We start from the raw sequence: 57,094 nt of genomic DNA, 5'->3' as shown, positions 1-57,094 counted from the left end.
GTGTATTTCCTTTTCGCTCCCTTGCGAGCGCTCAGAGGCGGGACGAACCTGGTTTTGGATTCCGGCGCCGGACTGGGAGACGCCACGTGGGATTTGATCCATACCTGGGCGGGCGTGGTCATGATCGTCACGGCAGTGATTCACTTCGCAATTCACTGGCGCTGGATCACGAAGGTCACTCGCCGATTCTTCCTATCCCTGAGCCCTCAAGTAGTGCGGGGTAACCTGACGGAAGCAGAGCCGGTGTAGCGTTTCGTTGCGGTATTTCGAAAATCTGATGAATCCGATTAGGAGGTTGATGCGATGTTGAAGAAGATTGTGTTGGGATCGTTGTTGTTGGGACTGTGCGGCATTCTGGTGGTTGGTGCGATCCAGCGCACGACGAGCAGGATCGAGCGCGGTGCGCGCAGCAATAGTGATGAAGCACAGGGCCGTCAAACAGAAACCGCAGGTATTTCCGGCCAGCGGAATGTCGTAAATCAGGCGGGCCGGAATCAAGCGGCGGAAACGGCCGCCCAGCCTGGACAGGGAAATCGAGGCAGCCGCGCGGGCAGTGGAAACGCTGCCGAGGACACTGAACCGCAGCAGGTGCTTCGGGTATTCGCAGAAGTCGTCGCTGTGGATGGAGACGCTCTCGCCGTTGAAACGACTGACGGAGATGCGCTCGTAATCGATGGCCGTTCGTGGAGGTTTGCAAGCGATATGGGTTTCCAGGCTCAGGCGGGGGACCGCATCGCGATGTCGGGCTTCTACGAGGACGGCGAATGGAAGACGACGGAGATCGAGAATCTCTCCAATGGAACGAGCCTGATTCTGCGCGCCGACAGCGGCCGTCCGATGTGGGCAGGGCAGGGACAGCAAGGTTTGTGATGTAAAATATCGTCCGCGTACGATCGATTGGATGGTTCTCCGAGGGTGAGTTCTTACCATCACTTCCCATCGGAGAACCTTTTCAACAGCATTCCCGTCACAGTGATGACGTATCGCTCGAGCCGGGAATGCGTCGTAATAGGTGAAGGATGGCGAAGCCCGAATCGGACTGGTTGATCGCAGCACGTAGCCTGAATGAGAATGCACTGGAAGCGATTTACGATGCATTCAGTGATGAACTCTATCGCTACGCCTATCGACTGATCGGCGACCCGCATGCGGCGGAGGATCTCGTTGCTGAAACCTTCTATCGTTTTCTGCGTGCCCTTCATGCCGGCGGCGGCCCACGCGAGCATCTACGTGCTTATCTTTATCGTGTGGCGCACAATCTGGCCGTCGATGTCCATCGTCGAGGACGTGGTGAAGCGCTGGAATCATCCGAGAACCTTGAAGCCCTGCCGGCGGACGACGATCCCTCCTCGGCAGCGGAAATGAGCATTCAGGCTGAAGAGGCGCGGGCGGCATTGTGGCGTCTTACGCACGAACAACGCCAGGTGATCGTATTGAAATTCTTACAAGGCTTGAGCAACCAGGAAATAAGTGCCGCGATCGAAAAACCCGTCGGTGCCGTCAAGGCGCTGCAGCATCGCGGACTCAACGCGCTGCGCCGGGTGCGGTGCATCTGCCGGTCCCGATAAAACGAATGCCGTCCTGAAAAGGTTGAGTCGGCTGCAGGACGTTCCCGAGCGGGATCTGTTGGACGTTCAAAGCGGCCGAGCGGCTTTTATGGACAGCGTGCGTTCCATGCCGAAACCCGTATCTCCTGCGTTTCCAGACCGTCGTAAATGGTGGAAGAACATCAGACGAAAGGAGCGTTCGATTATGGTGACTCTCGTACGAGTTGCTCTGGCTTTGTCCATGGCGTTAGGAGCCACAGGCGGTACCGTTGCTATAGCGCAGGCCAGCGAACCGGGCGAAATACTCTATCCCATCAAAGTCGCCTCCGAAGACGTTCGCCTGGCGCTCACCTCGGATTCCGAGAAAGCTTTTGATCTCCTGCTGGAATTTGCACAAGAGCGTTTGGAGGAGATCGACGCGCTCAGCGAAGAAGGTGCGCCCATTCCACCTCAGGTGACGACCCGGCTTCAGGCGCATTTCGAGCAGGCGCTGCGGTATGCATCGAGTTTTGACGATGCGAACCTGGTACAGGCGATGGAACGATTGAGCGTCATGACGCAGCAGCAGACCCAGGTAATCCGGCAAATGCAATCTCAGGATGCAGGCAATGCCGACGGAGCGCTGCAGCAGACCGAACAGATCGTGTCTCGAGTGCGCCAGGCCGCGGAGGAAGGCCTGGAAGATCCGACTACGTTTCGTTTGCGGCACGGAGAAAATCGCCCCGAGGATGCTCCCGAGCAGCCGGATTCCCTGCAGACGGGGGATGGAACGCCGCAAAATCAGCAAGGAGCCGGCGGCCAGCAGGGACCGGGAAATGGATCGGGCCGGAAATAACCAGCTTCGATACAGCTTATTTCACAGTGTTTCATAGCGCTGCAAATTCGGCGGATCGTGAAGGTTGATCCGCCGAATTTCTTTTCACCTGGATTCACCATCGCCTGGTTTTGTCTCAGGCTGGAACTGGCCGGGTGGTGATGATGCCCAACCTCGTGGCAGCCGCGGAGATGATCGCTTCCAGCATGTCGGCGTAGGACAAGCCTGCGATATGGGCCATCTTGGCCAGATGCCCGTCCCAGCACCAGCCGGGGTTCGGGTTGACTTCGAGCAGGTGGGGATTCCCCTCGGAGTCGAGGCGCCAATCGAAACGCGCATAATCTCGACATTCCAGGCGAACGAAGAGCCGGACGCTTGCATCTTCAAGCACGTTGCGCGCGGGTTCGGACAACTCGGCCGGAATCGAGCGCAGGTTCCAATAGGGCGAATCGGGCATCCACTTGGCTTCATACCCGCACAAATGCGGCAGCCCCTCGGGAAGAACAGAATAATCCTCCTCGACGATGGGAAGAATGGTGTACTCTTGGGGCGGATTTCCGATGATCCCGACGCTGAGGTCCTTTCCCTGCAGGAATTCTTCCACCAAGACCGGCTGGTCGTAGCCGAACCTGCGGCGTATTTGCACCACGGCATCGATCAACTCTTCCGGTGTTTGCGCCACGGAATCCTGGATGATACCGAAGCTGGAATCGCCGAAGTTGGGCTTGATGATCACGGGGAAGTGCATCGGCAGGTCGATGGTGCTGTCGTTCGCGTTCAGCAGCAAACCATCTGGAACCGGGATGTTCATCTCCTTGGCGATACCCCGAACCAACGATTTATCGTAACAATACGCCAGACATTGCGGTCCGCCGCCCGTGTAAGGGATCTGCAGCATTTCCAGCAGCGCAGGAACGTGAAGTTCTTTGTGCGGGTCGTTCTCGAAACCCTCATCACAAAGATTGAGTACGAGATCGGTTCGCTGGCGTAGATCGCGCAGGTCATCGATCAAGTTATCGTGATCATCGAGGAAGGTGTACTGTCTGTGATTATTCACTTCAAGCGCAGATTTGAGCTCATCGATGGTGTGAAAGTCATCCTCGTCGAAGATTAAATCCGGTTTGATCGTGTCGATTTTGCGAGGGTCTCCCATGATAACGACCAGATCGTGTACATCGCTGGGAACGCCGGCCGTAAACAGTGAAAATTTTTTCGGAACGTTGCAGGTGAGCAAAATCCGCTGCGCCATCATGCCCAGATCCTGGTTTCGCGTCGAGGATGGAGTGAAACCTTCGAGATGTTCGATGTTCGAGAAACCCGCATCCTGGAGCAGGCGTGTGATCGATTCCCGGGAATAAAGTCTTTCGGCATAGAACTGGTCCGCGATAACCCCCTTCTCGGTGTGATTGATGATCTCGCGCGTGATCAGGCGCTGTCCATCTGATGAAAGTTCTCGTTCCCGGCAGACGAATAATTTTTTATCCGCCCATTCCCACGAGCGCGGCTCGTAATTGCTTCTGAGGAATTCTCCGTCGGCGAGATCGAGCAGCAAGGTCCCCTCCGGCTTGAGAATGCGGAAAACGTCTTGCAGCACGAGCAGGTCATCCTGCACGGATTCGAAGTATCCGAAGCTGTTGCCCAGAATCATGACCACTTCGAAGACGTCGTCGCCGTAAGGCGTCTTGCGCGCATCGCCCTCGCGAAAGTGAGCCGTCAAGCTTTCGCTGCGGGCTTGCTTTTTGGCTTTTTGAACGAGATAGCGGGAGCGATCCAATCCTTCGACCTGGGTGTACCCGCGGCGGTGAAACTCCAAAGTATGGCGGCCCTGGCCGCAGCACAGATCGAGGATGTGTGTTTCGGGTGTGGGCTGGAGAATTTCCAGCAGCGTGTCGACCTCGCCGGCCGTGATGCGATCATCGGCGATCACATCGGCGTCGGTTTTGATGTAGAGCGAGGTGAAGATGCGACGCCACCAGTCGGTGGGCACGTGAGATTCCAGGTCGCTGACCGGACCGAGCGCCTTTAGTGTAATTTGTCTACCGTTCGTAGAACTGTGCTGGGGAGGTTTGTCATTTTTCTTGGAATTGCTCATCTTTTTCACCTTTGCCTCTTCCTCGCACCCTGTAAATTCTGTGTCGAATCTTAATTCGCGGATGTTGAAAAGGTGTGTTGTTGCTATGGAAAACACGTGTAAATTTGTTCCTTGCGCCAGTACAGCAACTCATTGGATCTTGAGTATTTTGCATCGAAAAGTTCCATCCGGCGCCTTGTATTCGATTTCTTCTCCTTCCCGATGATTCAGCAATGCCTGCCCGAGAGGAGACTCCCAGGATATTTTTCCGTGACGCGGATCGGCCTCCGTCGAACCGACGATCGAATAGGTCTGCGGAGCCTGGTCCAATTGCTGGATCACGACGAGGCTGCCAATTTTAGCGACGCCAGTTGGTTCTCCAGGGGCAACGATGCTCGCGCGGGCAAGTTTCTTTTCGATTTCCTGAATGCGGCCTTCGAGGAAAGCCTGCTCGGTTTTCGCAACCTCATAGGCGGCGTTTTCTTCCAGCTCTCCACCTTCTTCTATCGCCTCGTGGATTCTGCGCGCCACTTCGGAGCGGCGAACGGTGCGCAAGCGCTCTAGTTCCTGCTCCAATTTGGCGTGGCCTTCTGGCGTCATGTATAGGACTTTAAGAGGGGACGATTTCATCGTTTCTCCTACCTCCGCAGCTTTCGAGTTTTCGCGCTGCAGTATTAGGCTGCCGTGTAACATGATCCTTGCTTGAACCGGCTTGCAAGCGAGGACCTCGATTGCCACAAACTTGATAAATCAGGATTGTTTCTTGAATTGCTCTGGGTGATTGGGCACCGATGGATTCGGGTGTATTCTTGCAGGCTCTAGCGGTGCCAAGAAAGCCCAATCCAGCACGATCGGATTCAATTGCTTGATCGTCATGGCGGACTGACAGTTCGCACAGATCACACACTGCCCGAGCGTCGGCTGTGTAGAAAATGCGATTTCGACGTCGCATTCAGGACAAATAGCTTTGATCGACATCATTCTATTTTTTCTTTCCAACCATTCTGCCCGTGAAGCAAAATGCAGATTTACTTCACGTGGCATATCTCGCCCTGCTGCTTTCCGATACGCTGATGCTCCGTCGATGAGCCGGTTGTTAAGTTCAAGTCAACTGGTAAGATCATCTGCCCGGACGGTTTCTTGGAGATGTGGGACGAAAGGAAAAAGACGGATTTTCCAGAATGTCACCGCATGTGCTCATCAAGCGAACCGGGGTTAGATCGGTTATCTCGAGTTCGTCGCGGCACCTCGGGCATGTGATTCGTTGTCCGATGATCGGCGTTCCGCTCAAACGTACGGCTTCGGAACACGTTGGGCAATCAGCTTGCATCGTCTTCATCATCGATCTCGAGGTCAAAGCGTAATCAACGGCAGTGTAAAGGTCATTCAAATGCTGCATTAAACATATGTGAAATCAGGTTTCTTTTACGGCATTTCACTTAGGGGAAGGGCAGGTGAAGCCGTACGAGTGGATTGAGATTTGCGGAATGAGGGTTCGTCGTTATGGCCTTGACGAAGCAACAGAACCGATAGTCATTACCAGAATGATCCGATGAGATTGTCTAGAGGGTTTCCGCAATGAAGCGATAGCCAACACCGGCGATCGTTTCAATGAATTCATGCTCGCCGGTGCCGGATTCGATTTTCCGCCGCAGGCGACTGATCAACCCGCGTACCAGATCGTGATTCCCTTCTCCGGCGTAACCCCATACGCGTTCGATGATAATATCCGTGGGGACGACTTGCCCGCGGTTGGTCATCAGAGTGAACAACAGGCGGAATTCCAATTGTGTGAGGCGCCGGGGTTCCTGGCCGTGGACGCTGACGGTCCGTGTGGATGTATCCAGGAGGATGTTCTCCAACTCGAGACTGGGCAGAACGAAACTGGGTACGGAGGCGGAGCGGCGAGAGAGCGAGTGGACCTGAGCGGTCAGGATCCGAGGCGAGAGAGGGCGCTGGAGGAGAACGTCTACGCTGTTCTCCAGCAGCGTACAAAAGGTGTCCTCCGAGAGTGGCTCCGTGATCAGCAGGAGTGGAACTTGGGTCACGTCGCGAACTTGCTCCACGATTGCGATGGGATCCATATCTTCCTGAAGAGCCAGGATGATGATGTCCGCCGGGTGGTCGGTCCAGTTTTTCAGCACGCGTTGGTAATCGGAACTGGATGCAACAGCCAATCCTGCTCTTCGGATCAGGAATGTGAATATCTCTTTCTCATCCAGATTCGTGGCGATCACGATCGCTTGCATAGCTGCTCCCTCTCAACGATCACGACGTCGTCCACTTGCGTTGTTTCGTAAGAATACTCGATCTCTGAAAATCTGGAAATACCGGAAAGCCGCGGCGAAGGGAATGAAGAAATGATTCTTCACTTCGCCCTTTTCGGTGGCGGGTTCGAGTGGCCGGATATCCGCGGCTGTCGTCCATTATCCGGCGAAGGCGAGCCATCCCAACAATCCGACGAGGATGGGGGCGAACAGCCCGAGGCTCAAACGCAGCACGCTGAAACGCCATCCCAGGAAGGGCAGTTCGAAAGACACGGTCAACAAGGCCAGGGCGGCCCAGGAGGTGATCATCGCCAGCGTGGGGCCGAGTCCGGCGCCGTTTTGGTAGAGCGCGCCGATGAGCGGGAAAACGACGTAGGGACCTCCGGGGAGCAGCATGCCGGCGATGGTTCCGATCAAAACGCCGCGCAACCCGGAATTCGGTCCGATCCAGGTGCGGACCAGATCCTGCGGGGCCAGCACCTCGACGTACCCGACGATGGCGAAGGCGATCAGCAGAAGCAGCAGTGTTCGTTTCAACGTCTGCCAGCCTACACTTACCCCGCGTCGGGCGCTGTCATCGTCGCGGCTGTGAGCGTAGATCCACATCGCCAGGGCGATCCCGACCATGATCAGCGTGGATTGAATCATCGCATCGCCTCGCGAATGCTTTCGATTCTCGGCCCGAAGAGGGCCTCTGCGGCGAAACCGAATATGGGCGGCAGTATGAATGTGGCGGCATAACGGATCAACGTGAGGCGGGGTCCCAACAAAGCGAATTCGTAAGGCAGGCGCGTGACCGACCACAAGTTTTTGGCGCTGATGAAAGCGATCAACACGCCCAGCCCGGCGCCGGAATGCAGCAGGGAACCGGCGATGGGGTAGTACACGTACGGCCCGCCGGGGATCAGCGCACCGCCCAGGCATGCCAGGAGGATCCCGCGCCATCCGGATTGCGAACCCAACCAGCGTTCGATGACCTGGCGCGAGACCAGCACCTGGGTCAATCCGGCGATGAGAAAGGCGGCCAAGAGCAGCGGTGTAACCCGCTGCAGTTCGCTTGCGCCGTTGGACAATCCTTCCACGAGAAGGGGAAAGCCACCGCGAAGCCATGCGAGGCCCGCAAGCGCGATGACCACCGCAATGAGGAACAATGTCGTTCGATCCGGCCCACGACGTTTCATGGTACTCTCCATTTTCTGCTGAGCCTGCCGTGAGCGCAAGTCCTGCGAGCGACCTCGCCCATCCTCGTACAACCGCTTGCGCGCGAGCCAAATGGCCAGTATAATTTGGCTAAATGGCACGAACGTGTTCTGGTGAAAGGAAAGATCGCCATGGCAACCCAGGCAGCTTCGATGAAGAAGCGCGGCGCGAGGAAGCGCAAAACCACGGCAGCGATTCCCTATGCGAGCAAGTTGGGTGTTAATGCGAACAACACCTTGGAGCTGATCGGCGAAATCGAAGAGGGTTTTTCGTATCAGGCTTTCGAGGAACTGCAGGGTCAGCTCGAGTTGTCGATTTCGGAACTCGCAGATTTACTGCAGATTCCTCGGCGTACGCTTTCAAGGCGCAAGCATGAGGGAAAACTGCCTCCCGACGAATCCGAACGCCTCTTGCGATTCTCGCGCGTGCTGCACACCTCGCTCGAGCTTTTCGAGGGGAACCACGAAGGTGCGCTCAAATGGTTGCGGGCGAAGAATAGTGCTCTTGGCGGAGAGACGCCGCTGGATATGGCCCGCACTGAAATCGGGGCGCGGGAGGTCGAGAAGCTCATCGGACGCCTCGAGCACGGCGTGTTCTCGTGAAGCTGCATTCCTGGCGAATCGTCAAACTGCATTTCCGTGAGGGGGCGTTCAGCGGGGAAGGCGCACGCCTGTACGGTGGGCGCTGGAACAGCCCAGGTCGGCCCGTGGTGTACACTGCCGAACATGCCTCACTGGCGATGCTGGAGATTCTGGCACACCTCGAATTCGTGGTGATCATGTCGGATTATGTCCTCATCCAGGTAGAATTTGATGATGCGCTGCAGGAAGTGGTCGAAGGTAAAAATCTACCGCAGGATTGGCGCAGCTATCCCGCCCCGCAGGCTCTGCGCGAGATCGGCGATCGCTGGTTGGACGAAAGGCGCTCGGCGGTACTTTCCGTTCCCAGCGTGATCGTGCCGATCGAGCAACTGTACCTCTTCAACCCCCTTCATACAGACTTCAACAAAATCACTGTAGGCGAACCGCAGTCGTTTCCCTTCGATACCCGCTTGCGAAAGGCCTGATCACCCCTCAGCTTCTCAATCCGCCTGGAGGCCCTGCAGAAATATGTCGAGGCGAGATCCGGGATCGCATTCATACTCATCGCGGTCGGCATAAAGCAGCCAGGCGGTGAAGGGCGCCATGACGAGGTCGTACAAAGTGGCCGCGGCAAGGCGCGGGTCTACGCGGCGAAATTCTCCACGCTTAATCCCCTGGCGAATGATTCTTTCAAGAATCTGAACGTATTTTCTCTGGCGGGAGGCGATGCGTTCCTGGCATGAATCGCTCAAGGCGGGAAGTATACGCGCCGTGAGGAAAGTCAAATCTCGATTTTCGTTGAGGTACGCCCAGAGGTAGTCCAGAATGTGAGCGAGCCTTTCTGCGGCAGGCCGTTTAGAGGAGGACATCCGTTCGGCCTCTTGAACGGTACATGCCATCTCCTGCTCCACGAAGTAGAGCAGGAAAGATTCTTTGTCCGGGAAATAGCTGCGTAAAGTGGAACGATCGATATCCAGAATGCGGGCGAGTTCCTTGAAGGAAGTCTTTTTGTATCCCTGGCTGACGAACTGTTGTGTTGCCAGATGGAAAAACCGCTCGCGGAGGCGCTGGTTCATCCTTTCCGAAATGGGAACCCCTTGCTGCATTTCACACCTCCACTCGCTGGAGCCGTTTTCGACCGCGCCTTACTATACACCCCTCCGAGGCGCAAGCCTGGGTCTGCCCTGACGCTGGTCTGACGTTTTTTATGGACAAAAACAGGCCGAAATTCTGTTTCCCGCTTGCCCGTTTGGTGTTATAAAACGTACACTATACGGATCGGGTATCCTTATGGCTTCTACAATCTGGTTACCGGTTTCTACGGATCGATATAGGGTAAATGATTGAAGTGACCGAAGGAGAGATGCGATGGCTGAAGATATTTACAAACAACTGGCGGCTTTCCTGGACAAATTGCCGGGCGGTTTTCCCGAAACCGAATCCGGCGTGGAACTGCGCATCTTACGCAGGATGTTTGACGAGGAAGAAGCGCGGTTGGCGCTCAATCTCACCCTCCGCCCGCAGCCGCCCGAGGTCATCTCGGAGAAGATCGGAATGGACGCGGAGCTGTGCGCCGAACGCCTGGAATCGATGGCGAAGAAGGGTCTGCTCTACCGTCACCGCCGCGAGGGGAATCCCCTCTACGCAGCTTCGCAGTTCGTGGTCGGTATGTGGGAGTATCACGTCAACGATCTGGATGTGGACTTCATTCGCGATTTCAACGAGTACGTGCCCTATCTGTTCGAGGCAAACGTTTGGGAGAAGGTGCCTCAACTGAGAACGATTCCCGTGGTCGAAAGTGTTTCGGTGACGCGTGAAGTGCTGCCTCACGAACATGCCGCGGAGCTGGTCCGCGGGCAGGAAAAGTTAGCCGTGGCGCCCTGCATCTGTCGACGCGAGCATACCATGATGGGCGAGGGATGCGGCCGGCCGCTGGAAACCTGCCTCGTATTCGGCGGCGGCGCTGATTACTACGTCGAAAACGGGATGGGGCGCTACATCACGGTGGACGAAGCGCTGGACATCCTCGACCGGGCCGATGAGGCGGGCTTGGTGCTGCAGCCGAGCAATTCCAAACACATTGTAAATATCTGCTGCTGTTGCGGATGCTGCTGCCAGGTGTTGAAAACGTTGAACAAACAACCCCAGCCGGCGCGCCTGGTCTCCAGCCCGTTTTACGCCGTATCGGATCCCGATTTGTGCATCGGCTGCGGCGACTGCGTCGAACGCTGCCAGATGGGCGCCGTCGAAGTGGTCGATGAAGTCGCGGTGATCGACCTGGACCGCTGTATCGGCTGCGGGTTGTGCGTGACCACCTGTTCATCCGAGAGCATGCGGTTGGAACGCAAACCGGAGGAGGAACAGCCCCCGGTTCCCACTACATTTGCAAGGACGTTGCTCCAGTTGGCTCGTGAGCGCGGCGTGCTGTAAAGGAACTCACGCCGTGCGGCGTTTCGCGCCCCTCCTGCTGCTTTTTTTCCTGTCTCCGACCATCGGCGAGTTGGTATCCGGCTCTGCGCCGCCGCGGGAATTCTTTGCTCCCGGCGCATTGCTGCTGCTGGCTTCGTTGTACGGCAGTGGCGCCATTCTGATTCGCGAATTTGCCGTTCGCTGGGGAAAAGGCTGGCCGACGATCTTTACCCTGGGATGTGCATACGGCATCCTGGAGGAAGGCTTGATGGTCAAGTCTTTTTTCGATCCGAACTGGATGGATCTGGGCCTGCTGGGGACGTATGGACGCTGGGCGGGCGTCAACTGGGTGTGGAGTCTGGATCTAATGATCTATCACAGTGTTGTCAGCATCGCGATTCCCATCTTTCTCGTCGAGCATATCTTCCCGGAGCGCAAGCACGATTCCTGGCTGGGATCGAGGGGACGATTTTTCTTCTTTGCTTTGGTTCTGGCAGTGACGCTTCTGGGATACTTTCAGCTTACGCCGTACCGGCCGCCGGTGCTGCAGTACCTGCTTGCCATCTCGTGCATGCTCGGCTTGATTTCGTTGGCGAAACGCATGCCTGCGACGTGGCTGACGAACCACAGCGGCGCCGTAAAAGATCCGTTCTGGTTCGGTATGGTCGGTTTCGGAGCCTTCGTATGCTATTACTTCCTGTTGTACATCTTCCCGGTAACGCGAATTCCGGTTTGGCTCACGATCGGGGCGACGCTGCTCGCACTGGGTTCCGTTTTCGGGATCGTGCATGCTCTTTCCGGAAATGGCGCGTGGATTGAAAAGCATCAACTGGGCCTCGTCAGCGGTGCGCTGGCTTTTTTTGCAATTCTGGCGCCGCTGCAGGAGTTGGACGAAACCCGCGTCGACGACGCCACAGGCATGATGTGGGTCGGCGTCGCCCTGGCCGTCTTCCTGTTCTGGCTTTGGCGTCGAGGCGTACGAGAGGAAAAGAGCGGAGATATTGAAGTTGCAGGATCGGGCTGACGGATTTTGCAAGGGAGAGCAATTGTGGATTTCTTGGAACTCGCACGCAAGCGCTACAGCGTCCGCGCCTACAAACCGCAAGCGGTCGAAGATCAGAAGCTGGCGCAAGTCCTGGAAGCCGTGCGCCTGGCGCCGACGGCGGCCAACAATCAACCGATTCGTTTTGTCGTGATCCATACCGCGGGACGGGAACAGGAGCTGCGTCGCATATATGATCGCGATTGGTTCGTTTCGGCGCCAATCGTCATCTGCGGCTGTGGAGTCCTGGCCGAAGCCTACGTCGGGAAAGGCGGCCGCAACACCGCCGAGGTGGACGTGACCATCGCCACGGACCATCTAATTCTGGCGGCGACGTCGCTCGGATTGGGCACCTGTTGGATCGGCGCCTTCGATCCGCAAGCGGCGCGGGAGGTCCTCGGTTTGCCGCAGGGTGTCGAGCCGATGATATTCACCACGCTGGGATACCCCGCGGATACGCCGGAACCGAAAGAGCGCAAGGCGTTGGAAGATATCGTGCGGTACGAGACCTGGTGAGCCATGGAACTTCTGCCCCAAGACGTCGGTATCATTCTCAGCTATCACTGTAACAGCGCCTGCAAGCACTGCCTGTATAACTGTGGACCGCGCTGGGAACGTGAGCCGATGTCTGAAGAAACGCTATCGGCTGCGTTGGACGCCGTCGTCAACTGGCCTCAGCCTCCCCAGGTCCATCTCACCGGCGGCGAACCGTTCCTCCATTTCGACTTGCTGCTGCATGGCGTTCGAGAGGCCGCCTCGCGATGGATCGCCTGTTACGTGGAAACCAGCGCCAGTTGGTGCGTAGATGAAGAGGAGACATTCGCTCGTTTTCGGATGCTGCGCGAGGCCGGGCTTCAAGCGGTGCTGATCAGTTGTTCGCCTTTTCACGCCGAAAAGATCCCTCCGGTCCGAACGCTGCGCGCCATTCGGGCGGTCATGGAGGTGTTCGGCGGGCGAGGTTTGATCGTTTACCAGGCGGAATACTTGAACATGATCCGGCGTCACGATGTCGATCGTCCCTTGCCGCTTTCGCACTACGAGCAGGAATTCGGCCGGGAAGAGGCGGGACGGATCTTGTGGCAGGGCTACGGCATCATTTCTGGCGGACGATCGGGATATGCCCTGGGGCACCTGGTGCCCAGTTTCCCGGCGCATTCGTTCGAGAATGCACGCTGTGCGAACGAGATCCTCCATGCCCACCACTCGCACTTCGATCTTTACGGCAACTACATCTCAGGATTTTGCGGTGGCCTCTCCATCGGCAGTTGGCGCGATCTCCAGCAAGTGTGGGAGGACTTTCGATCGGGACGCTATCCCGCATTGATCGAAACGCTCATCACGAAGGGCCCATATGGGCTTTGCCAGTACGCCAGTGAAGAATTCGGATACGAGCCACTTGCGGACGGATATGCCGGCAAGTGCCACCTTTGTGTGGACGTGCGTCGATATCTGGTCGATCAGGGGGACTTCCCCGAACTACAGCCGCGCGGATTCTACGATCATATTTAGGATTTGCCATTGCCCATCGTAATAAAAACACCCAGATTCAGATCGATCCGGGCCAACTATTAACACATACTATACGGACGTCCCATCACCCGAAAAATAACGGCGTCGAAATGCGAAGGCAACATTTACCAATCCGATCATCACCGGCACTTCGATCAGCGGGCCGATGACCGCGGCAAAAGCCACGCCCGACCCGATGCCGAAGACCGCCACGGCCACCGCGATCGCCAGCTCGAAGTTGTTGCTCGCCGCGGTGAAGGCAAGCGTGGTCGTTTTGCTGTAGTCCGCACCAATTGCATGACCAAGGAAGAAGCTCACCAGGAACATCAGCACAAAGTAGACGAGCAGCGGGATGGCAATGCGCACGACGTCACCAGGGATCGTCACAATCAACTCGCCCTTCAGGCTGAACATGACGACGATCGTGAAAAGCAGTGCCGCCAGTGTCAGCGGACTGATGCGGGGGACGAAATCGGCGTAGTACCATTCCTTGCCTTTCGATCGAACGAGGAACAAGCGTGTGAAGAAACCCGCCATGAAGGGAATCCCCAGATAGATGATCACGCTCTTGGCAATCTGGCCGATCGTGATGTCGACAATCGAGCCGCTCATTCCGAACCAGGTCGGCAAGAGGGTAATAAATATGTACGCGTAGATGCTGTAAAACAAGACCTGGAAAATGCTGTTGAATGCCACCAGTCCGGCGGCGTATTCCGTATCTCCTTTCGCCAGCTCGTTCCACACGATCACCATGGCAATGCATCGAGCAAGTCCGATCAAGATCAAACCCGTCATGTATTCGGGATAACCGCGCAGGAAGATGATCGCCAGCACGAACATCAAAATGGGTCCGATTACCCAGTTCTGCACCAGCGACAAAACAAGAATTTTCCAATTGCGGAACACATCGCCCAGTTCGTCGTAATGCACCTTGGCCAACGGTGGATACATCATCAAGATTAAACCAATTGCGATCGGGATGTTGGTCGTTCCGATGGAAACCGCGACGTTGAACGATTGCACTGTATCGGGGAAAAAGAAACCGATTCCAACGCCGACGACCATTGCCAGGAAGATCCACAGGGTTAAATAGCGGTTTAGAAAAGAAAGACCTTTACGGGTTGCTTGTGCCATCCGACCTCCAAATTGGCTCCATTGAAAATATCCATACAATGGAGTTCGTCAAAGGGTGAATTCCTTCAGTAGGGAAATGATCTCGCGAGCGATGTCGTCTCGTACCTTGCGAAAGTCGTCGATGTCATTCGTTTTTCCAGGATCGGGGAAACTGAAATGGGTTTTTTCCCCTCCTCCCAACCAAACGGGACATGCCTCTGCAGCTGCGTCGCAAAGACTTCGGGTGAACGTTTCCAGATGGATTAAAGCCCGCGCTTCGCGCCTCCCAGCTTTCGCTCATTCGCGCATTGACGATGGCTTCCGCCATTTGAGACCGGCACGAGTTTCCCGTACAGAGAAAGAGCACTTTTCGCTTGGACATCAAGCAGTATTGAGCGCATCCACCAACCAGGTGGTCACCTCTGCTTTCGTCGGGATGCGCCCGGAACAGACGACCTTCTCGTTGACCACCAGCCCGGGCGTGGAGAGAATGTCGTAGCGCGTGATCTCGGCGTAGTCGGTGACTTTGCTGACTACCGCCTCGAGCGCCATCTCGTCGACGATGTTACGGGCGATCTTCTCCACTTGCTTGCAGTTGGCACAGCCCGAGCCAAGGATTTTTATCGTAAGCATTCGCTTCTCCTTAATAAAATTATGGTGTGTGTTCGCTGGCGAGGCGAGGTGCATTTCTACGGCTCACCTGCCATAGAAGCCCGACCAATCCGGCCAGGAACAAAATCAGGTACAGCGCGACGATGCCCGTGCTGGTGCCGTCCACCCAGGCGCCATACATCAGTCCGGACAGCGTGCTGAACAGTGCCACCCAGCCCACGTACGTCCACGCCCTGGTGCGTCCGATAATGGCGGCGGTGATCAGAATGCTTTGCAGACTGAGTTCAGGATCGGAGATGAGATAGGCCAGCAAGGGCCCTCGATGCATACCGAGATTCAAGAACATCTGCGCGATGGGCACCTCAACGAGCGTGGGGAAGTACATGAAGACGCCGAAAACAACGCCAACGAAGTTCCCCAGGATCGTGTTGCTCCCGGCGACGAACTCGATCCATTCGGGTTGGATCAACTCACGGACGACTCCGACGATAAACACGCCAACAATCAGCAGCGGAAATATCTGCTTGACGAACTTCCAGGATTCCCAAAGAAAACCGCGGGTTTCTTCTTCGTCCAATTGCGATCTGAGCATCCAGCCCAAAACGATGACAGAGACGAGTACGCCGAAAAATTTTCCGGTCAGGGACAGCGTGACCCCGCCGGCGTGAGGCGCCATACCGAGCGCGGCGATGATCAGCGTCGATCCGACCAATCCTGCCGATAGCCAGGTCCAGCGGTTGAAACCGTCGTGGATGTTCTCGATTCCTTTCCAGGACGCCAATCCAATCAGGACGAGCATGCCGATCAAGATCGCGCCCTGCGCAGTGACGCCCTCCTCCCCGCGGGCCGGGTCGAAGGGTACCAGTCGGCCAAGGAGCGACTGGAATGTATCGACGCCGCTGATCGGCAAATCGATCTGGACATAGCTCTGTTTGAGTGCGTCGATCTGAAAGGTTCCTACGACCAACAGCACGACCAGCAGCAGCATGAATATGACCGCCGTGGGTCGCATAGCGGCCTGTCCTGCGAACAAGGCGTCCGTGTTCTTGTCGTGTGCGGCGTCCTCTTTGCGAAAGATGAGCGCCATGATGATACCCACGCCGATTCCGAAAGCCAGCGAAAGGAGCAATCTCGCAACAGCGAGATCCATGCCGATCACGCCGCCGGTGTAGACCAGGGCCAGGATGTTGATCGCCGGCGCCACGAACAAGAAGGTGATCGCCGGGCCAAGCCCCGCGCCTTTCTTATAAATTCCGGCAAAGAGAGGAATAACGGTGCACGAGCAGACGGCGAGCAAGAAACCCGCTGCAGCGGCGGCCGGATAGGAGATGAATTTCGGGGTTTTCCGTCCAAGAAAACGCGTCACGGTTTCCTTGGGTATCATCGCAGTCATCGCCCCGGCGATATAGAATGCGGGCAGCAAGCACAACAATACGTGAGCGGCCAGGTACGCCGCCAGATTGCCCAGACCACTGTTGAAGAGTCTCAAGATGGATCCGATGATGTCCATTTTCACCTACGAAGTCCGTTCGATGCCTCGCTTGCTGCTGCGATCTCAAGCTCGTCTATCTCGCAGTGGGGGCATTCGCATTGATTTGAATTCGGAATCATGAGGGAGTTCGTCGAGACGCCAACGGCTGCGCCTGCTGCCTGTATGATTTCGAGCACTTCCGGCTTTGCGAGCCGGTAGAAGACGTACTTTCCCTCACGGCGGGATTTTATGATCTTCTTCCGGCGCAGTATCATTAACTGTTGGGATATGGCCGCTTGCCGTAAACCGAGAAGCGCTTCGAGATGGCATACACACGCTTCCCCGCCGCCGATGGCGAGCAGGATCTGAGCGCGCACCGGGTTGGCGATGGATTTCAATAGATCGCAGGTCTTCTTCAGCGGTTTCATCGACTCCCTCATATTCATAAACACGAATGTATTATACAACATATTCGGGAAGTCGAATGTGATATTTGTCATATTTTCGAAGTAAATCGTAACCTGTACGGGTTGGATTGGATTTAATGGCGCGAGAGCAGCGGCCGCTACGCTCTGGACGCGAACGCCCGCAATGCGACGTTACGATGACGGCCATGAACGGGGGAACTTGTTGTTATCGAAATCTCGAGAGCACGGTCGCCGGTGTGGGTTCGGTTTTCTTGCCGACAGCAGACAGATCGACGGGCAGCGTCTGCGCCTCTTTGGCAGCGCCCTGGTAGACGGCGATGGGTGTTCCTTCGGAGAGGAATTCTTTTTGCAAGATGGCCTGTCCAAGCAGATACCCCTCGCTGTCCATTGCACAGGAAGTCACCGAGCCGATCATCTGCCCCCGGTGATCGACCACCGGGTCCCCGTAATGAGGCACACGGACGCGCTTGGAATCGAATCGGAAACGCGCAACTTCGCTATCGCGTTCAGATTCCTGTGCGAGGAATGCGCTGCGACCGATGAACCAGGGCTTGTACGTCTTCACGTAGGATGCGAATCCGGATGCGCCGACTCCCAGACCTAAATCGCCGGCCAACTCGTGCCCATAGAGCGGCAGACCGGCCTCGATGCGCAGTGAATCACGCGCGCCAAGTCCGACAGGCTTGATCCCGAGCGGCTTGCCAACATCGAGCAAGGCCATCCAAAGGTCAACGCTTTTCTGGGGATGGACGAACAATTCGAAGGCAATCCGTTCACCGGTATAGCCCGTGCGGCTGACGACCAGGTCGAACCCGCCAAAATTGCCCTCCATCAGAGCAGTCCAAGGCAAGTTGTACAGCCGATCAGCCGTTTGAGGATCACATCCCAAAGCCAAAAGGATCTTGCGGCTTTGTGGGCCCTGCAGGGCAATATCCACGAGCATGCCTGCGCCCTCTTCGGGATGGCGCAGATTGCGCAGCGTGCAATTCTCTCCGAAAACCTTCGTCCAGGGACGAGCACGATCGATTGCATCGCTGCCCTGTTTAACGGCATTCAACCAGGCCCAATCCTTGTCGTCGTTGCCGGCATTGACCACGAGGAGATAAACCGCTTCGCGCCGGCGGTAGATCATCAAGTCGTCTAAAACCTGCGCGTCCGGATCGAGGAAATGGGTGTAAAGCGAGTGGCCCACGGCCAGAGAAGCGACGTCGTTCGCGACGGCGCAGTCCAAGAATGCAGCAGCTTGTGGGCCTTCGATCTGGTACACGCCCATGTGACTCACGTCGAACAGACCGGCAGCCTGACGCGTGGCGCGATGTTCTTCGAGGACCGAAGTGTACCAAACCGGCATATCCCAGCCGGCGAAGGGCACCATCTTGGCGCCCAGGGATTTGTGCGTGGCGTGCAACGCCGTAGTTCTAAGCTCGTCGTTCTGCTCGGATTGAAATTCGAAATCCGGAAGGGTTTCGTCTGGCTGCCCCTCGAGAACCAGGTCCCAGGGTTTATCCACGCCGTTTGCCTGCCTGGATGTCTTCGGCAGCGACTCGGGTCCTTCGAGCAGACGCACGACGAACGGGCCGGGCGATTTCTTCTGCAGGTCGTTCGCATCGAGTGGGACGAAACCGTCGGACAAGTCGCGCAGCCAGGTCGCGATGCGATTGGCGCCTTTGCCGGGAACAGTCAAACGCCACAGCTGCTCAGCCTCGCCGCGTTCGAGAGTCGCCTCAACGTCTTCGTCCAGGGTGTGGAGAAGTACTGCGGCGATTTCTCCGGTTTTCAGGTCGAGCGGCCGGGCATCGGTAACCCAGCGCAGCACCGCTGCTGCAGCCGTTCCCTCAAGTTCCAACTGGGCGTAAGGGGTCTTCGGATCGGGATCGTCGAGGTAGTAGAAATGGGGGTAGCCATGCTGGGTGGGTTCGAAATCGATGCCGGCAGACGTCGCCAACTTACGCACTTTGATTCTGGTTGAATTGAGCGCCTCAAAGTCCACCTTCGCCCGGAGCAGCGGCCTGCGGCGGCCTTGGATTTGGTAGGGTGTACAAGACTTGAGCAATTCGGCCATCACGACGCCGAGCTGACGGCTTTCCTTTTCGGTGAATCCGCGCTGCGTGATCCACGGCGTTCCCAGACGAACACCGGAGGCGCGGCCGGCGGAGACGTCACCCGGAATGGTGTTGCGATTTGCCACGATGCCCGCCAGGTCGAGAATGCGAGCCGCCATGTCGCCCGAAAGCGTCGTACCATCGTCGGCGACGATGGATTTACAATCGATGTTGGTCAGATGGGTGTTCGTGCCGCCGTAAGGGATGCGCAGTCCACCCTTTTCGAGCCCTTCTGTTAGCGCCACGCAGTTGGCGACGATCTGTTCTTGCAGTTTCTTGAAGCGCTCGGTCCTGGCGAGTTTGAAAGTCAGGGCTTGGGCAAGGATGGTGGCCATGTGTGGTCCGCCCTGCTCGCCCGGGAAGACGGCGCGATCGATGGCGCGGGAAAGCTTGGGGGAGGTCGTCAGGATGGCGGCCCCGCGAGGTCCGCAAAGGGATTTGTGCGTGGTGAAGCTGACGACGTCGGCGATACCGACGGGGGAAGGATAGATCCCGGCAACGACCAGACCGGCCACGTGGGCGATATCTGCGAGGAGATAGGCGCCGACCGAATCGGCGATCTCCCGAAAACGCAGCCAATCGGCGGCCCAGGGATAGGAGGTATATCCGGCGATGATGAGTTTCGGCTTGTGTTTCTTGACCTGGGCGGCTACGGCGTCGTAGTCGAGCATCTCGCTTTCGGGGTCTACGGTATAGTGTGTGGCGTTGTAGTACTGGCCCGAGCGGTTGACCGGTGAACCGTGGGTGAGATGCCCTCCGTGAATGAGGCTCATGCCCATTACGGTGTCTCCCGGTTCGACTAGGGCATGGTAGACGGCGTTGTTCGCAGGCGCTCCGGAGAGCGCCTGTACGTTGACGAAAATTTTATCTGCATCGACTTCGCTGGTGGCGAAGGCTTCGGCGCAGCGCCGTCGAGCCAGGGCTTCGATCACGTCGGCGTACTCGGTGCCTTTGTAGTAGCGCGGGTCCGAGTAGCGGCGGTAGTATGCCAGACGAGCGGCGAGGTTTAGGATCTCTGCTTCGTCGAGGTCGCGCGTGTATTCGTTGGGATAACCTTCCGCGTACAGGTTTTGGAAGGCAGAAGCCAATGCCTGGCGGACGGCGTGTGGTGCGGAACTCTCGGAAGGGATGAGGATCAAATGGCGGTATTGCCGTTCGGCCTCGAGATCCGCCAGTCGACGGAGTTCGGGATCCAGTTCTGATAGGTCACCGCGAAATAGAAAGTCGGACATGCCATTCTCCAACAAGGTCGATGCGAAAGCGACGGATGCGCCAAACAGCCCAGGTCCATTCGCAAAACCGTATGTACAAGATGGTTCAGATTTGTATAACGCCGCTGCGGCGAAACGAGTCGAATGGCTCGCGCGCAGTCCCATCAATCGGGTAATCGCCCGATCAGGCAGCCGTGCGGTCAACCGGATCGGGTGTTTTGCCTTTGCGTTCCATCTCCCGGCCGAGCGATCGGGCGCAGTCCACCCTTTCGATACTTGTAAAAAGCCGGGCCACTCCCTCGGCCGCGAATGCGGCCGGGGATAGATTCTAAGGTTGGGAAAGATGCGTGTCAAGCAAGAACATGTTTCGCCGAACGATGAAGTTGTGCGGCGCGGGCAGCACGAAATACCAATACCCCTTGCTTGTCCTCGAAGCTGGTGTAAAATGAGGTTACGAACAAAATTACACGAACGGAGTGGGAGCCCTTCCCCCGGATGAGAGGGCGTAAAGGCGAAGCCGGTGCCACGCTAAACGAGCGTTGAAGTCCGGCGCTGTCCCGCAACTGTAATCCGCTGTAGCGGAGAGCCAGGACGACCGCCCACCCCGTTTCCGTCACATCCTTCGCGGAAGGGAGGTGAGGCCGTCGAGGCAATCGCACGACCCCTGTCCGCCAGGCAGGGGTTTTTGTTTGGCAGGATCGAATGCCGGACCTGGTGTCCTGTGTAGAAGAGCGCGCACATCTCGAGTGTGGCGCTTAATATAACCTGGGAGAGAAATCATGAAATCCGTTCGAAACATACGTTTTACTGCGATCGTTTTCTCGCTGCTGTTGATGATTATCGCCAGCGGGTGCGGTGTGGTCTCCGGTGGAACATCCGGTTCCGTGTCTCTCGTCGATGGGATGGGCCGGGAAGTGGTGTTCGATACTGATGTGAAGCGCATCGTAAGCATCGCGCCGTCTACCACGGAGATATTGTTCGCCATCGGTGCCGGTGATTTGATCGTCGGAAGGGATGACTGGTCGGATTCCCCGTCCGAAGCGGTCGACATCGCCAGCATCGGCAACACGTACGGCGATTTGAACACAGAAGCCATCGTGGCCCTGGAGCCCGATCTCGTCGTGGGGGCGATGATCAACAGTCCGGAACACGTCGAAGCGATCGAGCAGTTAGGGATTCCCGTATTCATTCTGCCCAATCCGATGGATTTCCCGGAGCTGTATGACGTCATCGAATTGGCTGGCGAACTGACGGGGCACGAATCCCGGGCCCGAGTGCTGGCTCGGGACCTGCGGGAGCGTGTGGACGACGTACTCGACAGGCTCGAAGGCGTCGATCCGGTGAGCGTGTACTACGAAGTCGACGGCATGGATCCCACGGCGCCCTGGACGGTAGGAGCGGGCACGTTCCAGGACGTATTGATCACGCTGGCCGGCGGGGAAAATGTAGTCTCTGATCTGGAAGGATACGTCACGCTCAGCCTGGAGGAGTTGGTGGCGCGCGATCCCCAGGTGATGGTCTTCAGCACGGGCCCCTACGTGACGACCACTGCGGAATCCGTTACGGAGCGAGCCGGATGGGGAGACATCTCCGCCGTTGCGAACGGTCGGATTTATGGCATCGACGCCAATTGGATCGATCGGCCCGGGCCAAGACTGGTGGACGCACTGGAAGCCATGGCGAAAATCCTGCATCCGGATCGTTTTGAATAGATGACGGACACGACGAAGCCGGCGGAGGAAACCACGGTGACGCAGCGGCCGGAAGGCAAGCGCAAGGCGGTTGCTCCCTGGATGTGGGCGAGTGTGGCGCTGCTGTGCGGTTTGTTGCTCAGCGTCGCCATCGGGCCAGTGCGCATTCCTCCGTTAACGGTCGTACGCATGCTCGCCAGCCAATTGGGGCTGGCAAAGATAGAACCCGATTGGCCGGCAACATTCGCCACGATCCTCTACGAGATCCGGCTGCCGCAAACGGTCCTGATCGCACTGACCGGTATGGCTTTGGGCGGCAGCGGAGCGGCCTACCAGGGTCTTTTCCGCAATCCTTTAGCCGATCCCTATATCATCGGCGTCGCTTCCGGCGCAGGACTTGGCGCCGTTATGGCCATGACGCTTCATTGGCCGGTCACATTGTTGGGGATGTCCATCATCCCGGCGGCGGCGTTTGTCGGCGCGGTGTTGACCGTGACGCTGGTGTATCAACTGGCGCGTGTGGGCCGCACCACACCGATCACCACCTTGGTTCTGGCCGGGGTGGCGGTGAGCGCGTTTACTTCGGCACTCACCAGCCTGCTGATGTTGCTCAGCACGGAGCAGCTGCACCGGGCCATCGCCTGGCTCTTGGGTGGATTTGCCCTGGGAGGTTGGGGACCGGTGTTGGCCGCGCTGCCGTATTTACTCGTTGGCCTTGCCGCATTGGTGATCCTTTCCCGACCGCTCAACGTGCTTCAGTTTGGGGACGAACAAGCGGTGCAGTTGGGGCTGGATGTGGAACGTTATAAGATCGTCATCGTCGCCGCGGCCTCGCTCGTCGCCGCGGCGGCGGTTTCCTTTTCGGGGATCATCGGTTTTGTGGGCCTGATCGTGCCCCACATGGCGCGGTTACTCTGGGGGCCTGACTACCGGCGTTTGATTCCCTTGTCGACTCTGACCGGCGGCGTGGTCCTTTTAGCGGCGGACGCCGTGGCGCGCACTATTCTCGCCCCGCGCGTACTGCCCGTGGGAATCATCACGGCCATCGTCGGCGCGCCGTTCTTCCTCTACTTGTTGAGGCGCGCCAAGCGGCAGAGGTATTGGTAATGGAGATACGTTTTGACGAGGCAAGTTTTGGTTACGGCCGCCGCATCATTCTGCGTGATCTCGCATTCAGTGTGCGGGGCGGGGAAATCCTGGGTGGGGTGGGGCCAAACGGGGTAGGTAAATCGACCCTGATTCGAGGCGCAAGCGGCGTCCTGGCTCCATACAGCGGCCGCGTATTCGTCGACGGGCAAGATCTGGAAACGCTGCCGCCCAGGAAAAGGGCACAAATCGTGGCGGTCGTGCCGCAAGCTGTCCAGCTTCCAGAAACGTTTCTGGCGCAGGACGTAGTCTTGATGGGACGAACGGCACATCTGGGGTGGCTTGGCCAAGAAAGCGAGTCGGATCGGCGCATCGCCCAGGCCGCCATGCGGCAAACGGGAACACTTGCGTTTGCCGAACGACAGGTTGGCGAGTTGTCGGGCGGGGAACAGCAGCGGGTGTTGATCGCCCGCGCCCTGGCGCAGGAATCTGGCGTTTTGCTGCTGGACGAACCAACAGCGCATCTCGATCTCAAGCATCAGGATGATGTGCTGCATTTGATTCGCAGCTTGAGCGATGAGAACGGTCTGGCGGTGATCCTGACGCTCCACGATCTGAATTTGGTGGCCCGCTTTACGGACCGCGTCGCGCTGCTTTCCGATGGGATGATCCGGAAGATCGGCAGCGCCCGCGATGTGCTCACCCCTGAGGAATTGGCTGCCGCCTACGGAATAGCTATTCACGTCACCGATCACCCCATTCACGGCACACCGTTGATCTTGTCGTAGACTGCTCGGGTTTTCCGGCGCCTGGGAATTGACTTAAAGATGTGGGAAATATATCTTCGCCCTCCGCACGATATCCGGAGGGACGATCTGTCGGCTTGTTTGGCAAGAGAAATCTGCCAACCTCGATGGTGGATGATTTCTGAAGTGCAGCCAAAGCGATTCCGTTTCCTGAAATAGTCAGCGCGGCAGGGGTTCCGATCGACAAGAGGCCCATTCTGCTTGATGAGTTGAAGCCCTATAGTAATTCGGGTTCATTCCTCCCGGCCGGGAAATTCATTACGGCCTGGTATCGATGTGCTGCACATTTATTGCAGGAAATAAATTCCTATTAGGGTCTAATATGGCATAATAGATTTATACTATCTGGAGGAGGATGTCATGAATCGCCCTACACACTTCGAGATCTTGACCGATAACCCCGAGAAGATAGCCGATTTCTACAAGAGCGTGCTTCATTGGGAAATCACACCCTGGAATGAAGGAGACACGCCCTACTTGTTGGTCACAACCGGTGCAGCAGAAGATGCTGGCATTAACGGCGGTATCATGGAACGCCACTTTCAGCAGGCGGTGATCAACACCATCGAGGTCGAATCGCTCGACGCGGCATTGAAGCGAGTCGCCGACGCCGGAGGAAAAACGGTAGATGGGCCGAATGAGGTTGCCGGCGTCGGTATGCATGCCTATTGTGCCGATCCGGAGGGCAACTTGTTTGGCCTGATGCAGTCCTTCGAACAGAGCGGTTGAGCTGGAAGATCCTCGACAACTCTAGGGCGGGTATACCCAGGCATCGAACAGCTCGGATAAGTCACAGCCGCAAGATTCCTCCGCGAGCTGTCGGAAATTGGCGGCCGTCCCGATGCCCCACTTGTTGTTTTGGAAATAGGCGCGCATGAAAGCGTCGAAGGTTTTCTGGCCCATCTCCTGAGCCAAAGCTTCGAGGAAGAGCGGCCCGCGCCCGTAGACGATAGCGCCATACTCAACGGGTTCATACTCGCCGGTCGGCAGCCCGATGGGAATATCTGCCTTGCCGACGCGCTCCCAGCGCCCCACCAGAGAGTCTCGAAAGCCGTCAGCACTTCCCTTCCCGTAGCGATCGAGATAGTAGGTCCAGGTGGCGTACTGCGTGAGGGCTTCGTCTACCCAGGGCTCATCGACCTGGTCGTTGCCGACGGCGCCATAGAACCACTGATGGGCAACTTCGTGCGCCAGCGAAGATTCGAGAAGGATCCCTGCAGGCAGTCCCGCGATCTCCAAATCCGCATCGTATAGATCAATCGAGATGGCAACGGTGTTGGGATATTCCATGCCCAGTGCCTGCATCGGCGTTGCGACGATTTCCAGTTCGGTATACGGGTAGGCGCCGAAGCGGCTGCTGTAACCACTGAGCGCTTCGGCGGCAATCTCCAGACCAGTGTTGGCAAAAGGGATTTTCTCCGCAGGAGCGTAGCTGTAGATCGTCGTTTCTCCGAGCGAGGTGCTCGTGACTTCGTAATCCTCGACGGCGACGAGGTAAAAATCTCGTGCGGGCCCGGCCGCGAACGTCGATACCTGCAGGTCGTTCTGTATGCTGGTCTCCACTTCGATCCCGGAAGCGATGAGGGTCAGGTGCTCCGGCACCGTCACACGCACGAGGTAGAAACTTGCATCGAGGTATGTCAGATCGCCGAAGGAAGGCGGTATCTCGATGTTCCACCCTTCGTCGTCATAGACCGGAATGACGGGGTAGAGTTCCTGCATCGCCACGACGCCATCGAAGGAGCCAAACAATCCGTAATTCCCCGACATTTCCGTGGGAAGCTTGACAGAAAAGCGCATCTTGATGTGAATCTCATCGCCAGGCTGCAGGGGTGTTGGCAAAGGCAGGCGCAGCGCACTGCGCTCCTTTTCGTAGACCGGATCGACGGGGGTTCCGACTACAAGCACGTCTGAGACGGATGCCGCGCCGCCCGAGATGTTGGGATAGAGGCGAAAGTAAATCTCCTCGAGGGGCACGTCTTCACGATTGGTGTAATCCACTTCCTGCCGGCCGTCGACGTGGAGTAAATCCTGGCTGAGCGCTACATCGATGCGGTAAGTGCTGCAGTCTTCCAGCCCTTCCAGCGCAGCTCGTTCGGATTCGATCAGACCGGAAGCGAAAAGACTCAGATCATCGAGGTCACTTTCGAAAAGCGTTGATCGGGGCGTCAACGGGGGAGGTAATTGCTCGACTTGCTGAGGCGTGGGTGGTCTTTCTGTCGCCGCCGCCTCCGGTTTACACGCCGTGAGGGTCAGTGCGCCGAATACCAAGATCATGGGCAAGAGTCTTTTCATTTCTGGCCTCCATGTCGATTACCCGCATATTCACATTCATTTTACAGAATTTCATGGCCGTCAGGCAGTTCACCGGCCAGCCGGTGAACTGCCTGACGCGGATTAGCGGCCGAACAGGGCGGCGAAGTACCGGCGGGCTGAGAAGGGCTGTCCTGAGAGCAGGTTCTGCGCCTGGAACATCCGTGCAGCTCCGCGCACGACGAACACCACGGTCATTACCATAAACAGGGCGCCGAGGGGCAATTGCCAGAACGGAACCCCTCCAACCGTCAGGCGCATGATCATCGCAACGGGAGCAGTCAGGGGGAATAGACTAACCGCTGTAGTGAGTAAGCCGTTTGGATCGCTTTGTCCGATCGGGGTAACGACGATTATATAGCCCAGCATCAGCGGCATGATGATCAGCCAGACCGCCGACGCAGCGGCTTTCTGATCCGGGACCAATGCGCCTGCGCCGGCCATCAAGCTGGCGTAGATGCCGAATCCGAGCAGAAAGTAGACAATGCCCCAGGTGATGATCGAGGTCGGGATGTTGAGTTCCTGGGGCAAACCCAGGGTGCTGCCGCCGAATTTCAACAATGCATAAATGGTGCCGATCCAGGCAGCAGATTGTAGTATCCCGGCGATTCCCAGTCCGACGATCTTGCCTGCAAGGAGTTCCCCGGGGGGTATGGAGGCCATCAGAATTTCTATGACCCGGTTCTTCTTTTCGTTGGCTACGCTGCCGATGAGCAAGCCCGAACTGACGTTGATGAGCACGAAAAAGAGAATCACCATGATCATGGGCAGCATTTCGACCAATGCGTTCGAGCAGGAACCGCCCGGTGTGGAGCAATCCTCTTCCCCATAGGCACGCGATTGCGCTTCAGGATTGAGGTTGGTGGCGTGCAGGTTCATTGGATTCCAGACTTTGGCGGCCAGGGCTTGATCTCCATTCAACATATTCAACGTCAGCGTCAGTTTCATGGTCCATTCCTGGCTGTCCGACATACTGGGTGACGGATCGGGATGCACGTAGATCAATTCGCCGCTTTCGATATAGTCATGGGGGATGATGTAGTAGGCGCTGATCTCTTCGTCGTCGAGGGCAAGTTGCGCAGCGGCTTCTGTTGCGAAGGGCACCAGTACTCCGGCAGGAAGATCCTGGGGAAGCGTTTTGATCAATCCCGCCTGATCCACGTAGCCCTCAACCTCCAACTCGCTCATGTCCGGGGCGGCTTGCTCTTTCACCGCTGAAGTATCCTTCTTGATCAAGTTGACTACGGTGAAGATCAGTATGACCAGGATGGGGACCCCGAACGCCATGAACAGGAAAGATTTTCTTTGCAGGGTTGAGGTCAGCTCGTGGCGGATAACGAGCCCGGTTTTGATTTTCATGACGTCTTCCTTTCTTCCAGAGCGGGTTGTCGTCGGAAGAGTTCGCGGATGCGCAATCGCTGGCCGTAGCGCAGCATTCCCAGCCGGAAGGCGCGGCCGGCCAACCACAAGGAGCCGGCGGCGCACAGCGTTTGCACCGCGACGCTGAGTGTGATTTGCCACAGTGGGATGTCGGTGAAAATGCTGCGCAAGCCTGTAGTGAGCAGTGCCGTGAAGGGAAGCGTACCGAGGCAGTATGTGAAGCATAAAGAACAACGACCCTACCGCCTGACCTTCCGGGGCTTCAGTCAGCGTCGATCCGACAGTGAACATCAATCCGGCTGCGAGAACGTAGGACGGCAGGGCAATCACGACCACTTTCGCGATGGCGGTCCAGTTGATTGACAGGTCCTGCAACCACGTCAATCCCAACACGTTCCCCCCGACGGCGATGGTGAGCACAGCGATGAGAATCCAGGTGGTCAACTGGGTGAGGCTGATGGCGACGATGCCCAGCACCTTGCCGACGACCAGATCGTTCGTGGAGACCGAGGTCACTATCACCTCAATCGTACGATTCTCTTTCTCCGTGATCACCCCGCTCATCAAGTATCCCGAGCTGAAGAGAAGCAGGAACACAAAAGCCACGCTGGTAATCAAGGGCAGCATTGAACTCAGCGTGGGTCCTCCGGCGGGTATTTCGATAATCCCGCCCGGCGACCGTATGGTCATGCGGGTACCCTCGATCAATCGGTGTGCGATATCGGGCGGATAATTCGCGAGCAAATTGGTTTGTAGAAAGTCGTACCACTGGCTCGTGGCGTTGGCTGCGGGTTCCTCCACGTAATACAATTCGACGTTCGAGGTCGTGCGGTAGTCCGCCGAAAGCACATAAAAGGCTTGAATATCCTTTGCCAGCAGCGCCTCACGTGCCGCATCTTCAGATTCGAAAGCGATGATGGGGACGGCATCGGAGGAATTCTCATCGTAGGCTTGAATGGGGTGATCCAGCAGCCCTGAATGGTCGACGTAACCGATCGGTGTGGGATTTTTTTCAATGTTTTCAACGATCAGCCCAATACCGACGTTGAAAGCCAGCATGAGTGGAACGCTGAGTAGCGCCAGGATGAAGCTCTTCTTGTATACGTTGCGCCTGAATTCGTCTTTTGCGATTAACCAGAGCTTCGACATTATTGATCTCCTTCCTTCACCACGCGGATGAAGATCTCATCCAGGGTCGGGACGGCGATCTCGAATTTCTCGATGGTCACATCTTTTGCGATCAGGTCTTGCAAGACTTGCTGTGGAGAGATGCCGGATGCCAGGGTCAACCTCTGGGCGTTGTTGTGCCTCGTCGCGTCTACGACTCCTTCGATGTGCGGCAGCTCGCCGGCAGTGCGCACCAGAACCGCATGTCCGGAAAATCGGCGGCGGATATCGTCCAATGGCCCATACAAGACATCACGCCCTTCGTCGATGAGCACGATGCGGTCGCAGAGTTCTTCCACCTGGTGCATTTGGTGGGTCGACATGAGGATCGAGGTTCCTTTATCGCGCAGTTCACGCATGACATCCTTGACCAACTGTGTGTTCAGTGGGTCGAGCGCGGTGAAAGGTTCATCGATGATCACCAGTTCCGGCTTGTGCAGAATGGTGTTGATGATTTGCGCTTTCTGCTGCATGCCCTTACTGAGCTCTTTCACCTTTTTATGCTTGTGTTTTGCGAGATCGAAACGTTCCAGGTACGGCTCGAGTCGGCTTTGCGCTTCGGCCGTAGAAAGTCCCTTGAGTGTACTTAAATAGATCAAGCAGCGGTCGAGCGGCGTATCCTGATACAGCCCGCGTTCCTCCGGCATGTAACCGATGAGATCGTCTTTGGCGTCGTTCATTGGGCCGTTCAGGATCGAGACGGTGCCCCGATCCGGCTTGAAGATGTCCAGCATTAGACGTATGGTGGTCGTCTTTCCGGCCCCATTGGGTCCAAGCAAGCCGAATATTTCGCCGCGATCGACCTCGAAAGATACGTCGGCAACAGCCTGTACGGGCCCGAATGATTTTGCGACATGGTGAATTTCAACGACGTGCATCGTTAGTACCCCTTTCATTCGAAATATATGTCTCGGGTTGATACGCTGGAAATGCTTTCCGATTCTTGGGCGAGCACTCCCGGCTTACATGAATATGGTGTGAAAGATGTCCCTTGGTTTTCCTTTAGCCAATAAATTTCGGCTGCAATGGCTTTCGTCAATTCGAGCGTATCATCGCCTATATCGCTCCGATTTTGCTACCAGCAGGCTGACGCCTCGTGTCCAGCGACCTGATGAGTCCGGTCATGTTTGCGCTAGAGCACTGAGGCGGGTATTCCGTAATTGGTTAAGAAAGCTCGCAGTTGGATGTGGGGCGGTTTCTCTTTGCCATGGTATTCACCCGCCGGTCGGCAGGCGAGTGCAGAATCACGCTTGGTGTTTCGATCACGTTTCGATGGATTTCTGGTCGTAATGATCTTGATAACGACAAGTCTCGTGCATCGAGCAGTAATCACACGATTTGCCACTCGAACGCAGTCCCAATCCCTCGCCGGTGACGAAGGATATCGATTTCCTGGGCGACATCACGCAGGCGGCGGTCAGAATCACATTGATTGTGTCGGCGTTTACGATGTCGAAGATCTGCGCCTGGCCCTGATCGACCGGCCAGCCAATCATTCCCGGGCTGAGTGGAATCGACACCTGCCTGCCTCGCTTTGCCGCCTCTCGCTCCAAATATCCACAAATCTCATGGGCGAGTGCTTCGACCACCGCTGTGCCGAAACCGTCGAGCGCCAGGCCGAATGGCGGGTTATTTTCCAACGCCGTCGATATCGTTTCCTCCAACCTGCCGCCGATAGTGCAGATCACAGCCGTCACGGCCTCCGCGGCATTCAAATGCTGGCTGATCAAGGCGCCGTGCAGTGCATGCCCGTCCACTAGCCGTACATGATCGTGCCGCAGTTCCAGCATCTCCAGCCGGCGATAAACCGCGACTGGCGCGGTGAGGGATTGGCCGATCTCGATGGCGCGCTGCGCAATCCGCACCAATCGAGGGCTTCGACGCCGGGTCAGATCAGGATCGGCACCCTGGCCGCGCAAGATTTGATCCACCCCGATGACCAATTGTGATGCGGGGCGGAAGATTGTGTCTTGTAGCGTCTCCGTCAATGTATCTGGCCTCCTGTCGTCTACAGCATCGAGTGATCGATGGGTGCACAATAATACACGCCTTCGCGTCGAAAAAACTCACTACCCAATTCGGTAAGTTTAGCCACTAGATATGCTACCATCTAAATAGGGAAAGAGCAGCGCGTCACGGCCAGCATCAACGCATCGTTCATACAAATCCATCCCTATTATGTTTCATAAAACGAGAAGAGAGCCTTCGGGCGTCCCAGAGGCGTCAGAAGGTTATCAGGCAGTGTATCTCGAGAGTGCGATAATGTAACGGCCGAAAAGCTCTCGATACTAATACGGCTTCATAGTTTCGTCCCGTGTCGAAACAGGGGAAGACGATATGTTCAGCAGACCCAATACAACGACCACCGAATCGACCCTGTCCGTGCTTAAGAACGTGCACTTGTTCCGATTGAGCGCAGCGCAGTTCACCTCCATCGCGGCAACCTATGCCATCTTTTTTTCGTCCGTCGTCCTTATCGAGGAAATCACGCACTCGAGCACGCTCATGGGCGTGATGATGTTCTCGATATCGCTGCCGGGTTTCATATTTGGGATGCTCGCGGGCGTTTGGGTCGATCGTTACGATCGGCGGCGGGTGCTTCTGGTAAGTAATGCGCTCGGCCTGTTGACCACCCTCGCTTTTACTGCAGGCACGCGTTGGCTGCGGTCGGACCCTTTGCTTCTGCTCGCGATCTTCGTCTGTAATTTTCTGCTTTCAGCACTTATCCAACTCACTGCGTCCGCAAGGGATGCCGTGCTTCCCCGCACTGTCGGAGATGACCAACTGCTTGCGGCGAATTCGATCGTTCAGGTGGCGCTGATCTGCGCCCAGGGCGCAGGAACCGTCGTTCTGGCGCCGGTGCTGCTTCACGCGGGTGGAGCGCCGACCGTAGGCGTAGTGGGATTGCTGCTCTTTACTCTGGCCGCCTGGGCATACTCGCGTTTGCCCGACCGGATCGGCAGATTGCTGGACAATGTGCAAGGTGCTCGGCGAGGTGTGGCCTGGGAAGAATTACGGGCGGGATGGCGTTTCATTGTTGGCAAACCCGTCGTGCGCAGTTCGATTGCCTACCTGGTCTTGATGTCGGGCGTCATACTCGTCATTATGACGCTGGTGCCCGGATTGGTGTCCCGCGCCTGGGATTTTCCCATCGAGCAGATGCCCCTGCTTGCCGTACCGGGTGGCCTTGGATTTGGTTTGGGCGTCGTGTTGCTGGGGAGATTGGGGAGCAGATTTGAGGAGGAAGACTGGCTCAGGGCAGGGCTTTTCACTTTGGGTGTGGGCCTCGCAGTTATTCCCCTCATAAGAGCGCTTTCGGGTATTTCGTTACTTCTATTCCTGCTGATCGCTGTGTGTTCAGGAGCAGGGGCGGCCATGGTTGTCATCCCGGCACGCACCCTCGTTCAAGAGCGGACCCCCGATCCCATGCGAGGTCGTGTGATATCCACACAACTATTCTTGAGCAACGCGTTGTCCATGGCTCCCCTCCCCATATTGGGTGGATTGGCGGATCTTTTTGGGGTTCAGCGTATGTTCACGTTTCTGGGTCTGTTTCTGGTGATCACGGCGGTCTTGAGTCGAAGAGGGTTCAAACGGGGACTGGCCGCCGTGGGTCAACAATCGCTGCAGACCATTTCGACAGCGGAACCGCTGCTCGAGTTGGCAATTTCCCCGTCGAGCAATGTCGCCGTCGAAAGGAAAAGAACGTCATCTGACGACAAGAACGACCGCACGCGCGTGGGCAAGATCGCCATCGTGACCGATTCCGCCTCCAACCTGCCGTCTGAAATCGTGGATAAATATGACATCACGGTCGTACCCGTGAGCCTGCTCTGGGACGAGCATGTGTTTCGTGACGGTATCGACATCGACCCTGACGAAGTGTATCAACGCTTGCGTAGCAGCAAGAGTACGCCTACAACCGCCGCCCCCTCCGTTGGCGATTTCCTGCAAACCTATCTACAGCTTGGTGAAGGGGTAGACGCGATCGTTTCGATTCACTTGCCCGATCGATTGAGCGGGGTGATCTCTGCGGCGCGCCTGGCGGCAGGCTTGGTTGAAGATCAGGTTCAGGTCTACGTTGTCGACGCGGGCACGGCTGCGATGGGCGCGGGTTTTGTGGCGCTCGCGGCAGCCCGTGCGGCCAGCAAGGGGCTCGGGGTAGATTCAATTCAACGCGTGGCGCAAGACATCCGCAAGCGCGTGTTCGTGTTTGCCATGTTGGATACCCTCAAATACCTTCAGCGTGGTGGCCGAATTGGCAAGGCGGAGGCGCTGCTGGGTGTGGCGCTGAAGATTAAACCCATACTCTTTATTAATGATGGTGTTGTCGACGTGCTGGCGAAACCCCGCACGACAAACCGCGCAATCCGGATCATGCTGAACGAGATGGAGAAGCGCGTCGCCTCTCGTCCGGTGCATGTTGCCGTGCTGCACGCAGACGCGCCGGAAAGCGCCGCCGACTTGCGGAAACGAGTCGAAGAGCGTTTCGACTGCGTCGAGGTTTTCACCTGTGCATTTACGCCCGTCATGGGGGTACATGCAGGACCGGGTGTAATCGGGCTGGCGTTCTACGCAGAAGAAGAATGAGCGGATCGCTGAGTTTTACCCTCGTGCTCTGCGTTGCGGTAATCTGAGGTCGGATTCCACTTTATGTCTCTATCAGAGGCTCTCGGCGTTGGCGTGTATGTGCTGTGTCGTCCATCATTTTGATGTATGATGAGATGAGTTTCCTGGGGCAGTAGAGGCAACCCGAAAGATTCAATCTTTCAACGCAATCGATTGGGGAGCGACGGGCACGCCTCGCATCTATTTTCTATATACTGGCTGCGTTGTGCTGGTGGTCAAGGCCAATTGAATACCGGTAGACGTAATATGAACCGTGACTATCCGGCGCCCGATACATTCGGAGAATCTCCACATCTTTCCGCCACAAGTAAGGTTAATTCTGATAGGATAGAACCCTGTCCGATCGGTTATATTTAAAGCAAGATGATTGATATATCCGGCTGACAGGAAAGGACAACGTGGGCACAGATTTCGAACAATATAAAAAGATGGCCGCAGAACGAGGGGTCGAATTTGTGGAATCCGGAACTGTGGTGGGATTGGGGTCGGGCAGTACGGCGCTGCTGGCCATTAAAGCCATCGCCGCTCGGATGCAAGCCGGTAAATTGACGGACATCGTCGGCGTTCCCTGCTCGCACTCCGTCGAGGCGGCGGCCGAACGGCTGGGAATCCCGCTGACGACGCTGGAGAAACACCCCGCGATCGATATTACGATCGACGGCGCCGACGAGGTGGATCCGCAACTCAACCTGATTAAGGGCGGAGGCGGTGCCTTACTTCGGGAGAAGATCACCGCGCAGGCCAGCCGGCGTGAGATCATCGTCATCGACGAGCGGAAATTGTCTCCGATGCTCGGGACTCTCAGAGTGCTTCCGGTCGAAGTCGTCCCTTTCGGCTGGGAGACTCACGTGAAGTACCTGGAGACGCTGGGCGCAGATGTCGAGCTTCGCTGTACGGATGACGGGGAAACGTATCTGACAGACGAGGGGAATTACATCTTGGACTGCCGATTTGGTCCCATTGACAATCTCGATTTGCTCGACCGGCGTATCAAACAGCGCGCCGGAATCGTAGAAGATGGTCTATTTATCGGACTGGCGAGTGACGTGATCGTTGCCGGAGCGGATGGAGTCCGGCATATCGAGGCGTCCTCCGTTCGACGATGATAGGAGTCCATTGATGGTGCGAATCGTCCCTTCCATTCTATCTGCGGATTTCGCTCGATTGGGGGAACAGGCAGGCGAGGCTGAAGCGGCAGGCGTCGGGGAGATTCAGATCGACGTGATGGACGGGCAGTTCGTTCCCAATATCACCTTCGGACCCGGCGTCGTGGCCGCTTTGCGGCCGCTGCTTTCGCTGACTTTGGAAGTTCATCTCATGATCGTCGAACCCGAACGATTTCTGAAGACTTTCGCCGAGGCCGGCGCAGACCGCTTGATCGTCCATCAGGAAGCCTGCGACGATCTGCGCGGCACGTTGAAATCGATCCTTGCGCTGGGTGTTCACGCAGGCGTAACGCTCAACCCCGAGACCCCGGCTGCGGCGATTCGGGATGCGTTCGACCTCGTCGATCTCGTCCAGGTGATGACCGTTCACCCGGGATTTGGGGGGCAGGAATTTTTATACGATCAATTGGATAAGATACGCGAGATCCGTCAGATGCTCGAGGAGGAAGGTCTGGAGATTCCCATCGGCGTGGACGGCGGGGTCGACTCGACGACGGCCCCGCAGATTGTCGACGCCGGCGCACATGTATTGGTGGCGGGTTCGAGTATCTATAACGATCACGGCTCGGTGGCGGAAAACATCGCTGAACTGCTGGCAAGCGCGCAGGGCGGCTGAGTGACTGATACGGACAATCGAATGGGTTAATGCTTTACTGGGGGAGATAGAAACATCGATCTCGTTTTCTACAGCGTCAAATCAGAAGAGGAGGGCACAATGGACAGCAAGCGACGGAACAACATCATTTTGGGGGCGATCCTGGTAGTCCTAGGGATCGTACTTATGGCAGCAAAGCTGCTCAAGGATGAAAGTGATGCTGCGATATTGTTGTTGATCGGCGGCGCCTTTTTCGCCTGGTACATTCAGAAACGGGCCTACGCGCTGCTGATCCCGAGCTGCATTTTGCTCGGCCTGGGATTGGGCAGGATCGTGGCGACCGCCTTCAATATCTCCGGCGGCATGGAGGAGATCGGGCTGGGTGTGGGTTTTAGTGCGATCTACATCATCGATCTGATCTTACACAGGAAAGCTTCCTGGTGGCCATTGATCCCCGGCGCGATACTGCTGATTATCGGGTTAACAGAAGTGAGCAAGGCTGCAGAGGACCTGTTTGCCGTCGGATGGCCGCTGATCATCATCGTCATCGGCGCTGTGGTGCTGCTGAACGCGCTGGGGGTTTTCGGCAGGAAGCAAATGGAGGAAGCGCCACCGGCGGATGAGATCGAGGAAAGCTGAAAGCTCAACCCGAATTCCCACTTGGCAATCGATGTGAGTCATACTTGGGGTCCGGTGAGTTTTGCCCGGACCCTAAAATGCTGTTACACGCGTCTCTTGCCAGCAGCCGATGATTTACGCTGATCTGGTCGAATTGTGTGGTGCGGGTTGCCGGCAAATGGGGCATGAGGAGCGGTGGGAGTGGCCGAGGAGTGTCCGAGAATATCTCCAAAATGGAGGGCGGCCAGTGGGGGACGCCTGCTTTCGGTCGACGCGCTGCGTGGCTTGATGATCGTTTTGATGGCGCTCGACCACGCCAACTACCTGGTCGCCTTGCGGCACAGGTCCGGCGAGTATTGGGGAGGATATTTTCCGGTCTACGACGATCCGCTGGCTTTCGTCAATCGCTTCGTCACACATCTCTGCGCGCCAGGCTTCTTCTTTCTGATGGGCGCGGGGATGCTGCTGTTCGCCGAAAGTCGGCGTGAGAAAGGCTGGAGCCGCTGGCAGATATTGCGTCATTTCTGGATTCGGGGCGCCGTGTTGATCGGGCTGCAGTTCCTCGTCGTCAACCGTATCTGGGAAGCGACACCGCTTTCATTTCCGGAGATCTACGTCGGTGTCCTCGTGGCGTTGGGCGGAACGATGATCTTGGGTGGCCTGTTTGTGCGCCTGATGCCGGTTTACCTCATGCTGCTCAGTCTGGCGCTTTTCATCGGCATGGAACTCGCCCATCCCGATCCATCGCTGTGGGGGACCAAATTCAATACTCCCCTGGGTTTGATATTCGCCTACAGCGGCGGCCAGAACGGATTCTGGGTGAATTTCTCCATCCTGCCCTGGTTGGAGTTGGTGACTTTCGGCATGCTCTTCGGTCACTGGCTGCGCAAGGACAGAAGCGCCGCGATACGCCGAGGGTTGATTCTGGGCATCGTGTTCCTGCTGTCCTTCGTGATCCTGCGGGAGGCCGACGGTTTCGGCAACATCCGCCCACGCGCGGGAGATGATTGGATCGCGTATCTCAACGTGGTCAAGTACCCGCCCAGCATCACCTTCACGGTCCTGACCATGGGATTGAATCTGGTGCTGTTGTGGTTGATCTCGAAGGTTGAGCGGCGCTTCCGGGTTTGGTTGGAGCCGCTCGTAGTCTACGGTCGGGTGCCGTTGTTCTCGTACGTCGTACATCTGCTTCTATACCTCGCCATCGGGAAATTATTGACTCCAAACGGGAGCAGCGTTCCCAGCGTTTATCCGTATTGGCTGCTCGGTTTGGCGATCCTGCTGCCGCTGGCGTGGTGGTTTGGAAATTGGAAGCGTCACCAGCCGGCCCAATCGCCGCTGCGGTTTATCTGATCATCGCAGGCCGGGTGAGAAGCATGGAAGATCCGAAGATCGCCCGCGCAGTTTTCGGGGAGGTGCGTTGAGCTTGGATATGACTCCCGCTGCGTCTTTCTACCGATTGGCAGTGGTTGTCCGCAGGTTGATATTATATAGGAATTTAGTGTGGATATCGTATTTCCCCCGCACATGAATCACGAATACACATTAACTGTACGCTTTGTCTCTTCGAATCACATCCAGGATGAGCACGATTATAATATCGTCTTCAACTGCATACAGGATTCTCCAATCCCCTTCTCTTAGACGATAGACATTTCCGTGTTTTGAGGCCTTCAGTTTTTTGCATCCTGTTGGGCGGGGATTCTGCGACAGCGATTTAATCCGCTTGTCAATCCTCACAAACATGCCCCTGTCTCTCGCAAGTCGATTGAGACTCCTTTGCGCTCGTGGGGTCACCAGTAGATAATATTTCCCCGCTTTCTCAGGCATGCTCCTCTCCAGCGCCGATCAAATCAGCGCTAAACTCGTTATATGATCTGGCCGCTTCTTTATCTGCCAAGTACTCGTCATAGGAATCATCGGCAATTCGTGACAAGCGCAGATCTTCAAGTTCTTCTCGGATTTCAACGTAATCTTCCGCCGGAATAATCGCTGCGATTTGTTTCCCGTTACGCAGAATCATGATGTCGTTGTCTCCTGTCATCACGCTGTCCAGAAGATCACGAAAGTTCATCCGCGCGTCGGAGCTCTTGATTTCCAGGATCGACATTGAACCTTCTCCTTTCTAAGCCCAGCTCTCTTCTCTGTAAACGTTGTACAATATATACAAATTGTACATATAGAACGGCGTTTGTCAAATTGCTTTTGAAGGTGTCGAGAGAGAGTGTTCGACAGCCTCGTTGAATTCTGAAATTCGGATGGGTTTAAGTAACCCTCAACCCAACCTATGGACTGCGAGGTTCGAATCCCTGCCAATCACAATAGGCATCCTGCCCGGGAAGATAGATGCTTCTCGGATCGACGATTCTGCACAGGCCGGCAGCGTCGCAGATTCGAATTTCCAGATGGAGATGGACGCCCTCCGAGTTTCCCGTCTCTCCTGCGCGCCCAACGATGGTTCCGGCCGGGATTACATCCCCCTCTTTCACCCGGATTGAGGAGCGGCCTCGTTCGCTTCCACCAACGCCGCTGCGCCCGCAGCACATGTGACCCAGTATCAATTGATGACCGTCGTTTTCGACGACGACCGTCCAACCCAGCCAGTAGCTCCAGCCGGCGTGCGTGACCTTCCCGCCCATGACGGCGATGACGTTCTCGGCTTTGCCGTAGGTTCCGTAATCGATTCCCGTGTGTGCTCGGCCGCTGCGGCCGTTGGTTTCGCCGTATCCGCCCGTCGCTTCGACGAAATATCCATGCTCGACGGGCAGCCGGCAGATCATGTTCGTCGGGCCGGTGTAGCCTTCGGGCGCGTAATAATACGAACCGCTTTCGATCGCCCGTCCGGGGGCAATCGGTTGGTAGTCAAGGGCCGGATGGCCGACGGGTTTGGGGTCGCCCTCGATCCATTCCCAGGCGATTTTATCCAGGGGCCAGGGGAGGGAATCCGCCACGACGGCGGCGACGGTGTAGTTAAGCAGGAAAAAGCCGGCGATGCAGACGAGCGACATACCGATGACGGAAAGCAAACAGCAGGAAAAACTCTGTTTCATACCAATACATTCCCACAACAACGAAAACCGATATACGGCGGACGATTAATCGACGATCAGTACAGCTCCAGTTCCTTGGGTGAACGGATCCACACTTTCAGCACGGCGTTGGCCATGCGCAGCATGGCTTCCCCGTAGCCGAGTTTGGTCAGCGTATCGATCAGGTAGTCGGACAAATCGAACGGATCGCGCATGCGGTTCGCTTCGAAGGGACTGACCCCCATGAGTAGTTTGGTTCCCACAACGGAGAGGATCTTCCGGCCGTGTTCTTTATCGAGAAACTCACCGATCTGCTGCGACGCCATCCACAGTGCGGCGCGCCTTTTTCGCGAACGGCGGGCAATGTTCTCGATCGCCGCCGCGCCCCCCGGCGCCCGGAGCAAGGCCCACACTTCATCCAGCATCACGTGATTCGCAGCCCGCGGATTTTCCAGATTCCGGCGCAGCACCTCGCTCCAGATGAAACCCATTACCTGCCACAGATAGACTTGAAGCTCCTGATCGTCCCAGGTGCCGGATTCGTTGACGTGGCGCATGCCGAAAATGACCAGTCGCTCCTTCCGCACGTCGAACGTGGTTTGGATGTTGAAGTATTCTTTGTAGAGACCGTCCGTATACGGGTGGAGCATCTCGGAAATGGAGGCCGCTTCCGGCCGCTTGAGCTGCGCCAGGATACGGGCGACGTCGTTGAGCAGCGGAGCTTCTTCGCAGCGCCACGCAGAAAGAGGTTCCCCGCTGATGGGATCGATCATTCCCCGATCCTCGAGTGTCAGTCTATAGGCTTCCGCCAGCGCATTCCATTCCGGTCCTTTGGGTATCGGGCTGCCGCGGATGGCTTCGCAGAACGCCACGAGATGTTTCGTTCCGTGTTCCAGTGGATTATCGCTGTCGGGCGGGATGTCGAGCACGTTGATGCGTTCGCTGCTGAAACCGCCGATCTCGATGTAGCGTCCGCCGTATCGATCGCAGAACGGCTGCATCTCCCCCTCGATGTCGATGGCCATGACCGAGTCGCCGGCGACGAGCGCCGAGAGCATCATCGTGCGCAGCCAAACCGATTTCCCCGCGCCGGGCCTTCCCAGCGCCAAAAACGTCGGGGTCTTTTCCAGGTAGTCGCCGAACGGATCCACGCGGATCGGCAGCAGCGTCGCCTGATCGATGCCCAGATAAACGCCTTTTTCTTCCATGTAACGGCGCTGTGCGGGCCAGAAAAACGTTGCCAGGCTGTCCGCCGTCATGTTCCTGGACTTCGTCTTCATCGTCAATTCGCTCGTCGGCAGCGAGCTTACCCAGAGGCGCAGCTGGTTGTAGCGTGCGGGAACGTAGGACGCGCCGATGGTCGTCAGCAGGCTTTCGAGGTCGCGGGTACGCTGCTGCAGGACTTCTTCGTTGGGCGCCGTGCGCATGATGAAGAAGCGGATGAAGACCGGCGTCTTGCCGATGGTTTCCAGCGACATGCGCTGCTGCTGGACCGCGGCCACTTCTTGCTGGTTGGAAAAGCTGCGCAGCATGCCCTGGCTTTGTTTGACCAGCTCGGTGGCAGAGAGCTGCACTTCGCGCTCGCGCAGGTTGGACACAACGGACGCCGGTTCGGCGAATTCCATCAGCAGGCTGCCCGTCCAGCCGCCGGGCAGGTTGGCCAGGCGGTGGACCATGGCCACGCGGTTGGGTTGAAAATCATGGACGTAGTAGCCGGCCATACGGACGCCGTCGATTTCGAGGCACGTTTCCCGCTCGAGTATCGTGCCCGGCGCGAGCAGGTCGGCGAGTTCATCGGCGGCCATGCCGGGACGAAAATCGCCGGCGGAGGGCGTTTGCTGCCGGTGCGCTCGCTGCCCTTTGGCCATGGCGACGGCGATTTCGGAGGCCTGGTCGGTGGCGAGCCCGTTGGTCGCCGGATGCAGGCCGCGCCAGACGATCTGGCACATTTCTCCGGGCGTCAAATCCCGCAGGGGAAGTCCGGCTTCCCGGAAAGCAGCGGACACGATCCCGTGCGTCCGCGAGAGCGCCTGGCGTGCCTCCGGGACGAAATCGAGGTGCCCGAGGTTTCGGCCGCCGTCTTTGCGCAGCGAAAAAAGCGGATGTTTCGAGATCTGGAGCGGCGCCTTCCAGAAGAGCGTGTAGATCGTCCGCCAGGTGATGGGCAGCGATCGATCGAACCAGAGTGCCACGAAGGCGGTCATCTGCTGGGCGGCGGCGGAAATCCTGCCCGCCTGACCGCGCGCACGCGCTGGCAAGTTTTCGTCGTTGGCCAGCGCGTGCCAGCGCTGCGCGCGGTCGATGAAATACTCGAGATCGGGCTGTGGATCGCGGGGCTCGAGCTGCACCGTGACCTGCATGTTGATCCCCGGCGGAATCCGATCCAGCGCGGATTGATGCTTGCGGATCCAGTGGCTGAAATCCAGGCCGCCGGCGCCCATGTCGACGGGCGGCATCTCGAGCATGGTGAGAAACGTGCCCTTATGCGTGACGAGCATGTCCTCGGTGACGGCGGCGATCGGCACCACCTCGCTGGTATCCGAGGTCGGCGCGCCGGGTCCGTATGGCGGCTCGCTGCGTGGGCTGCGCTTGAACATCAATCGTCTTTCCAGCGCATCATCGGATTCCGAATCGCAGCAGGAGTTCCTGCAGCCCGCCGAAGAACAGCCAGGCGACGAGCATGGACAGGAAGCAGACGCTCAGCACGCCGAAGAAGGCGTTCAGGCTCAGGGGCAGCGGGCGCATGCGGATCATGTCCCGGGGCGCGTATGCGACGGCGGATTCTGCGACGCGCGCAGGCCGCAGGGCGAAGGGCTCGCCGTTCAGGTTGGCGGCACCGCGCTGCAGGAAACGGTCGCGTTTGTGAAAATGGTAGATGTCGAGGAAATATTCCTCGAAGGTTTTGCCGGTGGCGGGCGCGCGCCCCAGGGCGAGCAGCGCCGCCAGCCCCACGAGCAGCGCAGCCAGGCCAACTTTGATAACCAGCGCCAGGCCGGAAAGCACGACCAGGATCGAGAGCAGCAGCCCCGCGCCCAGGACGAGCAGCTCGCGCATCCCGACCCCGATGATCGTTTTCGGCGGTTCGATCCGTGGAGGAACGAGGCCCATTAAATGCTCCTTTTGATCAATGATCGATTAAGTGGGTCAGGTATAGATGAATACAATCTTAAGTCATCGTTCATGGTATGCACTTACTCATTATTTAAGGCCTCTGAACTCTCTGGTTTCTTCATTTTTCGAAGGATCTGTTCAGGTGAGTTGCCGGTTTTCGATACATCCGCTTGAAGAATTCCATTTGGAGTATGTAGGATCATCTTCCGGGATCTATCTCCCGAATGGTATTTCGATTCAAACTCAAGTCTTGAGCTGAAATTGGTTCCAGTAACTCTCTCCATCTGAGTGTTAGCGTCTACAGGTGCATTTCTTGACATTCCAGTATTTATTTGTTGGACTAACTCATTTTGAGGGTTGTGGAGATTCCCAAATAGTTTGTTTGGTGTAGGGTCGTCGATAGCAATACTGTCCAAAGTTGGGGTTGATTGCGTAGATGCAATGTGAGAAAACCGATTAATTAATGGATCTGACCTTTGATTGAACCCAGCGAGTCCGCCAGATGTGGGGCTTAAGCCTTCTCCCGAAGTGCCCGAAAGCAGAATACCTGTAGAACCAAAGGTTGCTCGGCTCGTCAGAGTAGAGGCTATACGCCTTGTTTTCAATGCGATTTCTATGGCGGAGCCATACACCAATTTCCCAATTATTGAATTTATGGCTATGAAAATCGATATGACACCAACAGCGATAAAGTAAGCAAAGAATGTATTCGGTATAGAGGCATTTTCACTCGAGATAAAAATCGCAATAACCTTTGAGAAGATACCCAGCATGAGTAAGTTCATAGGCCAAAGGATGAAAGCGACAGTAGTAATCTTTACCCACAGTCCTTGAAGCCAGCGGAAGGGCGGTAGTACGCCAATGATTAGGACGATCGGAGCAATAGCTACTACAAATATAGTAATAACTTTCGTCGCAAACCATGATACTGTGAGCACTGTGGTGTATGTAATTAATAAGAGAATGCTGAAGATGATGAGAATAATAAGTAAAAGCACACCGAGTTCGATGGATTCAGCTGGAGATGGTATAAGTGCATTTGCTAATTGGGTTACGCCGATTCCATGAATGATGTCGGTATTCGATTTAATAAACTGCGAACGGATAGCGCTTTCCAAAGCCTTTGATAGATCGATTGTTTTTTCTAGTAGGAAAAAACTCGATGCGGCTGCGGCGACACCGATAATCCACTTAAGTAAGGATTCACGAATTACTGCATACCCTGTGATTGATGTTGCTCCATCTTTCAAAGCGATGGAAACGACAAGGCTGAGAATCAATGTCGCCAAAACACCTGCGATGCTTATCGATACTTTCCAGACACTATGACGCACATCTTTTAGATTTTGTTCATAGTTGGGAATGTTTTCTTCAAATTCGTATAAAGTGCTACCAATTTTGGATCTTGTTCCGTGCTCCATTTCCAGGAATAACTCGTAGAGAGCTTTCTTGATGCCCCCCGAGAGGCCTTCATAGGGGAAATAGATTTCCTTTATCGTCTCTTGAGTAAGGGTTTCGTTATCATTCGTTGGAGCAGGTGTCGATTGAGTATCGGGTATAGGGGATGGGGGAGGTTGGCGTTTTTCCAATTCCCCTCCGCCCATTTCGTTACTTACGATGGGAGAAGAGTGACCAGGATGATCCAGTCCGGTCGCGCCCAGGTCAACGCTTGCAGTTGAATAGGATGGACTATGGCTGGTCTGTGTGCTCGATGATCGAGTGCCTTCGACGAGCACGATGAGTAGAGTCAGTATCGCCGTCATGCCAATAAAGAGCAATTTGATTCGTCGTTTTTGCATCGTTCATCAACCTTTATGATTCAGATGCGATCTACCTAATCACAGGATTACTGATCGTTCCGATATTAGAATCTACGGCGAGTTTGGTGGAAACGCTGTCAATGATCGTATTGACAATGGGCAATGTCATTAGCCCAATCACGAATATGATGATTCCACCGACAAGATTTAGCATTTCCATCGATACACGTCCGGTTGCGCCAAACGCCTGTGCAGCTTGTGCCCCCAGTCCTGCTTTAACCGATCCGACGGCGAAAACGATAAACATCAATGCATAACAAACCTTAATAGCCAGCTGGCCAAGGTCGTTGAAAATATCAATGAAGGTCATGGCGGCATCATCTGTGCTACCTCCAGTGGATCCATCGGCAAAAGCCGTGATTCCGGGCATGAGGAATACTGAGAGTAGGAAAATGCAAACTATGATGGCTGCCAATCTAAAAGCAAGGCCCTCGATCAAGTTCAGCTTGATTAGTATTTCGTTATACCGCTTTGTAATGTATTTGATCACTTGTGTACCTCATTTGGAGATTAAAGTGGATACCGCACTAGGTAGTTACAAGATTGATTACCACGTCCAGAATCCCCTGTGCAATCGCAACGGCTGTAATTGAAAGCGCCAAGCCGATAACGACTGCGAGTAAATTCCCGGCGGATCGCGCAATGCCAATGGGTAGGCCAATCATCTTCGAAATCTGAAGCCCTAAGCCGTTGAAAACGGCACTGACGGTTAACAGCGTAGTTGAGATTCCCGCGACGGCTGAAACAATCATTTTCGCCAGACTGGACCAGAAAGCGATCACGTTTTCCTTGGTTTGGGGAACTTGCATAGCGCCAACCGTGTCAAAGTGCTCAGTTATACCATCCATGATCGACCCTATAGATACGGCGATACATAAGAGAATAACCATGGCAATGCCTTGCTGGAGCGCTCTGGCGCGTCCCAGGGTATCCCCGGTAATAGAACTGATTTGCGTTTGAGCTAGATTAACGACGAATCCGATGAAGAAGTATATTCCCCCGATGGTGGTAATAATCGCTACCAACTCTGCAACGATTTGTCGTAAGTCTTCCATTTTTGTACCACCCAGCCTGAGATCCGATGAAACCATCGTCCACAAACATGCTTACCACTCTTGATCCACGCCAACGGCGATGCGTGCTTTTGCGATGGCGCTCGTTTTGAACTCTGATATTCCAATGTAACCGCCAAACAAGGTTGGCCCCTTTCCGTTCACGATTACGGTAACTTCGTCGCCCTGAATGTCTAAGTATGTAATCCCGATGGTCATCCAAGAATCTTCGCTGACCTTGCCTTGTGTTTCCAAGACGACTTCCATCGCTCTAATGCTGCCCCAGGCGCCGTTGATGACGAATACTTGATTCTCAGTCGCTTGGCGCATATCCAACGCCCCGGCTGCGGCCAGAGCGGCTGAATCGGCAGTAATACGCACCTGATTCTTGAGGTAGAAATAGCGGGCAAGATCGGTCACCACGAATAAGCACACGATGAAGAGGGGAAAGAAGCCCAGGAAGGCGAGCATGATCTGCCCTCGTTTGTTCCCTTCACAAATTTCCGTGCATGTTAGGTTTTTCATCTTGAATCATCTGCCATGTTCAATATTCTGATTCAGATATAAGTGGCGTAAAGAAAAAGAACGCATTCCCTTTTGGTAACTGGCTTGAATAATTCCCACTTCCCACGTGCGATAAAAAATCCAGGAACCATTCATGGAATGAGTTTTTATTTGGCAAGATGGAGACCACATAGCCTGCCCCGCCGATTCTTGATATGCGGTAGGTACCGTGCCTCCAGCCGATGCTCATATGATCGAACCACATCTGTTTCATCCCCTTCGAGCTTTCCAATATCACCCATTCTGCCGATTCCTCGCGCGGAATATATTCTCCACCAGATCGAAATGTTGCATACGAAGGATTAAATACGCCACGACTATAAGCCGCATTTTGGGATGACAATTTGGAATAACTCCACCATCCGGCAAATAAAACGAACATCATCAGCAAAATGACCAAAGGGGCCAGAAGTACGAATTCGATTAGCGCCGAGCCCTTTTGATTCTTTACAATTTGATTTTGCTTCGATAGCGACATTAAGGACTTCCTCCGTGGAATTCCCACACCGGAAAGATCGTCGAACCCTGAACGGGGACGCTCCAGTTGATCAAAAAAGGCATCCAGGAGGCTCTCGACTTGCCCGATACGGTCAGGATATTCGCTTCGGATTGAAAAAGCCCCGAGTCCCAATTGCTGATGGAGGTATCTAGCTGTGTATTTTTCGACAGACTGTTTCCAGAGGAGTGAATAAATTCCTGGCCCCAGCCAGGTTGTACGCTTTCGCGCGATGCGGCTTCCAACGATACGGGCGAGGTGATGATGTGTCCGTACCACACCGTGGCGATGGCGAGCATGATCAGAAAAAAAGCAAAAAGGAGCCAGAAGGCGTGGATGAACTCCAGTGTGGCCTGTCCGCATTCATTTTTAGGTGCTTGTGCTGGGAGATCGACCTTCGTTGCCATGATTGTCCCCGCTGGTAATAGCATTCGTCTGGGCGAATCCGACTCGTTCGCTCGAGATTCGCGGACCGATTCGCCACTTACCAAATTGCTTCCGCCTTCTCAATCGCCTTGTCGCGGATGATGGCGAAGACCACTATGACGATGATCACGACGACTGCGGCGATGGCGATCCACTCCAGCGTGTCCTGCCCCGATTGGTCGGCTAAAATCCCTTGCGATAGGTGTTTCCTCATCAGATGTCTCCTTCAAATATGGTATGCATGGAGGGGTGATATCGACCGCGATCATGAAATTACTCTAGCATAAAAACAGGCTCTCATACGGGACATGGGCGTCCCTTCTTTCTTTATCAACCTGAAATGCGCGAGCTTCGAAGAAGCGAATGTCGTCGATTGAGTGTAGTCGAAAAAGGGTGCGTTATTTTCGCAGACTGGTGCTGCGGTGCGCTCCTTCGACTTCGCTCGATGCTGCGCAACTTGTTCCGCGCAGGATGAATGGAGGGATACTCGCTGGCGATGCATGTGTATCTGCGGGTGTTTGTTTAAGAGAAGAATTCGGCGCAGGAACGCTCTTGTGATTTGTGTACCAGGGTTGCTGGAGTAGAGGCGGGCATATACATATCTGCCCGGTATCGGTTGCGGATATTCATCCGCAACCAGCAATAGAACCGTTGGCGCCGGATATGTATCCGGTGCCGGTCTTTCGCGGATATTTATCCGCAGGTATTCGCAACAATGTGGGTTTGGCGGATTTGAATCTACCTGGTTTTGGATATGGACGAATATGCTCGACAGGGGGAAGATTGTTTCAAGCGCTTTGATTCACAGGTATAGTGATGGGTTTCGCTACCCTTCTGCCGAAACTGAAAATTGAATAGCTCAAGGCCGTTCTGTCAGCGTCCAGAAGGCCAGCTTTGTTCCGACGATCGGCTCTCCTGTCCGTTCGTCATACCAGGCTGTCGATTGGACGAATTCGAGCCATATATTGGCGGGATCCGCCTCGAGCGTGGGGATGTAGAAGTACAGCCAGCCATCGTCGGGGCAATCGACGAAAGGTGCGGCGTACTCCTGGAGTTTGTACCCTCCGCTGTACGGGTACAAAGGGGTGTAGGCAACGGCGTGTTCCCCCAAGCCGGGATAAGCGATTCGGAAGGAATCCCCGCGAGGTCCTTCGTAAGATGAGCCGCAGGTTTCATCGGGATTTGATATTGGAGGTTCGATTTCGATTTGGACCATCACCAGACTTCCACCAGGAGGGATCATGACTGCGTCAAAAGCCCTTTGGCCATTCTCAAGAACTTCAGTGATGTACCAGAGTGCATCCGTGTACAATTGTCCATCGCGTGGCGAATATACACTTACTGTGTCCCCGCCTGGAAAGATCTGAAAATCGATGGGTGTGACCGTTCGACCGAGAAGAGTAACGCCTTCGTTGAGATAGCGCATCTCGGGCCAGTCGAGCTGGTTACCGTATACGAGACGATCCAAATCCTTCCGGTCCACGTTGGTCCGTGGGATTGCCCGGGAAAGTCGTTCTTCAAAGGATAAGTTCGGCGTAGACTGAACGCCTTGCGCTGCGTCGGAGGAATCGGTGATCTTCGCTGAAACCTCATCCATTGTGGCGAAACTGAACATTCCTCCGAGGCAGATAAAGAACAGGATATAGACAACGGCTTTATTACACTTCATACAAATAACCTTGTCTCGAGCTCGAATTCAAATTCCAATCCTAACACTTCGATCCAAAACTGGAAAATCGAGGAGGTTGATCCGCGGTGTAAGGTTTGTTCGCGAATCCACCTTGCGAGAACCACAACCACCCCACTTCGCTGCGCTTCCCGTGTTTCTCAGGTGAATTAAGCGGCAATGATTTCGTTCAGCCCTTCGATCAAGATTACCAATTCTTCCGGTTCGACCTTTCCGACGCGATTCCCCAATCGTGAAGTCGACAACGTGCGAACTTGACTCATTTTGACCCATGATTCCTTGGGCAACCCCCCGCTGCTCAGTTTGTGAATGAGAGGATATCCTGCTTTTTGCATCTTACTCGTAATCGCCATGGCAATGACCGTTCCCGATCGTTCGTTGAACACATCCTGGCTTATGATAACGACGGGACGGTGACTGCCCTGTTCTCGTCCTCGAACCGGATTAAGATCAGCCCGATAGATTTCCCCTCTTAATATTCTGGCCATTCCGAAAGATCTCCCGCTAACCCTTCATCAGCCAATGCCTTTTCAAAGGCAGGATCCAGTTTTGCGCTTTCCACCGCAAGACGGGTATGTTCATCTCTCTCAAGCAAGTCTTCGACCGCTCGTTCAACAGCGTTGCTTCGGCTTGGATATTTCTCCTCCGCAACTAGCCGGTCCAGTTGCTCAAGTAGAGCCTTCTCGATCGTCACGGCAACCTTTTCTTTCGACATACCGCTTCTCCGGTATGATATTATATCATACCTTGGGTGAGAACGATGAAAGAGTTGGGGCCGGCGAGACGGCTGGATCGCCGATGCATTCAGCTTATGCTTATCGAGAGCGAAAATTCAACATCATCTTAAAATGCCCCCTCGAACAGCAGCAGTGTAATCGGGACGATAGTCACGATCATGGTGGCCACCAGCATGAAAATGATTGTAAGGAAAGTAACTTTGATTCTGGACTTGTGTCCTTCTTCGATGATCGAACGGACGAGCATCTGGCGCATCGATGCCGCGCGTTCGCGGAAGGGTTCTTGAACGGCTTCGCCCTTCTGAATGCCAGTGTGTATCAGTTTGAGGAACTCGTCAAACTCCGGTGTTTGTGGGAGGTTTTTTTGCACGTTCTCTGTGACCGTACTGATTGGTTCTCCGGTGCTTGCCTGGGTGGCGATAGCCTCACAAGCTTTTCCGAAGATGCCCATGTGTGTGACTTGGGCCAACGCTTCCATAAGATCTGCGCCGGACTGCAGGTATATATGGATTTGGTCCAGACCGAAGCCCATTTCCTTTTTGAGCCGAACCCGTCTACGGTCGATGGCGTTGTTGAGTTCGATGTCGGGTAGTATAAAACCCATCAGCGCGCCGAGACAGGAAAGTACGGCCATAGGCAAGAAACCAATCGAAAGCCCCATAATAACATTCAGGGCAATTCCCACAATAACGCATAACACCATCACCACGAACGCGGCAAGCATGCGGCGGGCATAGAAGTAAATTTCCGATTCAAATCTCCATCCAGAACGCCGTAATAGGTCTTCAAGATTTCCCGACACGGGCCGAAGTCGTTTACTCAGACCTGAGACGAAAGCCTGGAAGATTTTACTTTCTGCCATGCCCACGATATGCGGGCCGGCGCCGTCATCCCGAATGCGACCGGTCAAAGATTTCGTGGGTATACTGATAGATGCGACAACCAGGAAGATACCGATACCTGACATGAGTGCAAGCGAGAGGGGTAATATCAGTGAAGTGTCCATGTTTATCTCCTATACATGCTGTATTTCCAGGACCTTGCGAACGTTTCGAATGATACGCATGGTCATCATAAAGCCGATGGCAGATAGGGCGTAGGAGAAAATCTGGATCATCTGCCCCGTTGTGCTGGAATAAATTGGGGCGGTCGAGGGTATTGCGGTCCTGAAAAAGAGTACAAATATGGGCGGCGCGATTGTGACAATCGTGGCCGTTAACCTGGATTGTGTAAGTTCGGCGTCCATTCTCCTGCCCGTGTCCGCCATATCCCGGATAGCGTCCTTAAGTGGCTTAATCACCTCTTGGAGGGGAAGTGTTGTTCCGCGCACACTCCAAATTTCTAATGTTTGTGCCATCAGCCCTAAGGAATAGCTTTGCCTCCGCTCGACGATGTCCCCAAAGGCATCGTCGACACTCGCGCCCTGAGATAATTGATTGGAGATCAGAACAAGATCGCTTTTGATGATTTCCGGACACGTTTCCGCGGCATGAATGATGGCGCCTTGAAGGGTGGGTGTGAGTTGTGCTCCAGCTGAGATGCGGTCACATGTATCAGCGATTGCTTCTTCATACTCGAGTTTCTTTGCATCTCGCCGCAGCCCTAGCCAAAAGTAGTAGAGGAAAATGCTGACGCCCGCCGTAAACAAAGCAACCGACAAGCCCCCACTTATGACGACGCCCAAGGCGAATGCAATTACTGTGATCAGGATGCCAACACGTACAAAACCGGCAGGGGTCACGTCAAGATCAGCTTGGGCTAAAGCGACATCAAGGCCTCGATAGCGGAGGTTTCGGAAAAACGAGTCATCCGGTTCTGACTCTGCTGCGATCTCGTCAGCTGTCCTTCGCAACGCCGTGAGTCGCTCGAGATTTCGCTTTGGCGCTTGATAGCGAAACGATATAACGATGAAGAACATACCAAAGCCAGCAGAAGCAGCAAGAAGGATACTGGTCAGCATATGGTTACTCCTATCTGGAAAGCCCCATTCTTATTTCTCACAAGATTACTCCAACGAATAAACATGTTTGGGTATGCCTGCCGAGTTGAACAGACTTGCATGTGTAGAATCCATGAGAGGACCTTCTAGTTTGCCGCGGCTTCCAGATCGTTGGAAGATTGGCTTTACCTCGGGTTCATAAGATGTCCCGATCTTTTTAACTGTACCGGTTAGTTCCGCTACCGTTTTTACGAAGCGTGAATTACCGACCATCTCGATCGAGACGGCGACGTGGAGCGTTGAAGCAACGAGGTTTGCGGCACGGTATGCATCCAGATGTCGCCCTCGTTCGCTCTGGGAGAGCATGAGAAATATCCGTCCGAAAAGTTCGTCCACGCCGTACGCATGTAGACTGGTGAGCCCATTTTTGTGGCCAGTGTTCAGCGCGTTGAGCAAATCGAAAACTTCGGGTCCTCGGGCTTCGCCGAGAGTCAGCGCATCGGGTCTTTGACGCAGTGCCAGCTTGACCAGATCTTCCTGAGGAATTTCATGCAAACCCTCTATGGTCGATGGACGAGTACGTAGATAAAGAACGTTCGATGGTGTGTCGCTATCGGGATGCAGGTCGATCTCCGGAGTGTCCTCGATAATAAGGATTCGGTTTCCTCTTGGAATTTTCCGGCCAAGCGCCATCAAGAGAGTTGTTTTTCCAGATCCCGTCGGCCCAATAGCAACGATGTTTCCTCCAGCCAGCACGACGGCATGCAGATAGAGGGCTGCTTTTGGCGAAAGTAAACCCTGAGCATCTCCATCGATTAGACTTTCGTAATCAATGGTAAGTTCTTTCTTGTGTTTTTCATTTTTAACCTTGGAGGGTTTGACCATGTCCTCCAAGGTGATGTCTTGTGCTCTGGGGATGCGAATGACGGCTGTAGGGTAGGGCGTTGCCACAGGATGGGTCACGACGCTGATACGCTGTTTTCCTTTTAATACAGCGTCGGCAATCGGCGTGACCATATTGGCTTTTCGATTTGAGTGAGCCAAGCCGCGATTGAGCACTTCGAGCAATCGATCGGCCGACGGGAATGAAAGATCCGTTTTTTCCCAACTTCCTTGTCTGTAAACCACGACTTCTTTGGGCCCATTGATGGCAATATCCTCGACGCTCGCATCGCTTAATAAAGTGTCGATGGCGCCCATGCCGAGCAGATCTGCCAGTACCATTTCTACAAATTGTTCCTCGGGCATCAAGATGCGGGAACAGTTTTTGGAAAGCGCTTCCTGGTTAAAAGCCTGATAGATCTCGTGTGCAGTACGCGAAACCGCTTCTGTGACTAGCGGGCCGGCGTTATCGATCTGCTGTGGATTGAATTCACTAGCAATGCGATCGCGTACCTTTTTTAATCCATTTTCGTATGGTTCATCGCCGTTCCCTTCCAGTGTTTGCTTATCGAGCTTCGCTGCATGATCATCTTCGAATTGCATATTCATAGCCACCGTTTTTTCTTGTGTCCGCTTTTTAATCTTTCCGACCAAGCTGCGGAAATCGGGGGATAGAACTGACCCGCTAATTGGGCGAACCCATGAAGCGTCTGTTCCGTTTCCTTGGGATTTTTCTTTTCATTGATATATTTGGCGAAGTAAGACTGGCCTTGATTGCCGGCACGTGTGATATTTCCTGTGCCATCGTTTGCAATGATGCCCATCGCTGTGACTTCGGCATATTTCGATGCCTCTTTCAAGGAAATTCCCAGATCATCCTGCCATTTGTTGATCACCAATCCGATTCGATCTATACCAATTCCATGCTTTGAGCCAATGCTTCGATGTATGGCTTCCTTGATGTCCGCAAGACTCGTGAGATCTGGTTCGCATACGGCGATGATAAAATCGACACTCTTGAGTGCACCAATATGTATACCGACGTTAATTGAGCTGCCCATGTCGATTACTACGAAATCGAATTGGCGTTTGAGGATGGGAATGGACCACATCATAAAGTCCATTCCTGCCTCGCCGAGCAAGCTCTCGTTGAGCGATTGTTCCATATTGACGACACCAGGGAGGATCTTCAGGTTGCCGGTTCCAGCAAGTGGTACCAGGTATCCGAGAACCCTTTTTAGTGCGTCTGCCTCCAACGATGGGTGTCCCTTGTTGGTGTGATAGGTGGCAGCTGCATTGAGTATCCCGTGGGGAACATCCACATTCAAGCGTAATTTCACATGACCGCCGTTCATGTTGGCGTCAACCAGCGCAACTTCTCTTCCACCGAGAGCGGCGAGCGTAGCTGCCAACTCACATGCAATAACGGTTTTTCCAACACCGCCTTTGGGGGAATAAACTGCAATTGCTGATCGCTGCCATGATGTTGATCCGGCGGCGGCTGTGGCTGCCTTTATCGCTTCAGGGGCACCGGCGCCCCATGCTCCTTTTCCCCATGCTTTGCATACCAACTCATATTTGCCCGGAAGATCTCGATCGAGGCGGTCATACAATTGTGGGTTGAGCGGCAATGTATATGTGGCGTCAAGATTGCACCCCAGCAATTGCTCCATTTCTGTTGAACCTGCTTGTGCGAGACCGACAACGGCAAATGGTTCGGCAGCTTGCTGACGAAGATGCACGATGTGAGCGAGTTCAAATCCATCTACACGAGCATCAATGATAACCACGTGAGGGTTCATTGAATGCAGGATTTCGACGGCCTTTGAAAGATCGAACAACGGCAGCACCGTTGCGAGTCGCACTTTTCTGTCGGTTGCAATGTGCATTTGTGCGTTCATTTGTGCACTAATTTCCGGCCTCGCAAACAACAATGTAGTAAGGTACTCGATTTGTTGGTCTGACATTGAGGAACCTCTTGAGTCGCAAATTGGCAAACAGCTTTTTACTGCGATGTTAAATTCATACTTACTCCGATATATCTACCAATGCTGATTCGGCGATAAGTTCTTCCCGATCATTCAGGTAAAGATCCAGGAAGTCTTGCAATGAAGCACCGAGTGTGGGTTCGTCGCTGGTATCAGCGACGAGAGGCGAGAGCAGACCAATCTGCAGGTTTCCACTGTTTATGGCCATCGTCACGAATTCAAAAGCCTCCCGAGGGATGATGACATCAATACCGGTGATTTCTCCTCGCATCAATTGAGCTTCGCCTTCTGCAGTTATCCCGGTAACCGACCTTGCATATTGAACGTTGATGACCAAGGATCCCCTTACCAATAGCTTGGTCACTGGCTCACGGAGTATAGGTGCCTCTGGCTCGTTTATGTGCGCATTTTCATCTTCTTCCGCAGACGCAGCTATATGTGCTGCACTCCCATCTTCCGGCGCTGATACGGAATACCCCGAGGCTTCCAGGATCTCCGCAAGCGCTTCAGGAGGGATGGTGCCAAGGCTGGTTTGTGAGAATGGGAGGGTTGTAACCTGTTCATCCCGAGTGAGCTCGAGGGGGTCTGCTACAGAAGAAACAGTCACGGCAAGATCGATGCGGTCGCCTGACATGAGGCCGGATGGTACGTTACCCGATGCTGGAATAGTAATTACCATCAAGTCTGGATTGTCTAATCCAAGACGGGCGATGCGGGATGCGGCCGGGTTATCTGCGCTGATGACGGCGCCGAGGACGAGCGGTTGGTACATATAGATGTCTTGGATGATTACGGCATCCACTGCGTGCATGGCGATCAGGTCTTGTGGTTGCGCTACACCTTCCAGTATTTTCCGTGCAGATGAATTTTCGAACTGAACGGGAATCTGGATAAAAGCATCTTCCGGGAGTTCATTGATGTATGTTCCGGCAGCTATGTCCATTCTCGCAGCAATGATGTAGTCTGTTGGACGGACGATGATTTGGTTGACAACAAAAGCTGCGCCGAACCCGATAAGCGCAAGCACAATTCCTATAATTAGCAAACCTCGGTTGATCATGTTTCCATCCTCCTCGTTGTGGCGACGATTTTACGAACGTCGTTTAAAATCTTGAAGATTACTTTTTCAATGGTTTCCTTCTGCATAGGTGATAAATTTTGCAGATCGGCATCGCTCAGGATATCCCAGCCTCGAAGGATTGATTCGAGGCCCTTTCCGATCGGCGGAAGCCGACTTAAATCTCTCGCTCTTGCTGATGCAATGGCCGAAGATGTGCCCAGCAGTTTCTGGATCATCTCTGCCAATGAAATGACCCATTCGGGCGAATCACCGATCGCCGCGAGATGATCTTTTACTGTAGCGTGTCCCCCCATGGTGGCTTATTCCCCCCAAAATATGGTATTAAGAAATTCCTTTTGCGAATCTTCATCAACGTGATCGATAAAATCCTTTGCTTTGTTTCGTAAAATGAGATATTTGTGTACGAGTTTAAACGCCTTCTTTTTTTGAGTAAGAGACTCGGCATTTTTAAGTGCATTACAGGGAGTTCCTCCCCGCCCCACGAATGCGCATGCAAGAAAAACCGCATCCATGCCGGATCGATTCTTCTCCGCTGTAGAAAATATTTCCTTCACGGTTTTTCGAGGAGCGCCGGTAAGTTCCGCAATTGCCTCGACTTGGTCGTCGGAGGGCAGTGTGCAATCTGGGGTTTCCCTTTGAAGTCTCGCGATTCGTTGCTCGCTGCCGGATACATTGGCTAACATTTGGGGTCTACGAATTGTTTCCAGTGCTGCATCGATGGGAATCCCTCGCGCGCTCAATTCTTTGATCTCCAACACTTGCCGTTTTGACAAACCCCGAAGTTTCCTTGCAAGTTCTACCTGCTCTGCCTCGCCATATTTTCCAAAGACACTCTGAAGTTCGACGACAGCACGCGATTCCATGCCTTCTGCAAACAACTTGCGTAATGCCGGAGGGGATTCCCGGTATGCCTTGAGTAGATTCGAGACCGAAGAAAGACTGACTCCGGTTTTCTTGGCCAGTTGTCGGAAGGAAAGTACTTCTTCGTCCATGTCCATGATCTTGGCTAAGGCAATCGCTTTCTCATATGGTGTTAGATCGCGTCGTCCGGTGTTTTCGGCAAACGTCAACAGGTTGATTTGATCCCCGCTTGGACGAATGATGGCGGGGATCATCTCCTGCCCGATGTGAGCCGCGGCGCGCCGGCGTCGGTCGCCGGCGATCAGCCGATACTGCGGATCCTCTCCTGGATCGGAGAACCTGTACACGAGAATGGGTTCGATCACGCCATGCTGGCGGATACTTGCCGCAAGCTCCGCGTCCTGGGGATAACGACCCGGATCGAACACCTCCTGACGCGTCTGTGCTGGACTTTCTGATGAAATCGCTTCCAGCGGAATCATCATGATCGGCCATTCTAGCCGCCCCGTCTGTAGCTTCGGCCTGGCTGTTCGATAGCCGTTCAGGTCGCTGATGTCGATGTTCGTTTCGAGGATCGTGCCGCGATCGAGATCAGCCATGGTTGACGATCCCTTCCATCGTCCTTGCACTTAAATCGATTCCGTTGGCGTTTTCTCCCTGTCTTGAGTCGCGATTCGAGTAGATTTGTGCTTCGATCCCTTTGAGGGCGGGGATGAATAGATGGGGAAGTTTTCCCCAGCGCCACGTTCCCCGAATGGCCGACTGCGAATAAGGCATCGAGGTCAAAAGTTGGATTTTTCGGTTTTTAACCAATTGCGTATTGCGTAGACTCTCACGCCATTGCGCCACACGCTTTTCACTCCATTGGGACGTTCCCACCATGGTCGGAATCAAACCACCGATCGGGCAGCCGACTCGAAACGCCGTCTGCAGCGTGTTCAGCGTCGGCACGCCGCTTTGATGCGAGAGCGTGACGGGGATGAAGATCAAATCCGCCGCAATGATGCTCATCTCGCACAGCGTGATGTCGGGACCGGTATCGATGATGACGAGCGGGTCCAGTGTGTTGATGCTTCCACATAACGCCAGGCGTAGTAAATCCCTCGGCGTTTCGGGACCGGCAATGTTGGCCAATGCGGTGCAGGCGGGGACGAGGCGCACGCCCTCGTGATAGGCCGAGGGGACGATCGCCCGGGCGAGAATTTCGTGGGAGGGGATGTTGTCCAGTTCGCTCTGCAGCACGTCGTACATCGTGGGTCCGGTATGGGAAGCCGCTTTCCTGGGTCCCAGGAGCAGGATGGTCGCCCCGCGCTGCGGGTCCATGTCGACGACGGTGACGGAGACGCCCATGCTGCCGGCGACGTGCTTGGCGAGCATGGCCGCGAGGGTCGACTTCCCCACCCCGCCCTTCATGCTGGCGATGGCCACCAACATCACGCTGCCTGCCCATTCCCAAACGCTAATTGCATCGACTTCATGGATCGCTGCCTGTGGAATCCCGCCGCTATGGTTTCTACTATAGGGCATTTGGGGAGTTTGGAGCGGGACGTAGGCGTCTCGTGAGGGAGAGAAGAAAATTGGATATTGAAATTA

Annotated in this window: 57 protein-coding genes and 1 riboswitch (1 of these 58 cut by a window edge); of the genes, 19 read left to right on the top strand and 38 right to left on the bottom strand. The window is 55.2% G+C overall.

Annotated features, from left to right (window positions below):
- The 4 genes from P8Z34_07970 to P8Z34_07955 form a co-directional block, all read left to right on the top strand.
- A protein-coding gene (locus P8Z34_07970; GenBank protein ID MEJ2550604.1) for a DUF4405 domain-containing protein crosses the window boundary here: on the top strand, positions 1-249 show its end. 393 nt of this gene lie to the left of the window's left edge; the window shows 249 of its 642 coding nt (coding positions 394-642); its start codon lies off the left edge, out of view; the stop codon is at positions 247-249.
- A 54-nt stretch (positions 250-303) separates the two neighbouring features.
- A complete protein-coding gene (locus P8Z34_07965) occupies positions 304-870 on the top strand; it encodes a hypothetical protein (GenBank protein ID MEJ2550603.1) in 567 nt (188 codons plus the stop codon).
- Positions 871-1,019: 149 nt separating this feature from the next.
- On the top strand, positions 1,020-1,568 hold the full coding sequence (locus P8Z34_07960; protein MEJ2550602.1) for a sigma-70 family RNA polymerase sigma factor: 549 nt from the start codon (positions 1,020-1,022) through the stop codon (positions 1,566-1,568).
- A gap of 184 nt (positions 1,569-1,752) precedes the next feature.
- Positions 1,753-2,382 carry a DUF5667 domain-containing protein gene (locus P8Z34_07955; protein MEJ2550601.1) on the top strand — a complete coding sequence of 210 codons (630 nt, stop codon included), beginning with the start codon at positions 1,753-1,755 and terminating at the stop codon, positions 2,380-2,382.
- Between the two features lie 115 nt (positions 2,383-2,497).
- On the opposite strand, the gene P8Z34_07950 is transcribed toward P8Z34_07955, so the two are convergent.
- The 6 genes from P8Z34_07950 to P8Z34_07925 form a co-directional block, all read right to left on the bottom strand.
- The gene (locus P8Z34_07950) at positions 2,498-4,453 is read right to left on the bottom strand and encodes a methyltransferase domain-containing protein (GenBank protein ID MEJ2550600.1); all 1,956 of its coding nucleotides are present in this window, start codon (positions 4,451-4,453) and stop codon (positions 2,498-2,500) included.
- A gap of 129 nt (positions 4,454-4,582) precedes the next feature.
- Complete coding sequence (gene greA, locus P8Z34_07945; GenBank protein MEJ2550599.1) at positions 4,583-5,062, bottom strand: transcription elongation factor GreA; 480 nt, start codon at positions 5,060-5,062, stop codon at positions 4,583-4,585.
- Between the two features lie 120 nt (positions 5,063-5,182).
- The gene (locus P8Z34_07940; GenBank protein MEJ2550598.1) at positions 5,183-5,476 is read right to left on the bottom strand and encodes a hypothetical protein; all 294 of its coding nucleotides are present in this window, start codon (positions 5,474-5,476) and stop codon (positions 5,183-5,185) included.
- A 518-nt stretch (positions 5,477-5,994) separates the two neighbouring features.
- Positions 5,995-6,681, bottom strand: a complete 687-nt coding sequence (locus P8Z34_07935; protein MEJ2550597.1) for a response regulator transcription factor — start codon at positions 6,679-6,681, stop codon at positions 5,995-5,997.
- Between the two features lie 177 nt (positions 6,682-6,858).
- The gene (locus P8Z34_07930; GenBank protein MEJ2550596.1) at positions 6,859-7,347 is read right to left on the bottom strand and encodes a permease; all 489 of its coding nucleotides are present in this window, start codon (positions 7,345-7,347) and stop codon (positions 6,859-6,861) included.
- Positions 7,344-7,880: a permease gene (locus tag P8Z34_07925; GenBank protein MEJ2550595.1), complete on the bottom strand. Its 537-nt coding sequence runs from the start codon at positions 7,878-7,880 to the stop codon at positions 7,344-7,346. Before P8Z34_07925 ends, P8Z34_07930 begins: the two co-directional genes overlap by 4 nt.
- A gap of 150 nt (positions 7,881-8,030) precedes the next feature.
- Here P8Z34_07925 and P8Z34_07920 point away from each other — a divergent pair, with 150 nt between their 5' ends.
- Both P8Z34_07920 and P8Z34_07915 read left to right on the top strand, forming a co-directional pair.
- Complete coding sequence (locus P8Z34_07920) at positions 8,031-8,501, top strand: DUF2384 domain-containing protein (protein ID MEJ2550594.1); 471 nt, start codon at positions 8,031-8,033, stop codon at positions 8,499-8,501.
- Positions 8,498-8,965: an RES domain-containing protein gene (locus P8Z34_07915; protein MEJ2550593.1), complete on the top strand. Its 468-nt coding sequence runs from the start codon at positions 8,498-8,500 to the stop codon at positions 8,963-8,965. Before P8Z34_07920 ends, P8Z34_07915 begins: the two co-directional genes overlap by 4 nt.
- Before the next feature lie 15 nt (positions 8,966-8,980).
- On the opposite strand, the gene P8Z34_07910 is transcribed toward P8Z34_07915, so the two are convergent.
- Entirely contained in the window at positions 8,981-9,586 is a 606-nt protein-coding gene (locus P8Z34_07910) for a TetR/AcrR family transcriptional regulator C-terminal domain-containing protein (GenBank protein MEJ2550592.1), read from the bottom strand.
- Between the two features lie 262 nt (positions 9,587-9,848).
- Between P8Z34_07910 and P8Z34_07905 the strand changes: the two genes are divergently transcribed.
- From P8Z34_07905 to P8Z34_07890, 4 genes are read left to right on the top strand one after another with little or no spacing between them, the layout of a single operon-like run.
- On the top strand, positions 9,849-10,910 hold the full coding sequence (locus P8Z34_07905; protein MEJ2550591.1) for a 4Fe-4S binding protein: 1,062 nt from the start codon (positions 9,849-9,851) through the stop codon (positions 10,908-10,910).
- Positions 10,911-10,923: 13 nt separating this feature from the next.
- Positions 10,924-11,913 (top strand): hypothetical protein, encoded by a 990-nt coding sequence (locus tag P8Z34_07900; protein MEJ2550590.1) that lies wholly within the window; start codon positions 10,924-10,926, stop codon positions 11,911-11,913.
- A gap of 24 nt (positions 11,914-11,937) precedes the next feature.
- Positions 11,938-12,447 carry a nitroreductase family protein gene (locus tag P8Z34_07895; GenBank protein ID MEJ2550589.1) on the top strand — a complete coding sequence of 170 codons (510 nt, stop codon included), beginning with the start codon at positions 11,938-11,940 and terminating at the stop codon, positions 12,445-12,447.
- Positions 12,448-12,450: 3 nt separating this feature from the next.
- Positions 12,451-13,440, top strand: coding sequence for a hypothetical protein (locus tag P8Z34_07890; protein MEJ2550588.1), 990 nt, complete (start codon positions 12,451-12,453; stop codon positions 13,438-13,440).
- Between the two features lie 69 nt (positions 13,441-13,509).
- On the opposite strand, the gene arsB is transcribed toward P8Z34_07890, so the two are convergent.
- The 5 genes from arsB to gcvT all read right to left on the bottom strand — a co-directional run bounded on the left by arsB (position 13,510) and on the right by gcvT (position 20,398).
- Positions 13,510-14,574: an ACR3 family arsenite efflux transporter gene (arsB, locus tag P8Z34_07885; protein ID MEJ2550587.1), complete on the bottom strand. Its 1,065-nt coding sequence runs from the start codon at positions 14,572-14,574 to the stop codon at positions 13,510-13,512.
- Positions 14,575-14,934: 360 nt separating this feature from the next.
- The gene (locus P8Z34_07880; GenBank protein ID MEJ2550586.1) at positions 14,935-15,186 is read right to left on the bottom strand and encodes a thioredoxin family protein; all 252 of its coding nucleotides are present in this window, start codon (positions 15,184-15,186) and stop codon (positions 14,935-14,937) included.
- Between the two features lie 19 nt (positions 15,187-15,205).
- Complete coding sequence (locus tag P8Z34_07875; GenBank protein MEJ2550585.1) at positions 15,206-16,675, bottom strand: permease; 1,470 nt, start codon at positions 16,673-16,675, stop codon at positions 15,206-15,208.
- 2 nt (positions 16,676-16,677) lie between these two features.
- Positions 16,678-17,064 (bottom strand): metalloregulator ArsR/SmtB family transcription factor, encoded by a 387-nt coding sequence (locus tag P8Z34_07870; GenBank protein ID MEJ2550584.1) that lies wholly within the window; start codon positions 17,062-17,064, stop codon positions 16,678-16,680.
- A 205-nt stretch (positions 17,065-17,269) separates the two neighbouring features.
- Positions 17,270-20,398: a glycine cleavage system aminomethyltransferase GcvT gene (gcvT, locus tag P8Z34_07865; protein MEJ2550583.1), complete on the bottom strand. Its 3,129-nt coding sequence runs from the start codon at positions 20,396-20,398 to the stop codon at positions 17,270-17,272.
- A gap of 440 nt (positions 20,399-20,838) precedes the next feature.
- A riboswitch (cobalamin riboswitch) is annotated at positions 20,839-20,995 on the top strand.
- A 161-nt stretch (positions 20,996-21,156) separates the two neighbouring features.
- On the opposite strand from gcvT, the gene P8Z34_07860 reads away from it, so the two are divergent.
- The 4 genes from P8Z34_07860 to P8Z34_07845 all read left to right on the top strand — a co-directional run bounded on the left by P8Z34_07860 (position 21,157) and on the right by P8Z34_07845 (position 24,689).
- Positions 21,157-22,089, top strand: coding sequence for a cobalamin-binding protein (locus P8Z34_07860; protein MEJ2550582.1), 933 nt, complete (start codon positions 21,157-21,159; stop codon positions 22,087-22,089).
- A complete protein-coding gene (locus P8Z34_07855; protein MEJ2550581.1) occupies positions 22,090-23,175 on the top strand; it encodes an iron ABC transporter permease in 1,086 nt (361 codons plus the stop codon). It begins immediately after the preceding gene.
- A complete protein-coding gene (locus tag P8Z34_07850; protein ID MEJ2550580.1) occupies positions 23,175-23,942 on the top strand; it encodes an ABC transporter ATP-binding protein in 768 nt (255 codons plus the stop codon). The genes P8Z34_07855 and P8Z34_07850 overlap by 1 nt, the downstream gene beginning before the upstream one ends.
- 378 nt (positions 23,943-24,320) lie before the next feature.
- Complete coding sequence (locus tag P8Z34_07845) at positions 24,321-24,689, top strand: VOC family protein (protein ID MEJ2550579.1); 369 nt, start codon at positions 24,321-24,323, stop codon at positions 24,687-24,689.
- A 21-nt stretch (positions 24,690-24,710) separates the two neighbouring features.
- Here P8Z34_07845 and P8Z34_07840 read toward each other — a convergent pair whose 3' ends face one another.
- From P8Z34_07840 to P8Z34_07825, 4 genes are all read right to left on the bottom strand, one after another.
- Positions 24,711-26,255 carry a M1 family metallopeptidase gene (locus tag P8Z34_07840; GenBank protein ID MEJ2550578.1) on the bottom strand — a complete coding sequence of 515 codons (1,545 nt, stop codon included), beginning with the start codon at positions 26,253-26,255 and terminating at the stop codon, positions 24,711-24,713.
- 102 nt (positions 26,256-26,357) lie between these two features.
- A complete protein-coding gene (locus P8Z34_07835; GenBank protein MEJ2550577.1) occupies positions 26,358-28,802 on the bottom strand; it encodes an ABC transporter permease in 2,445 nt (814 codons plus the stop codon).
- Positions 28,802-29,698 (bottom strand): ATP-binding cassette domain-containing protein, encoded by an 897-nt coding sequence (locus P8Z34_07830; protein MEJ2550576.1) that lies wholly within the window; start codon positions 29,696-29,698, stop codon positions 28,802-28,804. Before P8Z34_07830 ends, P8Z34_07835 begins: the two co-directional genes overlap by 1 nt.
- Positions 29,699-30,082: 384 nt before the next feature.
- Positions 30,083-30,808 (bottom strand): hypothetical protein, encoded by a 726-nt coding sequence (locus P8Z34_07825; GenBank protein MEJ2550575.1) that lies wholly within the window; start codon positions 30,806-30,808, stop codon positions 30,083-30,085.
- A 349-nt stretch (positions 30,809-31,157) separates the two neighbouring features.
- Between P8Z34_07825 and P8Z34_07820 the strand changes: the two genes are divergently transcribed.
- The 5 genes from P8Z34_07820 (at position 31,158) to P8Z34_07800 (ending at position 37,181) form a co-directional block, all read left to right on the top strand.
- A complete protein-coding gene (locus tag P8Z34_07820; GenBank protein MEJ2550574.1) occupies positions 31,158-33,410 on the top strand; it encodes a DegV family protein in 2,253 nt (750 codons plus the stop codon).
- Between the two features lie 437 nt (positions 33,411-33,847).
- A complete protein-coding gene (rpiA, locus tag P8Z34_07815) occupies positions 33,848-34,555 on the top strand; it encodes a ribose-5-phosphate isomerase RpiA (GenBank protein MEJ2550573.1) in 708 nt (235 codons plus the stop codon).
- A 13-nt stretch (positions 34,556-34,568) separates the two neighbouring features.
- Positions 34,569-35,231, top strand: coding sequence for a ribulose-phosphate 3-epimerase (rpe, locus tag P8Z34_07810; protein ID MEJ2550572.1), 663 nt, complete (start codon positions 34,569-34,571; stop codon positions 35,229-35,231).
- 99 nt (positions 35,232-35,330) lie between these two features.
- Positions 35,331-35,849 carry a hypothetical protein gene (locus tag P8Z34_07805; GenBank protein MEJ2550571.1) on the top strand — a complete coding sequence of 173 codons (519 nt, stop codon included), beginning with the start codon at positions 35,331-35,333 and terminating at the stop codon, positions 35,847-35,849.
- Positions 35,850-36,029: 180 nt separating this feature from the next.
- A complete protein-coding gene (locus P8Z34_07800; protein ID MEJ2550570.1) occupies positions 36,030-37,181 on the top strand; it encodes a heparan-alpha-glucosaminide N-acetyltransferase domain-containing protein in 1,152 nt (383 codons plus the stop codon).
- Between the two features lie 469 nt (positions 37,182-37,650).
- On the opposite strand, the gene P8Z34_07795 is transcribed toward P8Z34_07800, so the two are convergent.
- The 22 genes from P8Z34_07795 to P8Z34_07690 form a co-directional block, all read right to left on the bottom strand.
- Positions 37,651-37,938: a type II toxin-antitoxin system prevent-host-death family antitoxin gene (locus P8Z34_07795; GenBank protein MEJ2550569.1), complete on the bottom strand. Its 288-nt coding sequence runs from the start codon at positions 37,936-37,938 to the stop codon at positions 37,651-37,653.
- Between the two features lie 175 nt (positions 37,939-38,113).
- Positions 38,114-38,878 carry a M23 family metallopeptidase gene (locus P8Z34_07790; GenBank protein MEJ2550568.1) on the bottom strand — a complete coding sequence of 255 codons (765 nt, stop codon included), beginning with the start codon at positions 38,876-38,878 and terminating at the stop codon, positions 38,114-38,116.
- Between the two features lie 56 nt (positions 38,879-38,934).
- Positions 38,935-41,454, bottom strand: a complete 2,520-nt coding sequence (locus P8Z34_07785; protein ID MEJ2550567.1) for a hypothetical protein — start codon at positions 41,452-41,454, stop codon at positions 38,935-38,937.
- 19 nt (positions 41,455-41,473) lie between these two features.
- Entirely contained in the window at positions 41,474-41,965 is a 492-nt protein-coding gene (locus P8Z34_07780; protein MEJ2550566.1) for a hypothetical protein, read from the bottom strand.
- 83 nt (positions 41,966-42,048) lie between these two features.
- Positions 42,049-43,767 (bottom strand): hypothetical protein, encoded by a 1,719-nt coding sequence (locus tag P8Z34_07775; protein MEJ2550565.1) that lies wholly within the window; start codon positions 43,765-43,767, stop codon positions 42,049-42,051.
- 31 nt (positions 43,768-43,798) lie between these two features.
- Positions 43,799-44,278, bottom strand: a complete 480-nt coding sequence (locus P8Z34_07770) for a hypothetical protein (protein ID MEJ2550564.1) — start codon at positions 44,276-44,278, stop codon at positions 43,799-43,801.
- 37 nt (positions 44,279-44,315) lie between these two features.
- Complete coding sequence (locus P8Z34_07765; GenBank protein ID MEJ2550563.1) at positions 44,316-44,843, bottom strand: hypothetical protein; 528 nt, start codon at positions 44,841-44,843, stop codon at positions 44,316-44,318.
- 51 nt (positions 44,844-44,894) lie between these two features.
- Positions 44,895-45,311, bottom strand: coding sequence for a pilus assembly protein TadG-related protein (locus tag P8Z34_07760; GenBank protein MEJ2550562.1), 417 nt, complete (start codon positions 45,309-45,311; stop codon positions 44,895-44,897).
- 73 nt (positions 45,312-45,384) lie between these two features.
- Positions 45,385-45,882, bottom strand: coding sequence for a pilus assembly protein (locus P8Z34_07755; protein MEJ2550561.1), 498 nt, complete (start codon positions 45,880-45,882; stop codon positions 45,385-45,387).
- Positions 45,882-46,307 (bottom strand): hypothetical protein, encoded by a 426-nt coding sequence (locus tag P8Z34_07750; protein ID MEJ2550560.1) that lies wholly within the window; start codon positions 46,305-46,307, stop codon positions 45,882-45,884. Before P8Z34_07750 ends, P8Z34_07755 begins: the two co-directional genes overlap by 1 nt.
- A 77-nt stretch (positions 46,308-46,384) precedes the next feature.
- Positions 46,385-46,540 carry a hypothetical protein gene (locus P8Z34_07745; protein ID MEJ2550559.1) on the bottom strand — a complete coding sequence of 52 codons (156 nt, stop codon included), beginning with the start codon at positions 46,538-46,540 and terminating at the stop codon, positions 46,385-46,387.
- A 645-nt stretch (positions 46,541-47,185) separates the two neighbouring features.
- Positions 47,186-47,995 (bottom strand): hypothetical protein, encoded by an 810-nt coding sequence (locus tag P8Z34_07740; protein ID MEJ2550558.1) that lies wholly within the window; start codon positions 47,993-47,995, stop codon positions 47,186-47,188.
- A 167-nt stretch (positions 47,996-48,162) separates the two neighbouring features.
- Positions 48,163-48,501, bottom strand: coding sequence for a type II toxin-antitoxin system PemK/MazF family toxin (locus P8Z34_07735; protein ID MEJ2550557.1), 339 nt, complete (start codon positions 48,499-48,501; stop codon positions 48,163-48,165).
- Positions 48,486-48,728: a ribbon-helix-helix domain-containing protein gene (locus P8Z34_07730; protein MEJ2550556.1), complete on the bottom strand. Its 243-nt coding sequence runs from the start codon at positions 48,726-48,728 to the stop codon at positions 48,486-48,488. Before P8Z34_07730 ends, P8Z34_07735 begins: the two co-directional genes overlap by 16 nt.
- A gap of 128 nt (positions 48,729-48,856) precedes the next feature.
- On the bottom strand, positions 48,857-49,756 hold the full coding sequence (locus tag P8Z34_07725; GenBank protein MEJ2550555.1) for a type II secretion system F family protein: 900 nt from the start codon (positions 49,754-49,756) through the stop codon (positions 48,857-48,859).
- Positions 49,757-49,765: 9 nt separating this feature from the next.
- Positions 49,766-50,710, bottom strand: coding sequence for a hypothetical protein (locus P8Z34_07720; protein MEJ2550554.1), 945 nt, complete (start codon positions 50,708-50,710; stop codon positions 49,766-49,768).
- Between the two features lie 45 nt (positions 50,711-50,755).
- Positions 50,756-52,174, bottom strand: a complete 1,419-nt coding sequence (locus P8Z34_07715) for an ATPase, T2SS/T4P/T4SS family (GenBank protein ID MEJ2550553.1) — start codon at positions 52,172-52,174, stop codon at positions 50,756-50,758.
- Positions 52,175-52,176: 2 nt separating this feature from the next.
- Entirely contained in the window at positions 52,177-53,538 is a 1,362-nt protein-coding gene (locus P8Z34_07710; GenBank protein ID MEJ2550552.1) for an AAA family ATPase, read from the bottom strand.
- 61 nt (positions 53,539-53,599) lie between these two features.
- Positions 53,600-54,619: a hypothetical protein gene (locus P8Z34_07705; GenBank protein ID MEJ2550551.1), complete on the bottom strand. Its 1,020-nt coding sequence runs from the start codon at positions 54,617-54,619 to the stop codon at positions 53,600-53,602.
- Entirely contained in the window at positions 54,616-54,933 is a 318-nt protein-coding gene (locus P8Z34_07700; protein MEJ2550550.1) for a hypothetical protein, read from the bottom strand. Before P8Z34_07700 ends, P8Z34_07705 begins: the two co-directional genes overlap by 4 nt.
- Positions 54,934-54,939: 6 nt before the next feature.
- Positions 54,940-55,983 carry a ParB/RepB/Spo0J family partition protein gene (locus P8Z34_07695; protein MEJ2550549.1) on the bottom strand — a complete coding sequence of 348 codons (1,044 nt, stop codon included), beginning with the start codon at positions 55,981-55,983 and terminating at the stop codon, positions 54,940-54,942.
- 109 nt (positions 55,984-56,092) lie between these two features.
- Positions 56,093-57,028, bottom strand: a complete 936-nt coding sequence (locus P8Z34_07690) for a ParA family protein (protein ID MEJ2550548.1) — start codon at positions 57,026-57,028, stop codon at positions 56,093-56,095.
- Between the last annotated feature and the right edge of the window lie 66 nt (positions 57,029-57,094).

It is taken from the genome of Anaerolineales bacterium (assembly GCA_037382465.1).
GTDB lineage: Bacteria > Chloroflexota > Anaerolineae > Anaerolineales > E44-bin32 > WVZH01.
Note: the sequence above shows the minus strand (reverse complement) of the source record. Positions and strands in the feature narration are given on the sequence as shown.

What these genes read in the sequence shown, in the direction of transcription:
- P8Z34_07965 (MEJ2550603.1), top strand. Translation starts at nt 304, where the DNA reads ATGTTGAAGAAGATTGTGTTGGGATCGTTGTTGTTGGGACTGTGCGGC.
- P8Z34_07960 (MEJ2550602.1), top strand. Translation starts at nt 1,020, where the DNA reads ATGGCGAAGCCCGAATCGGACTGGTTGATCGCAGCACGTAGCCTGAAT.
- P8Z34_07955 (MEJ2550601.1), top strand. Translation starts at nt 1,753, where the DNA reads ATGGTGACTCTCGTACGAGTTGCTCTGGCTTTGTCCATGGCGTTAGGA.
- P8Z34_07950 (MEJ2550600.1), bottom strand. Translation starts at nt 4,453, where the DNA reads ATGAGCAATTCCAAGAAAAATGACAAACCTCCCCAGCACAGTTCTACG.
- greA (MEJ2550599.1), bottom strand. Translation starts at nt 5,062, where the DNA reads ATGAAATCGTCCCCTCTTAAAGTCCTATACATGACGCCAGAAGGCCAC.
- P8Z34_07940 (MEJ2550598.1), bottom strand. Translation starts at nt 5,476, where the DNA reads ATGCCACGTGAAGTAAATCTGCATTTTGCTTCACGGGCAGAATGGTTG.
- P8Z34_07935 (MEJ2550597.1), bottom strand. Translation starts at nt 6,681, where the DNA reads ATGCAAGCGATCGTGATCGCCACGAATCTGGATGAGAAAGAGATATTC.
- P8Z34_07930 (MEJ2550596.1), bottom strand. Translation starts at nt 7,347, where the DNA reads ATGATTCAATCCACGCTGATCATGGTCGGGATCGCCCTGGCGATGTGG.
- P8Z34_07925 (MEJ2550595.1), bottom strand. Translation starts at nt 7,880, where the DNA reads ATGAAACGTCGTGGGCCGGATCGAACGACATTGTTCCTCATTGCGGTG.
- P8Z34_07920 (MEJ2550594.1), top strand. Translation starts at nt 8,031, where the DNA reads ATGGCAACCCAGGCAGCTTCGATGAAGAAGCGCGGCGCGAGGAAGCGC.
- P8Z34_07910 (MEJ2550592.1), bottom strand. Translation starts at nt 9,586, where the DNA reads ATGCAGCAAGGGGTTCCCATTTCGGAAAGGATGAACCAGCGCCTCCGC.
- P8Z34_07905 (MEJ2550591.1), top strand. Translation starts at nt 9,849, where the DNA reads ATGGCTGAAGATATTTACAAACAACTGGCGGCTTTCCTGGACAAATTG.
- P8Z34_07890 (MEJ2550588.1), top strand. Translation starts at nt 12,451, where the DNA reads ATGGAACTTCTGCCCCAAGACGTCGGTATCATTCTCAGCTATCACTGT.
- arsB (MEJ2550587.1), bottom strand. Translation starts at nt 14,574, where the DNA reads ATGGCACAAGCAACCCGTAAAGGTCTTTCTTTTCTAAACCGCTATTTA.
- P8Z34_07880 (MEJ2550586.1), bottom strand. Translation starts at nt 15,186, where the DNA reads ATGCTTACGATAAAAATCCTTGGCTCGGGCTGTGCCAACTGCAAGCAA.
- P8Z34_07875 (MEJ2550585.1), bottom strand. Translation starts at nt 16,675, where the DNA reads ATGGACATCATCGGATCCATCTTGAGACTCTTCAACAGTGGTCTGGGC.
- P8Z34_07870 (MEJ2550584.1), bottom strand. Translation starts at nt 17,064, where the DNA reads ATGAAACCGCTGAAGAAGACCTGCGATCTATTGAAATCCATCGCCAAC.
- gcvT (MEJ2550583.1), bottom strand. Translation starts at nt 20,398, where the DNA reads ATGTCCGACTTTCTATTTCGCGGTGACCTATCAGAACTGGATCCCGAA.
- P8Z34_07860 (MEJ2550582.1), top strand. Translation starts at nt 21,157, where the DNA reads ATGAAATCCGTTCGAAACATACGTTTTACTGCGATCGTTTTCTCGCTG.
- P8Z34_07855 (MEJ2550581.1), top strand. Translation starts at nt 22,090, where the DNA reads ATGACGGACACGACGAAGCCGGCGGAGGAAACCACGGTGACGCAGCGG.
- P8Z34_07850 (MEJ2550580.1), top strand. Translation starts at nt 23,175, where the DNA reads ATGGAGATACGTTTTGACGAGGCAAGTTTTGGTTACGGCCGCCGCATC.
- P8Z34_07845 (MEJ2550579.1), top strand. Translation starts at nt 24,321, where the DNA reads ATGAATCGCCCTACACACTTCGAGATCTTGACCGATAACCCCGAGAAG.
- P8Z34_07840 (MEJ2550578.1), bottom strand. Translation starts at nt 26,255, where the DNA reads ATGAAAAGACTCTTGCCCATGATCTTGGTATTCGGCGCACTGACCCTC.
- P8Z34_07835 (MEJ2550577.1), bottom strand. Translation starts at nt 28,802, where the DNA reads ATGTCGAAGCTCTGGTTAATCGCAAAAGACGAATTCAGGCGCAACGTA.
- P8Z34_07830 (MEJ2550576.1), bottom strand. Translation starts at nt 29,698, where the DNA reads ATGCACGTCGTTGAAATTCACCATGTCGCAAAATCATTCGGGCCCGTA.
- P8Z34_07820 (MEJ2550574.1), top strand. Translation starts at nt 31,158, where the DNA reads ATGTTCAGCAGACCCAATACAACGACCACCGAATCGACCCTGTCCGTG.
- rpe (MEJ2550572.1), top strand. Translation starts at nt 34,569, where the DNA reads ATGGTGCGAATCGTCCCTTCCATTCTATCTGCGGATTTCGCTCGATTG.
- P8Z34_07805 (MEJ2550571.1), top strand. Translation starts at nt 35,331, where the DNA reads ATGGACAGCAAGCGACGGAACAACATCATTTTGGGGGCGATCCTGGTA.
- P8Z34_07795 (MEJ2550569.1), bottom strand. Translation starts at nt 37,938, where the DNA reads ATGTCGATCCTGGAAATCAAGAGCTCCGACGCGCGGATGAACTTTCGT.
- P8Z34_07790 (MEJ2550568.1), bottom strand. Translation starts at nt 38,878, where the DNA reads ATGAAACAGAGTTTTTCCTGCTGTTTGCTTTCCGTCATCGGTATGTCG.
- P8Z34_07785 (MEJ2550567.1), bottom strand. Translation starts at nt 41,454, where the DNA reads ATGTTCAAGCGCAGCCCACGCAGCGAGCCGCCATACGGACCCGGCGCG.
- P8Z34_07780 (MEJ2550566.1), bottom strand. Translation starts at nt 41,965, where the DNA reads ATGGGCCTCGTTCCTCCACGGATCGAACCGCCGAAAACGATCATCGGG.
- P8Z34_07775 (MEJ2550565.1), bottom strand. Translation starts at nt 43,767, where the DNA reads ATGCAAAAACGACGAATCAAATTGCTCTTTATTGGCATGACGGCGATA.
- P8Z34_07765 (MEJ2550563.1), bottom strand. Translation starts at nt 44,843, where the DNA reads ATGGAAGACTTACGACAAATCGTTGCAGAGTTGGTAGCGATTATTACC.
- P8Z34_07760 (MEJ2550562.1), bottom strand. Translation starts at nt 45,311, where the DNA reads ATGCTCGCCTTCCTGGGCTTCTTTCCCCTCTTCATCGTGTGCTTATTC.
- P8Z34_07755 (MEJ2550561.1), bottom strand. Translation starts at nt 45,882, where the DNA reads ATGTCGCTATCGAAGCAAAATCAAATTGTAAAGAATCAAAAGGGCTCG.
- P8Z34_07750 (MEJ2550560.1), bottom strand. Translation starts at nt 46,307, where the DNA reads ATGGCAACGAAGGTCGATCTCCCAGCACAAGCACCTAAAAATGAATGC.
- P8Z34_07745 (MEJ2550559.1), bottom strand. Translation starts at nt 46,540, where the DNA reads ATGAGGAAACACCTATCGCAAGGGATTTTAGCCGACCAATCGGGGCAG.
- P8Z34_07740 (MEJ2550558.1), bottom strand. Translation starts at nt 47,995, where the DNA reads ATGAAGTGTAATAAAGCCGTTGTCTATATCCTGTTCTTTATCTGCCTC.
- P8Z34_07735 (MEJ2550557.1), bottom strand. Translation starts at nt 48,501, where the DNA reads ATGGCCAGAATATTAAGAGGGGAAATCTATCGGGCTGATCTTAATCCG.
- P8Z34_07730 (MEJ2550556.1), bottom strand. Translation starts at nt 48,728, where the DNA reads ATGTCGAAAGAAAAGGTTGCCGTGACGATCGAGAAGGCTCTACTTGAG.
- P8Z34_07725 (MEJ2550555.1), bottom strand. Translation starts at nt 49,756, where the DNA reads ATGGACACTTCACTGATATTACCCCTCTCGCTTGCACTCATGTCAGGT.
- P8Z34_07720 (MEJ2550554.1), bottom strand. Translation starts at nt 50,710, where the DNA reads ATGCTGACCAGTATCCTTCTTGCTGCTTCTGCTGGCTTTGGTATGTTC.
- P8Z34_07715 (MEJ2550553.1), bottom strand. Translation starts at nt 52,174, where the DNA reads ATGCAATTCGAAGATGATCATGCAGCGAAGCTCGATAAGCAAACACTG.
- P8Z34_07710 (MEJ2550552.1), bottom strand. Translation starts at nt 53,538, where the DNA reads ATGTCAGACCAACAAATCGAGTACCTTACTACATTGTTGTTTGCGAGG.
- P8Z34_07705 (MEJ2550551.1), bottom strand. Translation starts at nt 54,619, where the DNA reads ATGATCAACCGAGGTTTGCTAATTATAGGAATTGTGCTTGCGCTTATC.
- P8Z34_07700 (MEJ2550550.1), bottom strand. Translation starts at nt 54,933, where the DNA reads ATGGGGGGACACGCTACAGTAAAAGATCATCTCGCGGCGATCGGTGAT.
- P8Z34_07695 (MEJ2550549.1), bottom strand. Translation starts at nt 55,983, where the DNA reads ATGATTCCGCTGGAAGCGATTTCATCAGAAAGTCCAGCACAGACGCGT.
- P8Z34_07690 (MEJ2550548.1), bottom strand. Translation starts at nt 57,028, where the DNA reads ATGCCCTATAGTAGAAACCATAGCGGCGGGATTCCACAGGCAGCGATC.